Genomic DNA, 54627 nt, shown 5'->3' with positions numbered 1-54627 from the left:
TGGGCACGCAGCCCACGTTGACGCAGGTGCCGCCCAGGTAGCGGCTTTCCGCCACCGCCACGCGCGCGCCAAAGCCGGCCGCGAAACGCGCCGCGCGCACGCCGCCAGAACCCGCGCCGATCACAAACAGATCAAAATCGAATGCCATGGTGTTTCCTTCGCGTTGCCTTGCGGCGCCGCGCTCACTGTCCGGGAAAACCGTATTTAACACCACCCGGCGCCTCAACCCGGCCGCGCCCGGTTTGCAGGCGGCTGCGATTGCTATACAGTTTGCCGCAGGCTGGCCGCCGCGCGCAGCCCCACCCCTGGAGCAGATCCCATGTCGCTTGAAACCTGGCTGGCTTTTCTGGGCGCGTCCGCCCTCCTCGTGATGTTGCCCGGCCCCACGATACTCACCGTCATCAGCTACTCCATCGCGCAAGGCCGCCGAGCGCGCCTGCCGCTGGTGCTGGCGGTAGCGCTGGGCGACTCCACCGCCTTGCTGCTGTCGCTGCTGGGCCTGGGCGCCCTGCTGGCTGCGTCGGCGTTCTGGTTCACGGTGGTCAAAGTCGTGGGCGGCCTGTATCTGCTGTACCTGGGTTTCAAACTGCTGCGCGCCGGGGTCTCGCCCGCGAGCTTGCCGGCCGCCACCGCGTCCGGTTCGCGCTGGAAGCTGTTCGCCAACACCTATCTGGTGACGGCGTTGAATCCCAAGGGCATCATCTTCTTCGTGGCCTTCCTGCCGCAGTTCATCGACCCGGCGGGCGACGTGACGCGCCAGCTCTGGATCCTGTCGGCCACCTTCGTCGCCTGCGCCGGCATCAACGCCACCGCCTACGCCATCTTCGCCGGGTCCGCCCGCCGCCTGCTGGCCTCGCCGCGCGCCCAGCGCGGCTTCAACCTGGGCGGCGGCGCCCTGCTGTCCGCCGCCGGGATCTGGGCCTTGCTGGCGCGGCGCGTCTAACCGGCCCCTAGGGCCGCGCTGCGGACACGGCCTCTGGGTCAATGCCGTAGCGAGCGATGGCGTCCGCCGCGCACTCGTGCGGCATCAGTCCCTCGTCCGCCAGCGCTTTCAGGGCCGCCAGCGCGATGTGATGCCGGTCCACCTCGAAGTAGGCCCGCAGCGCCGTCCGCGTGTCGGACCGGCCAAAGCCGTCGGTCCCCAGCGTGACGTAGCGGCGGTCCTGCATGAACGGACGTATCTGTTCAGCCACCGTCTTCATGTAGTCGGTGGCGGCCACTACCGGCCCCTCGCTGTCTGCCAGCGCCGTTTCCGCGTAGCCTCGGCGCCTGTCCTCCAGCGGATGCAGGCGGCTCCAGCGTTCCGCTTCCTGGCCGTCGCGGCCCAGCTCCGAGTAGCTGGTCACGCTCCAGACGTCGGCCGCCACGCCGAAATCCTGCCGCAGCAGATCGGCCGCCGCCAGCACTTCGCCCAGGATGGCGCCGCTGCCCAGCAATTGCACCCGCAGCGCGCCGTCGCCGCCTTCGCGCAGGCGGTACATGCCGCGCAGGATGCCCGCTTCGGCGCCCGCCGGCATGGGCGGATGCGCGGTCTTCTCGTTGAGCAGCGTCAGGTAGTAGAAGACGTCCTCTTCTTCCTGATACATGCGGCGCATGCCGTCCTGCACGATCACCGCGATTTCATAGGCGTAGGCCGGGTCGTAGGCCACGCATGAAGGGATGACCGAGGCCAGCACGTGGCTGTGGCCATCGTCGTGCTGCAAACCTTCCCCCTCCAGCGTGGTGCGCCCGGACGTCGCACCCAGCAGGAAGCCGCGCGCGCGGATGTCGCCCGCCGCCCAGGCCAGGTCGCCCACGCGCTGGAAGCCGAACATGGAATAGAAGATGTAGAACGGGATGGTGGCCACGCCGTGCGTGCTGTGCGCGGTGGCCGCCGCGATCCACGAAGACATCGCGCCCGATTCGTTGATGCCTTCCTGCAGGATCTGGCCGCGGCGGTCTTCGCGGTAGACGCTCAACTGGTCGGCATCCTGCGGCGTGTACAGCTGCCCCACGTGGGAATAGATGCCCACCTGGCGGAACATGCCGTCCATGCCGAAGGTGCGCGACTCGTCGGGCACGATGGGTACCACCCGCTGGCCGACGCCCGGGTCCTTGAGCAGTTGCGCCAGCACCCGCACGAAGGCCATGGTGGTCGAGAACTCGCGGCCGTCGCTACCCTTCAGGTGCGCGGCGAAGGCCTCCAGCGGCGGCGTGGCCAACGGGCCCGGCCCTGCCGGCCGCCGCGGCAAATGGCCGCCGGCGCGCGCGATCGCGGCATCGAAGTAGGCCCGCTCGGCGCTGCCGGGCGCAGGCTTGATATAGGGGATCTGTTCCAGCAGATCGTCGGGCACCGGGATGGAGAAGCGGTCGCGGAAGGCGCGCACGGCCGGATCCGCCATCTTCTTCTGCTGATGGTTGGTGTTGGCGGCCTCGCCCGCCGCGCCCATGCCATAGCCCTTGACGGTCTTGGCCAGGATGACGGTGGGCTGGCCGCGGTGGGCCAGCGCCGTGGCGTAGGCGGCATAGACCTTGGCCGGATCATGTCCGCCGCGGTTGAGCGCGCCGATTTCCTCGTCGCTCAGGTGCGCCACGCGCTCCAGCAGCACCGGGTCCGCGCCGAAGAAATGTTCGCGCACATAGGCGCCGCCGCGCGCCTTGAACACCTGATACTCGCCGTCCACGCACTGCATCATGCGCCGGCGCAGGCGGCCGTCATGGTCCTGCGCCAGCAGCGCGTCCCAGCCTGCGCCCCAGATCACCTTGATGACGTTCCAGCCGGCGCCGCGGTACACGCTTTCCAGTTCCTGGATGATCTTGGCGTTGCCGCGCACCGGGCCGTCCAGGCGCTGCAGATTGCAGTTCACCACGAAGATCAGGTTGTCCAGCTTTTCGCGGCCGGCCATCGCCACCGCCGCCAAGGTCTCGGGCTGGTCCTGTTCGCCGTCGCCCAGGAAGCCCCAGACCTTGCGGCCCTGCGCGGGAATCAGTTCGCGGTCTTCCAGATAGCGCATGTAGCGCGCCTGGTAGGCGGCCATCAGCGGCCCCAGGCCCATCGACACTGTCGGGAACTGCCAGAACCCGGGCATGGTGCGCGGATGCGGATAGGACGCCAGCCCGCCGCCGGCCGTCTCGCGCCGGAAGCGGTCGAGTTCGTCCTCGGAGATGCGGCCTTCCAGGTAAGCCCGCGCATAGATGCCGGGCGCGGAATGGCCCTGGATGTACAGCATGTCGCCCAGGAATTGCGGGGAAGCCGCGCGGAAGAAATGGCGAAAGCCCGTTTCATACAACGTGGTGGCCGAGGCATAGGTGGCGATGTGCCCGCCCACGCCCGAGGTCTTGCCCGCGCGCAGCACCATGGCCATGGCGTTCCAGCGCAGATAGGCGTCCAGCCGCAGCTCGATGCCCATATCACCCGGAAACAGCCCCTGCTCCGCCGGCCGGATGGTGTTCACGTAGGGCGTCGCGTTCGGCGCGGCATAGCCGCCTTGGCCGGCGCGGTCCTGGCCGATCAGTTGGTCCAGCAGGTAGTGGGTGCGCGGCCGGCCCTCGTGGGCCAGCACGGCCTGCATGGCCTCCAGCCATTCCTGGGTTTCCTGCGGATCGGCGTCGGTCGGTTCTATCGGGGTATCCATGGCGTCCTCCTGGTGGGCGCGAAGGCGGCGTCCCGATGTACGGGCGCCGCCATTTCGCATCGTGAATTGCAATTGCATCATGTGCAATTGCAATCGTATGGAGGAATTTGGATAATTGCAAGTGCAACTATCTATAGGCCAAGGCGCGGACCTGCCCGCTAGCGGGACGCGGCCATCATGAATTCCACCGCGGCCCTGAGCGTGGACTCGTCCGCGGACGAACCGCCGCGCGGCGGCATCGCGCCCTTGCCCTTGAGCACGGTCGCCAGCAGCGCATCGGCGCCCTGCGCGATAAAGGGCGACCAGGCCTGCTTGTCGCCCAGCTTGGGCGCATTGGCGACCCCGCTGGCGTGGCACACGACACAGGCGGACTTGTAGAGTTTTTCGCCGGCCGGGTTGATGGCGGCCAGCGTCTCCGCACCCGCTTGCGGGACGGGCAGGCCGGCCAGCGCGGCGGCGAACGCGATTCGATAAAGCTTGGACATGGCAAGGCTCCGGAAGGGAAAAGCGTGATGGCGACGCGGACGGACGCGGGAAAGGCAGGACGCGCAAAGCGCGCCCTGCCGCTGCGCTCAGCGCGGGATCGGACCTGGCGCCTTGATCTGCTTCATCAGGTCGTCATTCCACTTGCCCTCGACCTTGATATGCCCGGCCGCGCCCAGCTCGAAGGCCTCGATCAGGTTGTGGTTCAGGTAGGCGTACACGCCGGGCTGCTTGAAGGTGTAGAGCGCCGCCCCCGCCGAGCCGCCACGGATGAACCAGGTTTCCAGGTCCTTTTGCGGCGGGTTGGCGAACTTGCCGGTCTCCCAGACCCAGTCCCCATGGCCGCCGATCAGGTGCGGGCGCGTGTCGCGGTTGGCCTGCGAATGGATCAGCAGCACCGTCTCGCCGACCTTGGCGGTAAGCGCATTGGCGCCCGTCAGGGCCCCGACCTTGCCGTTGAAGACGATGTGCGACGGCGTCAGCGTGCGCATCACTGCCACCGTGTCGCCATAGCTTTCGGCCAGTGTCGGGTAGTCCTTGTACTTGCCGTTCGCGTCCTTGGGAATGTACAGATCGAACTCGCCTATCGTGTAGGCGCGGTCGTAGCGCAGCGGCTTGCCTTGCGGGTCTTTCAGGCCGTCGCGCGGCAGCACCATCAACGTGCCGCTCATGCCGGCGACCACGTGCCACGGCACCATGCCTTCCGGCGCACAGTGGTAGACGAAAGTGCCGCTGCGATCCGCCTTGAAGCGCAGCGTGGCCTGTTCGCCCGGGTTCACGTTGGTGAGCTTGGCCCCGCCCAGCGCGCCGGTGGCCGCGTGGAAATCCACGTTGTGCGGCATGGCGTTGGTGGCCGGATTGACCAGGGTCAGCTCGACATAGTCGCCCTCGTGCACCACCAGGGTCGGACCGGGCATGGACCCGTTGAACGTCATCGCCTGCAAGGTCGTGCCCTTGTCATCGATGACCATCTTCTTCTCCTCGATGGTCATCGTGAATTCGATCACCTTTGGGCCCGAACGCGCCACCTGCTCATGCGGGTGGACCATGGGCGGGGCGACCAGTGCGACCTTGGCGCGTTCCAGCTGATCGGCGTTCTGGGCGGCCGCTGGGCCGCCGGCCATCGTTGCGATCAAAGCCATGGCAAGCAAGGTGGGGCGCAAAGCGTTCATGTGCAACTCCTCTTCCGGTTTCTGCTAAGCCGAGTCTGTCGGCAGCTCCATTGAAGGTCCGGCACCGCTTGCGTTCTTTGCTGTAGCGCAAACTTCAGACCACCCTGACGGCCAGTGCGCATTGCCGCAGCGCGGCGACGATGTCACCATCGGGACATGGACCCTCCACACGTATCCGAGCGGCCCCCCGCGTCGTCGCCGCTGTGCCACGCCCTGCTCCGCAACCTGGATCTGTTCAAACCGCTGTCCGATGCGCAACTGGACGCCGCGCTGCGCGGGGCGACGCCTTGCCGCCTGGCAGCAGGCGCATTGGCCTACCGCCAGGGCGCCACAGCCGCGCACTTCTTCGTGCTGCTGCACGGTTGCCTGAAAGTGGCGCAACTGACGCCGGAAGGCGAACAGGTGGTGGTGCGCTACGTCAATCCCGGCGACATGTTCGGACTGGCTTGCGCCATGCGGCAGCCGCGCTATCCCGCCACGGTCCTGGCCGTGCAGGAAAGCGTCTGCCTGGCGTGGCCGGCCGCGGTCTGGGAAGGCTTCACCGCCAGCCATCCCCGGTTGGCCGCGGCCGCGCTGCAAACCATGGGGCAGCGCCTGCAGGACGCCCACGTCCGCATCCAGGAACTGTCCACCGATGAAGTCGAACAACGGGTCGCGCGCGCCATCCTGAGGCTGGTGCAGCAATCCGGCCAACCGATGCAGGACGGCATCGGCATCGGCTTTCCCATTACCCGGCAGGACATCGCCGAAATGACCGGCACCACCCTGCACACGGTCAGCCGGCTGCTCAGCGACTGGAAGCAGCGCGGCATCGTCTCGGCCGGCCGCAAGCGCGTGGTGCTGCGCTCGCCCGCCGCGCTGGCCCGGCTGGGCGAACACGCCGGGCCAGCCATGGACTGCTCGGCCTGCCTGTCCTGTCGCCAGGGATCGCCGGCCGCGGACGACGCGGCGGAACCGTCGGCCGTTCAGGCGCTGCTGGAGGCTGGCGCGTAACGCCTGCCGGCCTGGACGGGCGCTAGCCCGATTCCAGCACCAGCCGCAAGCCCAGGTTCGCGGGCGGCACGCCCACCGAACACGCCCCGCCCTTCGGGTCGCGGATGAAGTCGGGCAGATAGGCGATGTGCCTGCCGGCGGCGACGCGTATGCCGCAGTTGCGGGATTCCTGCACGTTTGCGCCGTTTGCCCCGTTTGCGGGCGCATCATCCCGCAGCGCGTCCAGCACGTGCCGCGCGTGGCAATCGTCGGTCCAATCCCACACGCTGCCGGCCATGTCCATCACGCCTGCGCGGTTGCTGCCGAAGGCCCCGAAGGTCCGCACCGTGTCGTCGCCCTGCGCGCCGCGGCGGCTCTGCTGCTCGTATTCCGCCAACCAGCGCTGCGCGGGATCGGCGCCGTCGGGCAACGCCGGCAAGGCGTCCTCGCGATAGGCTTCACCCGCGGCATAGATCCACTCCGCATAGCTGGGCAGGCGGAAGCGCTGCCCGGTGCGCGCGGACAGCCAGGCGGCATAGGCCGAGGCGTCGGTCCAGCTGATCCCCACCGCCGGCAGGTCGGGCGCAACCGCCTGCCGCTGCGCGGCGTCCGGCGCCTTGCATCCGCCAGCGCGCACGCAAGCCGTGTACTCAGCCTGGCTGACCTGCCGCGTCATGATGGCCAGGCCCTCCGGGTAGCGCGCGATGCGCGGCGCGGGGGTGGCGGGATAACCGTTGCGCAGCGCCTCGCCCGGCGGCACGTAGCTCACCTGGCCCGGCGGCAGGCGCGTGATTTCCGGCAATGCAAAACGGGCCCCGTCCTGGGGCCCGCAAGCGGTCAACAGCAATGCAACGATGACGGTCGGCAGGATACGCATGCGGCGGTGCTCCGGAATGCCCGCGCCGGTCGGGCGCGGGCTGGATTCCATTGGACCTGCTGCCGTGGCCGGCCTCTTTGCGCTGGCGCAAGGAGGCCGGCGCCTGCCAGGCAGTCCCGCGGATGCATTCGCGCGCATCCGCGGGACGGGTTGCTAGCCGCGCGCCGCCTTGGGCTGCAGACGCGGCTTGGCCTGCGCGGGCTTGCCGCTCAAGAGGCCCAGGATCACCTGCATCACGATGGCCAGCGCGCCCAGCAGGAACACCACGTCGCCGAAGGTGCGGCCCCAACGCAGGGTCTTCAGCAGATCCTGCTGCATGAAGGCTTCGCTGCGGGCATACCACATCCCTTCGCTGACGCTGGCATGGAACTGGATCAGCCCGATCGGCAGCAGGCTGGTGAAGATCATCAGCGCCAGGCCCAGGTTCATGCCCCAGAACGCCAGCTTCATCAGGCCCGGGCTCAGCGCGTACTGCGGACGGATGTAGCGCAGCACCAGCAGGGTGAAGCCCAGCGCCAGGAAGCCGTACACGCCGAACAGGGCCGCGTGCGCGTGGACCGGCGTCGTGTTCAGGCCCTGGATGTAGTACAGCGACACCGGCGGGTTGATCATGAAGCCGAAGACGCCCGCGCCCAGCATGTTCCAGAAGGCCACGGCCACGAAGCACATCAGCGGCCACTTCAGGTTGTCCATCCAGGCCGCGCGCGTCTTCAAGCGCCAGTTCTCCCAGGCCTCGTGGCCCAGCACGATGAGCGGCACCACTTCCAGCGCCGAGAAGCTGGCGCCGATGGCCATCACGGGCGTGGTCGTGCCGGCGAAGTACAGGTGGTGGAAGGTGCCCGGTATGCCGCCCAGCATGAAGAGCGAAGCCGAGGCCAGGCTGGCGGTGGTCGCCATGCGGCGCGACACCAGGCCCAATGTAGAAAAGATGAAGGCCAGCGCCGTGGTCGCGAAGACTTCGAAGAAGCCCTCGACCCACAGGTGCACGATCCACCAGCGCCAGTACTCCATCACCGTCAGGTGGGTGCGCTCGCCGTAGAAGAAGCCGGCGCCGTAGAACAGGCCGATAGCGCCGACCGAGGCGGTCAACAGCGCCAGCAGGTTCTTGTCGCCGCCCGGCGTGCGCAGCGCGGGCACGATGCCACGCAGCATCAGCACCAGCCAGAAGCAGATGCCCGCGAACTTGCCGATCTGCCACAGGCGGCCCAGGTCCACGTATTCATAGCCTTGGTGACCCAGCCAGAAGTTCAGGTCCGGCGGCATGATCTGCGCAATCGCCAGGTAGTTGCCGGTGAACGATCCGACCACCACCAGCACCAGCGCCCAGAACAGGATGTCGACGCCCACCTTCTGGAACTTCGGGTCGCGCCCGCCGTTGATCAGCGGCGCCAGGAACAGGCCGGCGGCCAGGAAGCCCGTGGCGATCCAGAACAGCGCGCTCTGGATGTGCCAGGTGCGCACCAGGGAATACGGGAACCACTGCGACACATCGATGCCGTAGAACTTCTGCCCTTCGACGGTGTAGTGCGCGGTGAAGCCGCCCAGCAGCACCTGGAAGCCGAACAGCGCCACCACCAGGAACAGATATTTGCCCAGGGCGCGCTGCGAAGGCGTCAGGGGGAAGGTGGTCAGCGGATCCTTGGCCGGCGCCGGCGGCTCGTCCTCTTCCTTGCCGCGCAGGAAGGCCCAGGCCCAGACCAGGAAGCCGATGCCCGCCAGCAGCACCACCACGCTGATGATGGACCACATGACGTTCTCGGCGCTGGGCACGTTGTCGATCAGCGGTTCATGCGGCCAGTTGTTGGTGTAGGTGACGTTCTTGCCTTCGCGCTCGGTCGCCGCCGCCCACGCCGTCCAGAAGAAGAAGTGCGTGAGCTGGGTGCGGCGCGCGGCGTCCGGCAAGGTGTTTTCCTTCATCGCGAAATTCTCGCGGCTGCGGTGCAGCGCCGGCGCGTCGGAAAACAGCTGGTCGTAGTAGGCCGCGGTCTGCGCAATGGCGCGCGCGCGCCGCGGGCTCACCGTCAGCGTGTCGGTCGCGGCATCGCTGCGGTTGGCGCGGTACTCGGCCTTCAGGTCGGCGCGCAGCGCGGCCTGGGCGCGCGCGTCCAGCTGCGCATAGTCCTGGCCGTGCTGTTCGCGCGCGGCCAGGTCCAGCCAGGCCGTCAGCTCGCGGTGCAGCCAGTCGGCCGTCCAGTCCGGCGCCTGGTAGGCGCCATGCCCCCAGACGGATCCCAGCTGCATGCCGCCGACCGATTGCCAGGCCGTCTGGCCGTCCAGGATGTCGTCGCGGCCGAACAGCGGTTTGCCGTCGGCCGTCACGACCTGGCCGGGTATCGGCGGCGCCTGGCGATAGACCTCGCCGCCGTAGAAGCCCAGCAATGCGAACGTGACCGCCAATACGGCGATCAAGGTGAACCATAATTTCCGATACGGACCCATGATGGGAACGCCCTCCAGTGTTGCGGTTTTGGGGTACGTACCCTTATGCGAATTCCGTGCCAGGAAAATTCCCATTCAAATCATGGCGTTGTATTTCACCGGGTGGATTTGACCGCCGCAATCAAGGGTATAAATCACTGCAACAGGGTTATTTGGACCCTTCTTGATGCTCTGCGGACGGCCCCGCCCTCTTACAATCAGCCGCTGCATTCCCACCTCTTTCAAAGGAATCGACCGCATGGCCAGGGGCAAGCCCGATGCGTGGAGCCTCTTCCTGACCGCGCATGCGCTGGTGGTGGAAGAAATCGAAAAGCGCCTGTCGGCCGCCGGCCTGCCGCCGCTGGCCTGGTATGACGCGCTGTGGGCGCTGGAGCGCGCGCCCGAGGGCACGGCCAGGATGTTCGAGATCGCCGAGCGCATGGTCATCGCGCGCTACAACCTGACCCGCCTGATGGACCGCCTCGAGGCCGAGGGTCTGGTCGAACGTTTCCGCTCGGACGAGGACCGCCGCGCCACCTACGCCCGCCTCACGCCCAAGGGGCGCGCGCTGCGCCGCGAGATGTGGCAGGTCTACGGCCCCGCCGTCGACGAGCTGTTCCTGTCGCGGCTGCCCCAGGCGCAGCAGGACGCCATGGCGGCAAGCTTTCTCGACATCGCCCGCCACGTGCGCGCATCCAGCAAGGAGTCCGACGAATGAACGCCACGCCCCTGCACATCGGCATCGTCGCCTGCTCCGCCGAAGGCGCCGCGCTTTGCTACCGCACCTTGTGCACGGAAGGCGCCGAACGCCTGGGGCCGCACGCACACCCCGAGATTTCGCTGCACACGCATTCGCTGGCGGACTACGTCGCCTGCCTGGACCGGGCCGACCTGGCCGGCGTGGGCGCGCTGATGCTGTCCTCGGCCGGCAAGCTGGCGCGCGCCGGCGCGGATTTCCTGATCTGTCCGGACAACACCATCCACCAGGCGCTGGCGCATGTGCTGCCGCAATCGCCCCTGCCTTGGCTGCACATCGCCGAGGAAGTCGCGGCCGAAGCCCAGACGCGCGGCCACCGCCGTATCGGCATCCTGGGTACGCGCTGGCTGGTGGACAGCAGCGTCTATCCGGACCAGCTGGAAGCGCGCGGCCTGCAATGGCTACGGCCGTCCGAGGAAGACCGCGACACGCTGGCCCGCGTCATCATGGACGAACTGGTGGTCGGCGTATTCAAACCGGAATCCGTGGCCCGGCTGCAGGGCGTGATCGAACGCCTGCGCGAAGCCGGCTGCGATGCCGTGGTGCTGGGCTGCACCGAATTGCCGCTGGTGCTGAACGATGGCAACGCCGCCCTGCCCACGCTGGATTCCACCCGCATCCTGGCGCGTGCGGCGCTGGCCCGCGCCTTGCGCGGCGTCTGAGCCGACGCCCTCAGAGCTGGTCCAGGCCGTACTGCCGCAGGCGGTCCAGGTCCAGCACCTTGATCTGGTTGTAGGCCAGCGCCAGGATGTCCTGGTCCGCCAGCGTCTGCAGCGCCTGGTTGACCCGCTGGCGCGACAGGCCCGTCAGATAGCCTAGTTCTTCCTGCGAAATCGCCAGCGTCAGATCGGTGGACGGATACAGCTGCGGATTGAACAGCTGCGCCAGCGACTGCGCCACGCGCGCGTCCGCATCCAGCAAACGGTGGTTCTGGATCGAGGCGATGAACTCGCCCATGCGGTTGTTCAACTGGCCGATGACGAAATGCGAAAACGGCAGGCTGGCCGACAACAGCGCATGGAAGGTGGCCGTAGGCACCTGCAACACCAGCGACGGCTGGATCGCCACCACGTCGTACTTGCGCAGCTCGCGCTTGATGACGCTGCCCTCGCCGAACCAGCCGCCCGGCGGCACGCCCGAAAACGTACAGCTGCGGCCCGACTCGTTGTAGATGGCCAGCTTCAACAGGCCCGAATGCACCCCCAGCCAATAGTCCGAGGGCGCGTTGCGCCGCGCGATCCAGGCGCCGTTGGCCACGTGTTCGGCGCGCGACGTCGCGAGCACCAGGTCCTGGTGGCGGGCCTCCAGTGCAGCGAACCAGGCGCACGCCTCGAACAGGCTGGCCAGTTCCGCAGCGGAAACGATGTTTGAAACGTCGGACATGGGAATAACTGTGTAAAACTTGGGAAAGCCAGGTTGGCCGCCGGTCTGTCATGCAGGTGACAGACAGTATTTTCGGCGGCCCCGTAAGCTAGGGCAAGCGACGGGGATCAAACGCCCCGCAGATGGATAAGGGACGCCTGCGCGTCCCAACTGGAGACAAGCATGAGCGGTATGTTCGACCGCGGCCTCGAGCGCCGCGACGCCAACTACGAAGCCCTGACCCCGGTGGACTTCATCGCCCGCGCCGCGCAGGTCTATGGCCAGCGCCTGGCCATCGTCCACGGCAAGGTGCGGCGCAACTGGGCCCAGACCTACGAACGCGCCCAGCGCCTGGCCGGAGCGCTGGCGCAAGCCGGCATCAAGCGCGGCGACACCGTGGCCGTGATGCTGCCCAACATTCCCGCCATGGTCGAAGCCCATTTCGGCGTGCCCATGCTGGGCGCCGTGCTCAATACCCTGAACACCCGCCTGGACACGCCCAGCGTGCTGTTCATGCTGGGCCACGGCGAGGCGCAGGCGCTGATCGTGGACACCGAGTACGCCGAGGTCGCCCAGCGCGCGCGGGCCGAGTTCCCGCATCTCAAGCTCATCTCGGTGCATGACCTGGACAGCGCGGCCGCCGAACTGCCGGGCGCGGTCGATTACGAAGCCTTCCTGGCCGGCGCCCCCGCCCGCTACGACTGGAAGCCGCCTGCCGACGAATGGGACGCCATCGCGCTGAACTACACCTCTGGCACCACCGGCGATCCCAAGGGCGTGGTCTATCACTACCGCGGCGCCTACCTCAACGCCATCAGCAACATCCTCGAATGGGACATGCCCAAGCATCCGGTCTATCTATGGACCCTGCCGCTGTTCCACTGCAACGGCTGGTGCTTCGCCTGGACCGTGGCCGCCCGCGCCGGCGTCAACGTGTGCCTGCGCAAGTTCGATCCGCAGACCGTGTTCGACCTGATCCGCAATGAAGGCGTCACCCACTATTGCGGCGCGCCCATCGTGCAGAGCGCGCTGGCCAACGCGCCGGCCGAGATGCGCGCCGGCATCGACCACACCGTGCGCACCATGGTGGCGGGCGCCGCGCCCGCGCCGGCCGTCATCGCCAAGATGCGCGACATCGGCTTTGAACTGACCCATGTGTACGGCCTGACCGAAGTCTACGGACCCGCAGCCGTGTGCGCCCGCCAGGAAGCCTGGGACGCGCTGGACGAGGAAGAGCGCGCGCTGCGCAATGCGCGCCAGGGCGTGCGCTACCACCTGCAGGCCGGCGTGTCCGTGCGCAATCCCGACACCATGGAAGAGGTGCCGGCCGACGAGCAGACCGTGGGCGAGGTCATGTTCCGCGGCAACATCTGCATGAAGGGCTACCTGAAGAACGAACGCGCCACCGATCAGGCCTTTGCCGGCGGCTGGTTCCGCACCGGCGACCTGGGCGTGATGACGGCCGACGGCTATGTCCGCATCAAGGACCGCAGCAAGGACATCATCATTTCCGGCGGCGAAAACATCTCCAGCATCGAGGTGGAAGACGCGCTCTACCGCCATCCCGCCGTGGCGGCGGTGGCAGTCGTGGCCATGCCCGATCCCAAGTGGGGCGAAACCCCTTGCGCCTTCGTCGAGCTCAAGCCCGGCTGCAGCGCCACCGCCGAAGAGATCATCGCGCACTGCAAGCTGCTGCTGCCCGGCTTCAAGGTGCCGCGCGCGGTGCGCTTCGGCGAACTGCCCAAGACCTCAACCGGCAAGATCCAGAAATTCGAACTGCGCGCCGCCGTCGGCGCGACCCAGGCCATCGACGTGGCCGGCCCCGGCAAGGCCGGCTGAATCCCTCGTCCCATCCCATCCAGGAGCTCCGACGCCATGACGTACCAAGCCCCCGTGAAAGACATGCTGTTCGTGCTGAACCATCTTGCCGGCCTGCCGAAAGTCGCCGCGCTGCCCGGTTTCGAGGAAGCCACGCCCGACACCACCCAGGCCGTGCTGGAGGAATCCGCCCGCTACACCTCCGACGTGCTGGCCCCGCTGAACCACCCCGCCGACCGCGAGCCCAGTTCCTGGCGCGACGGCGCCGTCACCACCTCGCCGGGCTTCAAGCAGGCGTTCAACCTGTACGCCGAAGCCGGCTGGCAGGGCATGACGCATCCGGTGGAATACGGCGGCCAAGGCCTGCCGGGCCTGATCGGCTCGCCCTGCTCCGAAATGCTGAACGCCGCCAATCTGTCGTTCGCGCTATGCCCGCTGCTGACCAACGGCGCGATCGAGGCGCTGCTGACTGCCGGTTCGCCCGAACTGAAGCAGCGCTTCATTGAGCCCATGATTTCCGGACGCTGGACCGGCACCATGAACCTGACCGAGCCGCAGGCGGGCTCGGACCTGGCCATGGTGCGCTCGCGCGCGCAGCCCGTGGGCGACGGCACCTATCGCATTTCCGGCACCAAGATCTTCATCACCTACGGCGAGCACGATCTGGCCGAGAACATCCTGCATCTGGTGCTGGCGCGCCTGCCCGACGCGCCCGAAGGCGTCAAAGGCATTTCGCTGTTCCTGGTGCCCAAGTTCCTGGTGAACGAAGACGGCACGCTGGGCGCGCGCAACGACGTCCATTGCGTATCGATCGAACACAAGCTGGGCATCAAGGCCAGCCCCACCTGCACGCTGCAATTCGGCGACGCGGGCGGCGCGCTGGGCTATCTGGTGGGCCAGGAAAACCGCGGCCTGGACGCCATGTTCATCATGATGAATGCCGCCCGCTACGCGGTGGGCGTGCAGGGCGTGGCCGTCGCCGACCGCGCCCACCAGCACGCGCTGGCCTATGCCGCCGAGCGCGTGCAGAGCCGCCCAGTGGACGGCTCCTCCAAGGACGCCGTGCCCATCATCCAGCACCCCGACGTGCGCCGCATGCTGGGTACGATGCGCGCGCTGACCGAAGCCGGCCGCGCGCTGGCCTACTACACCGCGGGCCACGCCGACCAGGCGCACGCCAACCCCGACGCCGAGGCCCGCAAGCGCCATCTGGCGGTGCAGGAATACCTGGTGCCCATCGTCAAGGGCTGGTGCACCGAGATGTCCATCGACGTGGCCAGCCTGGGCGTGCAGGTGCACGGCGGCATGGGCTTCATCGAGGAAACCGGCGCGGCGCAGTACTACCGCGACGCGCGCATCCTGACGATCTACGAAGGCACCACGGCGATCCAGGCCAATGACCTGGTGGGCCGCAAGACCCTGCGCGACGGTGGCGCCGTTGCTCGCGCCCTGCTGGCGGAAGTCTCCAAGACCGAAGCGGCGCTGGAGGCCCGCAGCGAACCGTCCGCCCGTCTGATGCTGGCGCCTTTGCGCCAGGCCCGCGCGGCCCTGGCCGACGCCATCGACTTCGTGCTGGCCAACGCCGCCAGCCGCCCCAACGCCGTGTTTGCCGCGGCCGTACCGTATCTGCTGCTGGCGGGCACCACCCTGGCCGGCTGGCAGATGGCGCGCGCGCTGCTGGCCAGCCTGGACCTGCGCCAGGAAGACCCGGCCTTCCACGACGCCAAGATCGCCACCGCGCAATGCTACGCGTTGCATAAGCTGAGCCAGGCGCCGGGGCTTGCGGCGGTGGTTCTGGGATCTGGGGAGTATGAAGTGCAGCCGTAGCTGCCGATGATTGGCGTCAGGCGGGCTTGATACTAGAGTCGCCTGAGGTCTTGCGGCTTTCGAGGTTGCGTTCCAGTGCTTCGTAGGCCGCTCGCCGGCGCGGGCGCCTGAGTGGCGGGCGCCCACGATTGCGGTCCGGAGCGTTCGCTCCGGACTTCCCCTTCGTCATCCTCGTTGCCGCCTACGGCGGCTGCCTTCGGATTCCCTCGGGCGCATCGAGGTTGCCCGCCACTCAGGCGCCCGCGCCGACGAGCTACTTGAATCTTGGCTTGATGCGCTGCTGCAGCCGTGGGCAGGGACGATGCTTGAGCTGCCCGTCATTATCGGCCGCGCGGGCGGCCGATAATGACATACGTGATTTATTGAATTTTGATTGTGTTCGCTTGCGCGAATGCGGCGAATGGTTTACTAATGGTCCCCAGCTCATTGGGGAGATGGCGGTGATGGGCGGCGCGCGGCGGGCAGCCGCTTGCGCATGCAGACCCGGACGCGCGCCGCCCATCCGGCATCAAAGTTGAAATGACGACCATTGATCAGCATGCGTCCAGGTTTCAGATCCGACCGAAATCACCACCACCACACCAGCGCGCAGCGTCATCACATGACGCAAGACACCGCGTAAGCCCCAAGAGGCCGCCCGGGCGGCCGGCCTGGGGCGGGCCCCGCAAGACACGCCACCACCCCACCGACCGTGGCCAAAACGCCAAGCACACCACCCGCCCCAGCGGCCGTGAAGATTCAACCAGCCGAGCCTGTCGCGTCGTGGGCTCGCGATGCGCGGGGCGTCGATAGGCCCGAGGGAATCTGAAGGAGTCGCCGAAGGCGAGGACGAAGATGACGAAGGGGAAGTCCGGAGCGAAGGCTCCGGACCGCAATCGCAGCCCCGCGCATCACGAGCCCACGACGCGACAGGCGTCTAAAGAACCCCACGACAAGCATCCTAAGAACCAACAGCCAAACGCTCACCACGCGGCAACGTCACCGCCCAGAACGCCAGCGCCACAACACTGATACCCGCCCCCAACAAGCACACCCCCAGCCAGCCCGCCTGAGCATAAACCGCAGTCGAAGCGATAGACCCCAACCCGCTCCCCACCGCGTAGAACATCATGTAGCCGCCGACCAATCGACTATGCGCCTGCGGATTCACGCTGAAGATCATGGTCTGGTTAGTCACGTGCAGCGCCTGCAGAGCGATATCCAGGACCAGCACGCCCAACGCCAGCAGCCACAGACTCTGATCCAGAAAGGCAATCGGCACCCAGGCCAGGCATAGCAGCACCAACCCCACTGCCGTGGTCCGCTCGCCCTGCCCGCTGTCCGCCAGCCGGCCGGCGCGCGCCGCCATCAGCACGCCCGCCACACCCACCAGCCCGAACGCGCCCACCGCGCTGTGCGTGAGGGAATGCGGCGGCGCGCTCAGGGGCAGCACCAGCGCGGTCCAGAAGGCGCTGAAGGCGGCGAACATCAGCAGCGCGATCATGCCGCGCACGCGCAGCACGCGTTCGGTGGCCAGCAGGCCGTAAAGCGAGCGCAGCAAGGCCCAATAGCCCATCTCCACCGCGGGCAGCCGGCGTTGCGGCAGGCGCCGCGCCAACACCACGGCCAGCACGGCGGCCAGCGCCGCCGACACCACGTAGACCGCGCGCCAACCCCACAGGTCCGCCACCGCGCCGGCCAGCGTGCGCGCCAGCAACAGGCCGATCACCACCCCGCCCTGCGCCGCGCCGACCATGCGGCCGCGCTCGCCCGGCGCGGCCAGCGCCGCGGACAGGGCCAGAAGACCCTGCGTCATCGCCGTCCCCAAGAGGCCCAGCGCCACCATGCCCATCAGCAGCCAGGGCGTACCCGCCGACAGCGCCACCGCCACCAAGGACAGCACCAGCAATGCCAATTGCCCCAGCATCAGGCGCCGCCGGTCCAGCAGGTCGCCCAGCGGCACCACCAACAGCAGCGCCAGCGCGCAGCCCAGTTGCGTGGCCGTGACCACGATGCCCACCGCGCCTTCGGCGATGCCGAACTCGCGGCCGATGGCGTCCAGCAGAGGCTGGGCGTAATACACGTTCGCCACGCTCAGGGCGCAGGCGACCGCCAGCAGCATCACCAGGGATCTGGGCATCGGGCCGGGGGATGCGAGGTCGGCGGGTTCTGGTCGGGCAGGCATGTCTTGCTCCAACTTGGTTTCGTTATAAAACCAGAATAGTAGGTTTTAAGGTTTTATAATGCAACCGAAATTTCGACAAAGCAGCCGTTGCCACCCATTGCCGTCATTCCCCTCAGCGAGGATCCGATATGGTCAAACGCACTAGTCTCGAAGGCGCCGCCTGCCCGGTGGCACGCTCCCTGGACGCGATCGGCGACTGGTGGTCGCTGCTGATCGTGCGCGACGCCTTCGATGGATTGCGGCGTTTCGGCGAGCTGCAGAAAAGCCTGGGCGTGGCCAAGAACATCCTCAGCGACCGCCTGCGCACGCTGGTGGCGCATGGCATCCTGGAAGTGGCGCCGGCCTCGGATGGCAGCGCCTACCAGGAATACGTGCTGACGGACAAAGGCCGCGCGCTCTTCCCGGTGATCGTGGGCTTGCGCCAATGGGGCGAAGAGCACTACTACGGCGCCGCCGAACCCCACTCGACGCTGATAGACCGCAAGCGCGGCCAGCCGGTGCGCAAGCTGGAAATCCGGGCGCAGGACGGCCGCCTGCTCGGCCCGGACGACGCCGTGGTGCAGAAGACCGCTCTGGCGGGCTAGGTCCGGCCTACGCAGCCCTCGCTGCGGACGGCCACTGCCCGGTCGCCAGTGCGGTCGGCGAATAGGAATCGAAGCGCCAGCGCAAGGCCAGCGCCCCGGGCCGGCGGACTACCCGGCGCGCATGCACCCGCCACAGCCGTTCGGCGCCATCGAACTGCGCGATCTCCGGACTGTCCAGCACCACTTCGGCCGCGCCGGTCAGTTGCAGCACGTCGCCGCGCTCGAAATCGATGAACAGCAGCCCGGCGCGCGGGTTGAGCAGCATGTTGCCCAAGGTGTTGAAGAAGCGGTTGCCGGAAAAATCGGGAATGGTCAGCACATCGCCATCCACCCGCACGAATCCCGGTTTGCCGCCCCGATGCGAGACATCGACCCTGCGGCCGCCCTCGTCCGCATAGGTCGCCACGAAAAACGTGTCGGACCGGGCGATCAGCGCCCGCGCCGCGTCGTCCAGCCCGCTGCGCTCTTGGGGCGCGCCCGGAAAACGCAAGGCGGGCGAACGCGAGAACTGGAACTCGCGCGCCTGGATGTACTGCGGGCAGTTGCCGAAGGACTGCGTCACCGCCACCTCGAAGCGCTTGCCGTCCCAGGCCGCGATGCGGCCGTTGGCGCGATTTCGCCGGCGCGTGTGCAGCTCGATTCCCAGCAGGCCCAACTGCCGGTCCGGCCCCAGTCCGGCCAGCAGCGGGTCGTCGGCGTCCGGCACCGCGGACACGCGCAGGCTGCGCGGATCGGGCGACGTCACGAAACCCGGCAGGCCTTCCAGCACGCCGGCCCAGGGATCGCCCTGCCCGTCCACCGCGCCCGCCACCACAAAGGGCAATTGCTCGAAAAAGATGCGGTGCTGGTCCGGCATGTAATCGCGGATGACTTTGGGTCCCGCCACTGCCATGCGTTCGGCGACACCCGCCTGCTGTTGCAGCAGGCGTTCGCCCGCATGCCAGGGCGATGGCGGGACGGCAACAGGTTCTGCGATGGCCATGGCGTTCTCCTTGCGCGGCGCGCGCCCTCAGGCAGCCAGCAGGCCCACGGGCGACTTGGGCATGGGCACGAAGCGCGGCAGGCTTTCGATGCGGCGCAGCCAGGCGCGCACGTGCGGATAGGCTTCCAGCGACACATTGCCCTCTGGCGCGTGCGCCACGTAGGCATAGCAAGCCACGTCCGCGATGGTGGGCGCCGCCCCCGCCAGGAAATCGCGCGCCGCCAGTTCGCCGTCCATGACCTGCAGCAAGGCGTGCGCGCGGGCCAGCGTGCTGGCCACGTCATGCGACGCGCCGAACAGCACCACCAGCCGCGCCGCGTTCGGACCATTCACCAACTGACCCGAGGCCACCGACAGCCAGCGCTGTACCGCTGCCGCGCCGGCGGGATCCTCCGGCAGCCAGGCCTGGCCGTTGTAGCGCTTGGCCAGATAGATCAGGATCGCGGTGGAATCGGCCACCACGACCCCGTTGTCGTCGATGACCGGCACCTGGCCAAAGGCATTCAGGGCCAGGAATGCGGGGCGCTTGTGCTCGCCGCCGCGCAGGTCCACATCCACCTTGCGGTGCGGCACCTCCAGCAGGGACAGCATCAGGGCGACGCGATGGGCGTGGCCGGACAGGGGAAAGCTGTAGAACGTCAGCGCGGGGGTCTGGGCGGTTTGCATGAGTAGGCTCCAAGTCGGATACAAGCTCCATCTTGGGCCGGCGCCAGCCGCGCGTGAACGGCCAGCGTCCGCAAGACACTCTTGCTTTGAATGAAAGAAAGGCGGCGTGGCCCTGTCCCCTCGATGCGCTGCTGCCGGCGCAGCCGCCGGACGGGCCGCTATACGGGCAAGGTCGCCAGGTCGCGGCGCAGGGCCTCGACGCAGAATTCGACGAAGCTGCGCACCTTGGCGGAGCTCTTGCGGCCTTCCGGATACACCAGGTGCACGGGCAGCGGCGGCAGCTCGAAATCGCGCAGCACCACCTCCAGGGCGCCGCTGGCCAGGTGCCGCGCCACCTGGTAGGACACCACCTGCGTCAGGCCCCAACCCTCGCAGGCCGCCAGCACAGCGGCCTGGAACGACGTGACCGTCAGCTGCGAATCGACGCGCAGGCTCCTGGGCTGGCCGTCCTGCTGGAAGCGCCATTGCGGCGTGCGCCCCTCCATGGCCGCGGTAACCGTGCAAAAGCGCGCCAGCGACTCCAGGTCCTGCGGCACGCCGTGTTCGCGCAGGAAGGCGGGCGCGGCGCAAACCACGCGGCGCACCTGCCCCACCGGCACCGCGGTCAGCGTGGAATCCGGCAAGGCGCCGATGCGCACCGCCACATCCACGCGCTCGTCCAGCAGGTTCACCACGCGGTCCACCAGCAGCGTGCGCACCGAGACTTCGCGGTGCGCGCGCAGATAGCCCAGCACGGCCGGCATCACGTGCAATTCGCCGAAAAACGCTGGCGCCGTGATGCTGAGCGCGCCGCGCGGCGCGGCCATGGCGCCGGCCACGGCATCGTCGGCTTGCTCCACCTCATCGAGGATGCGGCGGCAGTCGTCGGCATAGCGCTGGCCGGCCTCGGTCAAACGCAGGCTGCGCGTGGTGCGCACCAGCAGCAAGGCGCCCAGCCGCCGCTCCAGCGCCGACACGCTGCGCGTGACGGTGGGCGCCGACATTTCCAGGCGCCGCGCCGCCGCGGCGAAACTCTGCGCCTCGGCCACCGCCAGGAACACGCTCATTTCATGGAATCGATTCACGCTTGGCGGCCTCCGCGCTGACTGTCGGGAGAGAGTAGAAGCGCGCGCAGGGGCGCGTCAATCCTCTCTCCGTCCTTGCGCGCAAACGTGCAACGCCGCCGGGTTCAGGCCAGCCTGCGCGCGCGCTCGCCGATGAAGCCCAGCAATTCCAGCGCGCGACGCGCCGCCCGCGCCGCGCCGTCCATGTCGCCTCGCACGTACAGCGGACGAAGCTCCTCGATCTCCTCCAGCGCCTCGATCAGTTCCGGCGCCGCAAGTCGATACTTGCGCAAGACGCTGACCATGCACATGGAAGCGTGCACCATGTCCTCGGACGCCTCGCTGACGCCCGCTTGGTGCAGGGCGAAGTTGATCCAATGCGTGCCCGCCAGCATGGCCGCCTCGATCCGGATCTCCCAGTCCTCGTCGCCCAACCGGGCCAGCGAGGCTTCAATGCGCTCCGCCTTGTCGCGGTGAAATTCCGCAATCATGGGCGCGCCTGCGGACGGACCAGAGTCCGGTAAATGGAGATGGCCTGCGACATCGCGTGCTGGCAGTCATCGACGATGGCCTGGGTCGGCTTGCGGTCGCCGCGCAGGCAGGGGTCGCGATATTCCTCCAATGCGTGCAAGGCGGCCTCCAGGCGCTGGACAGGCTGCGGCATGTCACCGGCAATGGCGGGCCATCCCACGTGGCTTACGTCGCCAGGGCCACGCAGTTCCCTGCGCCAGCCGCCGTCCGCCTGCGGCACCACATGCACACCGGGAATGGTGGAAAAAGCGCGGTCCTCGCTGGTGAGGCCTGCGGCGTGCAGCGAGGCGTTCCAGATATTGGTGCCCGCGGTAAGACAGGTCCAGTACCAGAGCTCGAAATCCCGCAAAGGGTCGAGCCGTTCGCGCAGCTGCAACAGACGGCCTATTTTGTCTGCATGGGAGGATATCTGCATGGCGCTTTATTCAGCTTTGATGTTTCCATCCACCACGACCTTGCGCCAGGCGGCCAGGTCTTGCGTGATGGTCTGGGCGAACGCCTGGCGGCTGACGGCAGCGGATGGCGGCACGTTCGCCTGGCGCAGCGCCTCCAGGAACGCCGGCTGTTCCAGTTCATGATTGATGGCCGCATGCAGGCGCTCCAGCACCTCGGGCGGTGTGTTCCTGGGTGCAAAAACACCCTGCCAGCCCGCAGCGGTAAAGGGATAGCCCTGTTCCGACAACACCTGCACTTCCGGCAGCCTGGGACTGCGCACGGTGCCCGTGAGCGCGATACCGCGCAGCTTGCCCTGCTCGATGAAACCCAGGGGAGACACCACGTCGACCCAGCCCACGGGAATCTCGCCCGACACGATGTTCGTCAGCAGCGCGGGCGTGGTCTTGTAGGGTACGTGGTTGATGCTCAGCCCCGCGCGCTGCTTGATCCACTCCATGGTCAGGTGTCCGTTGGACCCCATGCCCCAACTGCCGTAGGACTGGTACTTGCCTGGCTCGCGGCGCAACAGATCCACCAGCTCGGGCAAGGTCCTGGCCGGCACCGAAGCATGCGCCACCAGCAGCACGCCTCCCACGGACGACAGCGCAACGGGCTCCAGGTCGCGCAGGGTCTGGACTGGCAAGGCCGGATTCAGCGCTTCGGCCATCACCATCGACGAAGCCGTGCTGTGCAGGATGGTGTAGCCGTCGGGCGCGGCGTTCTTGACCGCGGACGAGCCGATCAAGCCGTTCGCGCCCGGGCGGTTTTCTATGACGAAAGGCTGGCCCAGCGTGTCGTTCAGCCTTGCGTAGAGCTGCCGGGCCAGCGTGTCCAACACTCCGCCCGCGCCGCCCGGCACGATTACCTTGACGGGTCGCGCCGGCCAATCGCCGCCGCCCTGCGCCAACACCAGACGGCTCGCCAGCGACGCCGCCGCGCCCAGCAAGAGTTCCCTACGGGTCAATGAGATCGTCATGTTTTCATCCTGGATCATGGTGCGGACGCGCGCCGCCCGGCGGAAAGCGTCAGACGGGCTTGCGCAGGAAACCCTGGTTGCCGCCGTTGCGGTTGGGCGCGAAGCCGTTGGCCTGCAGCGTTTCTTCGGCCGTTTCGTAGAAGACGCCGATCTTCATGATCTCGCGCGCCTGCTGCGCCGTAGCGATGGGGCGGCCGAACTCGCCAGCGATGCGCACCAGCTGCCTGATCTGCTCGACGGAACTCATCTTTCCCGTGCGGGTCTGGTTCCAGAGCACGTCCTCGATGCCGCAGCGCACGTGCAGGCCAAGGGCGATGCCTATCATGTTGACAGGCAGCACGTTGAGGACGGAGCTTTCTACCGTGACCACCGCGCCGTCGGGTACCGCGCGCAGCATGTTGGCCAGGTTGTAGATATTGGCCTGGTCCATGCCGCCGCTGATGGCCACCCAGTTCATCACCAGCGGCCCCTTGTAGACACCGCGGCGGATCATGCGTTCTATGGTTTCGAAGCTGTTGATGTTGTAGCACTGAAACTCGCTCTGGATGCCGGCTGCGGTCAGGCGCCGGATATGCTCCTCGACCCAGCTGGGATTCGCGGGCACGACCATGTCCTTGTAGGTGGAGTACAGGTGGGGAAAGCCGCGGGACACGCCCCGGAAATCATCCTCGCCGGCGTGTTCAGTGACGTTCATCTGCGAGGTGTTGACGGTGACCGTCACCTGGTCGGGCCTGGGCGTCAGTTCGGCCAGCATGTGCCGGGTGTCGTCGCTCAGCCATTTGGCGGCCTGCCCCTCTTCCGGCGCGAAGCTGATGGAGCCGCCCACCTGAATGACCATCTCGGGCACGGCCTCGCGCACCCCGGCGATCAGCTCGTTGAACTTGGAGAGGCGCTTGCTGCCTTTGCCGTCGGCCTCGCGCACATGCAGATGCAGCACGGTGGCGCCGGCTTCATAGCAATCCACCGCCTTCTGGATCTGATCCTGCATGGACACCGGAATATCCTCCGGAAAGTCCGAGGGTATCCAGCCCGGCGCATAGGGCGCGGCGGTGATGATCAGGGGCTGCTGGTTTTCGGGATACAGGTGGCCGTCTAGAAAGTTCATGGCGAGGGTGCTCCGACTGAGTGGGTGAAAACTGCATGGATCGCGCTACATGAGGGAAGCGCGGGAATACCGGCGCGCGTGGTCCACGGGCGTGCCGGCGCGTGCCGGCCGCCCCCAGGGCGCGGCGCTGAAAGCAATGGAAGACGGGTCAGTTGGCCCGGATGTCGAACTTCTTGACGATGGCGGCGTTGCGCTGCGAGGTCTGCCTGTTTTCGATCAGCAGCGCGGCGCTGTCGATGTTCACGTCGGGCTCCAGCCCCACGTCCGCCAGCTTCTGCTGCACCGCCGGCACGGCCGCCGCCTTGCTGATGACGGCCTGGAGCCTGGCCAGGACATCGGACGGCAGCTTGCTCGAACCATAAAAGCACACCTGCCCCTGGAACTGGATCTCCGGATAGCCCAGTTCGGTCATCGTCGGCACCTCGGGCAGATCCCTGTAGCGGTTTTTCCCGGCGACCGCATAGGGGCGCAGCCGGCCGCTCCTGATCAGGGGCAAGGATGTGACCATGCCGTCGAACATGATGTCGACCTGGCCGCCTATGACGTCCTGCAGCGCCTGCGGCGACCCCGTGTAGGCGACGTGCTGCATGTCCAGCCCGGCCTGGCTGCTGAAGATCAGGCCCGAATACTGCGACACCGTGCCTGTTCCGTAGCTGGCGAAGGACGACTTGCCTTTACGCGCCTTCAGATGCGCAACCAGGCTCTGGAAATCCTTGGCCGGATAGTCGGCGGCGCTGACGAGCGCATAACTGGTGTACGCAACCCGGGCAATGGTCACGATGTCCTTGAGCGGGTCGTATGGCACCTTCATCACCTGCGGCGCTTCGACCAGCATATTGCTCGGCCCCAGCGCGATCGTGTTGCCGTCGGGGTCGGCCTTCAGCATGGCGCTGAGGCCGATCGATCCGGTCGCGCCGGGCCGGTTCTCGATGATGACCGGCCGGCCGGTGTCGGCCGACACCTGCTGCCCGATCACGCGGGCGGCGATGTCCACGGTGCCGCCTGCGGGACCGGGCACGATGACACGCAAGGGCTTGGCGTCCGCAGCCCAGACGCTGAACGCCAGCGACCATCCGGCCAACGCCAAGGCCGAACGCGCGATTTGATGCAGTTTCATCTTTGTCTCCTGGCTCTTTGCCAAACTGATGCGCGGGTTCCCTTTGTGGGACAGCGCAATGTCTGATCTATGGCCACAAGTATCCATCGCTCTGCGCGCGCATACTTGCTTTTTTGGGACATAAACTTGCTAATTTGGGACAGCGTTCAAGCCGGCCTGGCAGGACCCGCCCTGCTCCACGCTGAGGGACTGCATCCGAACTGGTCACGGAACCAATGGCTGAAGCTGCTGGGCCTGGAGAAGCCCAGCAATTCCGCCACCTCGCCCAGCGGCAGATCGCTCTCGCGCAAATGGTGCTGGACCAGGTCCCTGCGCACCTCATCCAGCACGCGGCTGAAAGACAGGCCTTCCGCTCCGAGGCGGCGATGCAGCGTGCGGCGGTCGACGTGCAGAAAGCGCGCCACCTCCGGCGCCGAACAGGCGCCGCCGGGCAGCAGCGCCAGGATGATCCGCCGGCAGGTCTCCTGCGCGCTTTCGCCGCGGCCGGTCATGGCCGCTTCCAGGTATTTGCGGGCCAGGCCGGCTGCCACCTGGTCGCCCTGCTCCCGCGGCCTGGACAGATCGGCGGACGAGCACACCAGCCCGTTGAATTCCTGGTTGAATTTGACGTTGCGCCTGAAAAAGGCGCGATGCGCGGTAACGTCCTCGGGTGGCCGGTGCGAAAAGCAGACCTCCAGCGGCTGCCACTGCTGCCCGATCAGCTCGCTCAATATGCAGAACATGGTGCCCACCGCCAGTTCCACCGACTGCCGCATCTGCAGCCCGGGCGTGGGCAGCAGATCTTCGCGGATGATCACCAGCCCGCCGGTGTCTTCAACCCGGATGATGAGCGACGCGTTCACCAGCTTCAGGTAGCGGCACAGCGTATCGAGCGCCTGCCTCGGCGTCGCCTCCTCCCGCAGCACCAGGCTGATAGGGCCGAGCGCCGATAACTTGCGCCGCGCCGCCAGGCGCAGCGCGAAGTCTTCGATGCGCGTCGCGCGGGCCGTGATTTCCAGCAACTCGCGCGCCGCGTCGCGCGGGATCAGCATTTCCGGGTCTTGCAGGAACCTGGCCTCCAGCCCCACGCTGCGCATGAAGGCATGAGGATCCCGGCCCAGCGACTCGACCAGCTCGACGTAGCCGTTCAAACTGCCGCTGCGCATCAGTTGGGAGACGTGCCTCATGCCCGTGCCTCGAATTCCTTGCGCAACCACCCCAGGAACGCCTTGACCGGCGGATGGCGTTCACGGCCCGGCGCGCATAGCGCGGTGTAGGCCGCTCCCGCCACCCTGACCTCGGGCCGGTACGCCACCAGGGTGCCCGCCGCCACGCTGTCCGACACCATGACGGAACTGGCCAGCACCAGCCCCTGGCCGGCGATGGCGGCCTGCAGCGCGTAATGCTCTTCCTCGTAGGCATGCAGCGCCGCCGGCGTGCGCCAGGAAGGCAGGCCGGCGGCCTCGCACCAGTCCTGCCAGCCCTGATCGTACAGCTGCGAATCACGCCAGCGCACGGTGACCAGCGATGGCGCGCGCTTGCCCGGCCGGGCAACCAGCGCGGGCGCGCCATAGACACCGAACCATTCCTGCAGCGAACAGGCTGCGTGCAGCCCGGGCCAACGCGCGCGGCTGTAGCGGATGGCCAGGTCCATGCTGGCGTCGCGCAGCAGGTCCACGGGTTCGGGGCTGGTGTTCAGGTTCAGCTGGTATTGCGGGAACGCGGCATGGAAGCGCCCCAGCCTCGGCACCAGCCACAAGGCCGCGAACGAGTGCGTGGTCGACAGGGTCAGCGCGCCCGAGGCCGGCGCGGCGCGCAAGGCGTCCAGGGTCTGCGCCACGTCGAGCAAGGCGCCATGCACGCCCGCGAAGAGGCGCGCGCCCTTCTCGGTCAGGCGCACGCCGCGCGGCACGCGCTCGAACAGGGCGTAGCCCACGTGGCGTTCCAGCGCCTTGACCTGATGGGACACCGCCGTGGCCGTGACGGCCAGTTCGGCCGCAGCCAACTTGAAGCTGAGCAGCCTGGCGGCCGCCTCGAAGGTGCGCAGCGCCGTCACCGGTAGCGTGGCAAACATGGGATCCCGGGCTTTATGGATGAAATCAATTCATCTTACTCAAGGATTCATCATTTGTCGCCTATCAGGCAGGAATACTAAATTTCCTCTACTGCATGGCAGCAACCACGTCCAAACAAGGAATCAAACATGAATTCAGATCACCCTACCAAGCGCCTTCTGATCCTGGTCGGCAGCCCGCGGCGCGACGGCAACAGCGCGGCCCTGGGCGCGGCCGCGCTGCAGGGCGCCGAGACGGCGGGCATCTCGGCCACGCTGCTGTTCCTGGACGACTACATCCAGTCCTTCCTGCCGGACCTGCGGCACGCCACCGCGCCCGCCGACCGCTATGCCGAGCTGTTCCTGGAGCATTTCCTGCCGGCCGACGGCGTCCTGATCTGCACCCCGATCTACTGGTACGGCATGTCGGCGCAGACCAAGGCTTTCTTCGACCGCTCTTTCAGCCATTACGCCGGCCAGGGCCCCGAACCGGAACGGGTCAAGCAGCGCATGGTCGGCAAGCGCCTGGGCCTGGCGGTGGCATCCGAGGAAACCTACCCGGGCGCGGCCCTGGGCATCGTGCACCAGATCCAGGAATACGCGCGCTACACCCATTCGGATTTCGTCGGCTATGTGCACGGCGCCGGCAACCTGCGCGGCGAGATCGCGGCGGACCCGCGGCAGCCGCTGCAAGCGGCGGCCGAACTGGGCGCTGCATTCTTTACCCACAAGTACTCGGACTACCGGGTCGAAACGCCGCGCGCCCGCAATGTCTGGGAAGCCGTCCCCGCCCTGCGCAGCACGCCGGGCGTGCTGCCGTAGACCTGCTTGAAGACGCGGGTCAGATGGGCCTGGTCGGCGAAGCCCACGGCGTGCGCGGCATCCGCCAGCGCCAGGCCGTCGCGCAGCAGGACGCGCGCACGCGCTACCCGCCAGTTGCGCAGCCAGGCCAGCGGCGGCAGGCCATAGCGCCGCGCGAATTGTTTGACCAGGGTGGTGCGGTGGCGGTCCTGCGCCGCCGCCAGGGCTTCCAGGTCCGGCGCGCACGCCGGGTCCGAGGCCATGCGCTCGCGCAGCAGCGCGCACACGTCGGACGCGTCGTCGACAGGAACCGCCGGGGCCTGCGCATGCGCGGCCAACAGCCCGAACAGGGCCGCGGAAATACGTTCGCGGCGCTCCGAGTCGGCGATGGCGTCGGGGGTGAGCGCGTCCAACCATGCCTGGCATAACGCTGGATCGCGGATGACGGGGCCGGGTAGCGCAGCGCCACCGGCAAACAGCGCAAGTTCGTGGCCCTTGAACCAGGCCGGGTCTATATAGGCCATGCGGTACGCCAGCGGCGCGTCCGAGGTGCCGCCCGTGTGGACCTGCCCGGGCGCGATCGCCACCAGATCGCCCTCGCCCGCGAGCTGCGCCTCGCCATGCACGGTGAAGGCGCAACGCCCCTGCGCGATGGCGCCGATGGACCAGGCATCGTGGAAATGCGGCGCATAGCGGTAGGCGCGCAGGTCCGCGATCAGCACGTCGCCGGGCAGGCCGGCGCCGCAATGCCAGATGTGTTGGGAAACCGCCATGGATGCGTGTGCGTGAGTCGCCTAGCCGAAGTAGCTCTGGTCCGAAGTCAGCGTGCGGGCCAGCAGCCACGCGTTGCGGGGGTTTTCTCCCACGCGGCGCATGGCATAGGGCCACCAGTCGCCGCCGAAGGGCAGATAGACCCTGACGTTATAGCCCAAACGGCGCAGCGCGAGCTGCCAGTCCGGACGCACGCCGTAGAGCATTTCAAATTCGAAGGCATCTGGCGGCCAGCCACGTTCCCGCGCCAGTTCCATAATGGCGCCAGCCAGGCGGTCGTCATGCGTGCCGAAGACCGGTTGAAAGCCCGACTCCAGCGCCTCGCGCGACAGCATGATGGCGGCTGCGTCCAGGTAGGCCTGGTCGATGCGCGCGCGGCCGGCGTGGTCCAGCTCGCGCTCCGGAAACGCGCCCTTGACCAGCCGCAGCGAGGTACGCTGACGGATCGCCCAGACCAGGTCCAGCGGTGTGCGGCGGCGCTGCGCCTGCAGGGTCAGGCCTGCCGGTATGCCGGCTTGCAGCAATTCGCGATGCAAGACGCAGGTGCGGTCGCAGATGGAGGAATCCTCCATGTCCAGCACCATCCAGTCGCGCCCCAGGCCGACCCCGCGGCGCGCCGCCAGGCCGATGCGCCGGGCATTGTCCCGGCCCAGCGCATCGTCGCGCATATAGCCGATGGCGGTGGGGTCGACCGACACGTGCACGTCCAGCCCGGCATGCGCCAGCGCCCGGCAGGCGCCCACGGCCTGCGCCACGTTGTGCTCGATGGAGTCGGGATCGTCGACGTACTCGCCCAGGTAGAAGAGCGATGCGCGGATCCCGTGCGCCTCGCGCAGTCTTGCGGCCGTGCGGACCGCGGCGTCCACGTCGGCGCCGCCGACGAAACGGGCCGCCAGCGACGTGCGGGCCGCCATGGCCCGCATCGCCCGCCCCACGCCCGGGCTGCGCGCCAGCGCGATGGCGGTTCTCTGGAACATGCTCATGGACTCTCTCCCTGCAAAGAGAGCCACTGTGCCGGGACGGCGGGCGTGCGTCTTGAACGCCAGTGAAAAGTTCCTAGTCCAGCGCCAGCGCGCGGGCGCGGCCGAACAGCGGGCGCTGCACCGTCTGCGCCAGCAGCACGCCGGCCAGCGTCACCGCGCCGCCCAGCAGGTGGTACAGGTGCAGTTGCTCGCGCAACAGGACGAAGGCGGCCAGCGCGGTGAACAGCGGCAGCAGGTTGATGAAGATGCTGCAGCGGTTGGGCCCCAGGCGATGCACCCCTTCGATCCACAGATAGGACAGCAGCACCGACGAGAAGATGCCGGCGTACAGGATCAGCGGAATCGTGTTCATGTCCAGCGCGGCCTGCGCCGCCGGCACGCGCAAGTACAGCGGCAGCATGTAGAGCAGCGCGAAGATCGATTGCACGAAGGTGGATTGCCAGGCCGGCAGCGGCACCTTCCAATGGCGCAGCAGCACGCCGTACAGCGCATAGGACAAGGCCGCCAGCAGCATCAAGCCGTCGCCGACGTGGATGCCGTGCTGGAACACGCTCAGCATATCGCCCTGCCCCACCAGGTACAGCAGGCCCAGGAACGACAGCGCGCCGCCGGCGGCCATGCCCAGGGTCAGGGGATCGCGCAGGATCACCACGCTGAGCAGCATGCTCAGCAAAGGAATCAGGGCGGTCAGGATGGCCATGTTGGTGGCGGTGGTGGTTTCGGCGGCGCGGTAGGACAGCGCCTGGAACACCGCCGACGACAAGGCGCCGTACAGCGCCAGCTTGGGCCAGTGGCGCAGGATGGTCTTGCGGTTGCGCCAGGCCGGGCCGGCCGTGAACAGGCCCATCAGGAACAGGGCCAGCACCAGCCGGTAGAAGGTAATGGCGGTGGGCGAGATGGCGCTGGCGGCCATCTTGGAGACGATGACGTTGCCCGCCCAGAACAGGATGGCGAACAACGGAAACAGGTAGGACATGATGGTTGCGCTCGGAGGATGAGGGATGGTCTCCGGCCGCTTGCGTCGCCTCCCGAGGCTGCGCAAGCGGCGGAGTATCGCTATCCTATTGAGCGCGATCCGGTCCGTCTGCCGATGAAAAGGCAGCCACTATCGCAAAATGGACATCGCCCGCGTCAGGGACGGAATGGCGCGGGATCCAGCGGCAGCTCCAGCCCGCCCATCTGGGCCGTCAACAGCGCGGCGCTGCCGCAGGCCAGGGTAAAGCCCAGCGCGCCTTGCCCGATGTTGAGCCACAGATTGTCGGCCGCAAGGCTGCGGCCGATCAGCGGCTTGCCGGTGGGGGTGGCCGGACGCAACCCCGCCCAGGGCTCGGCCTGGCGCAGGTCCAGCGCCGGGAAAGCCTCGTGCACCTGGCGCTTGAGCAGCCCGATGCGCGCCGTGTCGATGCTGGCGTCGGCGCTGCCGATGTCGACCATGGCCGCAATCCGCAGCACGCCGCCCACGCGGGCGTAGACGATGCGCCGCTCATAGTCCGTCACGCTGATGCGCGGCGCCACCGACTCGTCGTCCTCATCCAGCGGCACGCTCAGGCTGTAGCCCTTCAAGGGATACAGCGGCACATCCTGGCCCAGGGGCTTGAGCAGCGCGCGCGTGCCGACGCCGGTGGCCAGCACGATGGCGTCGGCGCCGATGTCGCCGTCGCGCGTGTTCACCGCCACGATGCGGCGGCCTTCGCGCTGCAGTCCCGACACCGGATTGGACATGGCGCATTGCACATTGGCCATGGACTGCAGGCGGTCGAACAGCGCCTCGGTGAACTGGCGGCAGTCACCCGCCTCTTCGCTGGGGGTGTAGATGGCGCCCGCCAGGCTGCCGCCCATGCCGGCCAGCGCCGGCTCCAGCGCCAGGGTCTGCGCCGCATCCAGCACCTGCTGGTCGGCGCCGTGAGCGGCCTGATACGCCACCAGCTGGCGCGCCTTGTCCAGCAGCGCCGGGCTGCGGTAGGCGATGAGCTTGCCGTTCTTCAGATGGCCGAAGTCCAGGTCTTCCTGCTCCAGCAGGGAGTGCATCACGTCGCGACTGAGATAGGACAGGCCGGCCAGTTGGACCGTGGAAGCCTTGGCCACCGAGGCCCGGCACGCCAGCGCGAACTGCAGGCACCAGCGCCATTGGTGGGGATCCAGCCTGGGCCGGAAACGCAGCGGAGAGTCCTCGCGCAGCAGCCAGCCCGGCACGCTGGGCAGCACGCCCGGACCGGCCAAAGGCGCCACGTAGCTATAGCTGAGCTGGCCGCCATTGGCGTAGCTGGACACCTCGGCCGGACGCGCCTGGCTGTCCACCAGCACCACGTCATGGCCCTGGCGCGCCAGGAAATAGGCCGACGTGACACCCACGACGCCAGCGCCGATTACGCAAACCCGCATACTCATAGATCCAGAAAGACAGGGGAAACGCTCTATTCTGGGATGCGCCGCGCCCGTCCGGCAAATGCCAAACTCCGCAGGGTCCATAACAAAACATCATGCCCCGCCTCAGGCGGCGCGGTGCAGCTTGATGATGGCCGCGGCCGTGGGGTCGCGCACCAGGTCGGCCAGGGTGTAGCCGTTGAGCGCCTCGTAGAAGGCCTGCAGGGTCTGCGCCAGCACGCCGGACAAGCGGCATGAGCCGTCCAGCGCACAGGGAGGCTCGCGGCAGTCGATCAGCGGCCCCTGCTGCTCCAGTTGCCGGATCAGATCGCCCAGCCGGTAATCGCCGGCGGACCGCGACAGCCGCAACCCGCCGCCCTTGCCGCGCGAGGTGCTGACCCACCCTTGCTGCGCCATGAAGTGCGCCACCTTCACCAGATGATTGCGCGACACGCTGAAGCGGTCGGCGATCTCCGGGATGGTGACGGCGGCGGGCCGGTCGCGGCATTGCGTCAGGTACATCAGGACGCGCAGGCCGAAATCGGTGAATCGGGTCAGTTGCATGGCTGGATGAAAGGGATGGGAGCCGGCGGCCCGAGAGCTCAGGCCGCCAGGATACACCGCTCAGGCGGGCGCGCCGCCGGTGCCGAAGGCTTCGGCGTGGATGCGGTCTGCCGGCACGCCCAGGCCGGTCAGGGCCTCGCGCTGCGCACGCATGAAGGCCGCCGGGCCGCACAGGTAGTAGTCCGCGCCAGGCACGATGACCTCGTCGCGGATGGCGTTCAGGTCTACCCGGCCGGCATGGTCGTAGTCGCGCCCAGGCTGGTCGCCGTGGCCGATTTCCTCGTAGAACACCGCCTTGCGCACATTGGCGCGTTCGGCGGCGATGTCGTTGACGTGGTCGCGCAAGGCGTGGACCGAGTGGTTGCGGCAACCGTGCACGAAGCGGATCTGGCGCTCGTCGTTCAGGCCCACCAGATGGTTCAGGATGGAAACCATGGGCGTCAGGCCCACGCCGCCGCTCAGCAGCACCACCGGCGCATTGCCTTCCTCGCGCAAATAGAAATCGCCCTGGGGCGGCGCCACGTCCAGCACCCCGCCCTCTTCCAGGCGGTCATGCAGGGCGTTGGACACGCGGCCGGCCGGCGTATCGGCGCCGCCCGCTTCGCGCTTGACCGAGATGCGCAGGCGGTCCTGCCCCGGCGCGTCGGACAGGCTGTACTGGCGCGGCTGCATCAGGCCCAGTTCGGGCACGAACACGCGCACCGACACGTACTGGCCGGGGCGGTAGGCAGGCACTTCGCCGCCATCGGCCGGCGCCAGGTAGAAAGACGTGATCTCGGCGCTTTCGCGCTGCTTGCCCACCACGCGGAAGGCGCGCCAGCCCGTCCACCCGCCCGGCTTGGCGGCCGATTCCGCGTACAGGCGCGCCTCTTCGGCGATCAGCAGGTCGGCCAGTTGGCCGTAGGCCGCGGCCCAGGCAGCGATCAGTTCGTCCGTGGCCGCCTCGCCCAGCACTTCGCTGATCGAGGCCAGCAGATGCTTGCCCACGATCTGGTAATGCTCGGGCCGTATGCCCAGGCTGACGTGCTTGTGCACGATGCGCGTCACCACGGGCATCAGCACCGACGGATCGTCGATGTGCTCGGCATAGGCCGTGACCGCGCCGGCCAGCGCGTGCTGCTGCTCGCCGCCCGCCTGGTGGGCCTGGTTGAAGACCTGCTTGAGCTCGGGGTTGTGCTTGAACATGCGGGCATAGAAATGCTTGGTCAGCGCGACGCCGTGCGTCTTGAGAACGGGGGCCGTGCCTTTGACCAGGGCGCGGATTTGGGGGCTCAACATCTACTGCTCCTTTGTGGCGCGATCGGAATCGCCATTAAACATGTATTTATAATACATCTTTAAATGCCCGCTGAAAAACGCCGCCCGGTTCATTCCTCTCCGGCTACCCACTCGCCCAGGATGGCAAGCGTTGGTAACACGCAAGCCGCTTCGGCCCGCCATTGGGGACGTAATGCGCTGTCAGCCTGGGCGCGCCATACCGCAGACGCGATCCAGTCATGCCCCAGGCGATAGGAACAAGCGCGCCACCGCCCAGGCGGCGCGCGCAGCCGCCATCCCGTCTTGTCATCGGGCGCCAGGCCCACCGATGCCATGTCCGCAGGGAAATCCAGGCCAGCCGCCTTGATGAAGGCTTCCTTCAGGGTCCACAAGAGATAGAAGCGTTCCAGCTGCGCCGCGCCCTGCAGGCCGGCCAGCGCCTCGCGTTCGGCGGGTGTGCAAACCCATTCGGCCAGGCGCAACACCGCGCGCGGCCGGATGCGCTCCAGGTCGGCGCCTAGCGCCCATCCCCGGGGCGCCGCCGCACAGACCACATGGCCGCCGCTATGGCTGAGCGAGGTGGCCGCGTCCGGAGCGGCCTGCCTGACGCTTTGCAGCAACGCCCTGCTGACCCGCCAGTCGCTCTGCGCCTTCGAACTGCGCAGCGCCGGGGCGCGCACCGCATCCTCGGCCGACAGCTCCTGGCTGCGGTAGCTGGCGGCGGCGCCTTGGTCTGCCCACCAGATGAAAAGTTCCTGAACGTTCACGGGAGTAAGTAACAAATAGCAAGCTGGAGTGTAAGAAACACCGGAAATATTGTGTATTATGTAACGTTTTAAATCAAAATGGCCCGACATCGCCATAGTAGAATCGCGCGCTATGTTGACGTTTTCGATCGCGCAATGGCAGGGTTGGGCGCAAGGAATCGATAGCCCCAGCGACTGGTTGGAATGGGCCGAACATCCGTTCTGCCCGATCGGAAATCAGAACCCGCCCCGCCTGGACTTCCTGCCCCCCTTGCAACGCCGCCGCTTGAGCCCTCTGGCTCGCGGCGTGTTCGACTGCGCGTGGCCGATAGCCGAGGGGCGGCCCGCCATGCCGCTGGTGTTCGCCTCCCGTCATGGCGAAACCACGCGCAACTTCGGCCTGCTGCAGGCGTTGGCGGCGGACGAACCATTGTCGCCCACGGCCTTCGGCCTGTCCGTGCACAACGCCATCGCCGCGCAGTGGTCGATCATACGCCGCGAAACCACGGAATCCGTGGCCTTGTCGGCGGAAGACGATGGCCTGGAACATGCCTTCATCGAAGCGTCCATGCTGTTCGATGCAGGCCACCAGGACGTGCTTGTGGTGTTGGCCGAGGAACGTCCGCCCGCGCCTTACACCTCCTGGGTGGATGACGCGCCTTGCTCTTATGCCCTCGCCTTGCACCTGCGCCCCGGCGCGGACTGGACGCTGACCCTGGCCCCGCAAACCCCGGTTGCCGCCGACGCGGCGCAGGCCTGGCCCAATCCCCTGAACCTGCTGCGCCACCTCTTGCTGCGCACGCCCGACTGGCGACACGCCAACCGCTCCCGACTATGGACTTGGACACGCACGGCATGACGAGCGCCACGCCTGCCCGGCAGGACTTCTGGCTCTGGCGCCTGTTCGCCACAGGCATGGCCTTCACTCTCTTCGGGATCGGCGGCGTGCTGTTGCGCGTGCTGGTATTCCCGCCGCAGCGTCTGCTGCCCGGTGACAAGGCGGACCGCCAACGCCGCGCGCGCGGCGCGCTGAACGGCACCTTCCGCCTGTTCATCCGCTTCATGGTCCGCACCGGCATCCTGACCGTGGAATTCAAGGGCGCCGAACGCCTCGGCCAGCCCGGCCAGATGATCCTGGCCAACCACCCTTCGCTGCTGGACGTGGTGTTCCTGGTCGGCCACGTCAAGAACGCCAACTGCATCGTCAAGCACGGCCTGGCGACCAATCCGTTCACCCGCGGCCCGGTGGCCAATGCCGGGTACATCACCAATGACGAAAGCTTCGACATGTTCGACCGCGCGGCAGACGCGCTGCGCGCAGGCGAAACCCTGATCGTCTTTCCCGAAGGCACGCGCACGCCGCGCGACGCCATGCCGCGCTTCCATCGCGGCGCCTGCGCCATCGCGCTGCGCGGCGCGCGCGTGGTGACGCCCGTGGTCATCAGCATGAATCCCCGCAGCCTGACCAAGGGCGAACCCTGGTACCGGATCCCGCCCTGCCGCATGCGCTACGTGATCCGCGTGGGAGAGGACATCGACCCCGCCAACTGGAGCGGCGCGCATCCGCTGCCGATCGCAGGGCGCAAGATGAATGATTACCTGCACGCCTATTTCGAAGCCGAGCTGGCGCATGCCGCGCCCGCCGGCGCACTCATGAACGAACAGCCGCCCCAGGCGGTGGAAGTGGAGTCCTGACCGGATGAACCAACTGGAATTTGAACTGAAGACCCTCGTCATCGAATCGCTGGGCCTGGAAGACATCGCGCCCGACGATATCGACAGCGACGCCCACCTGTTCGGCGACGGGCTCGGGCTGGATTCGGTGGACGCCCTGGAGCTGGGCCTTGCGCTGCAGAAGCGCTACGGCATCACCATCGATCCCGAAACGCGCAACATGCGCGAGCATTTCGCCAGCATCGCCAAGCTGGCCGAGTTTGTCAGCGCGCAACGCCGCGCCTAATGGATACGGAGTCCAGGATGCATACCCGCGACGAAATCTTCAATACGCTGCGCGGCGCGCTGGTCGAACTGTTCGAGATCGAACCGGAACGCATCACGCCCGAGGCGAACCTGTACACGGATCTGGAGATCGACAGCATCGACGCCATCGACCTCATCGACCACGTACGCCGCCAGACTGGCCGCAAGCTCGACGCCAATGACTTCCGCACGGTGCGCACCGTCGAAGACGTGGTGCAAGCCATGTGTCAGAAGCAGGATCCCGCCGCATGAAACGCGGCGTGGCGGCAGCCCTGGCCGTGGCCGGCATCGCCTATCCCTTCGCCGTCCATGCGGCGCTGGGACGGGTGAGCGCCGCATGGCTGGCCCTGCCGCTGGCCCTGCTGTGGCTGGCCCGCGGTCTGACCGCGGATGCCGCCCGGCCGGGCGCGCGCCTGCTGCCCGCCGTGGCGGTGGCATTCTGCCTGATCCTGGCCATCTCGAATTCGCAAGCCTGGCTGCGCTGGTATCCGGTGCTGGTCAACGGCATGATGCTGGTGATCTTCGGCGCCAGCCTGCGGCGCGGCCGCCCCGTGATCGAACAATTGGCCCGGCTGCGCCACCCCGACCTGCCGCCCGCGGGCGTGCGCTACACCCGCAACGTCACCCGCGTGTGGTGCGCCTTCTTTGTCCTGAACGGCAGCGTGGCCGCGGCGCTGGCGGCCTGGGGGCCCTGGAGCTGGTGGACCGCCTACAACGGCGCCGTGAGCTATGTGCTCATGGGCTTGCTGATGGCGGGCGAATGGCTGCTGCGCCCCGCGGCCGCCAAGGCGGCGTAAAGCATGGCCTGGACCGATCTCGCGCAGTTGCTGCTGCCCGCCCCGCCCGACCTGGCCGACGCCCTGGTCGCCGATGAGCCGCCCCTGACGCGCGAGGCATTCGCGCGCGCCAGCCTGCAGGCCGCCGGCGCATTGCAGGCGCGGTCGCTGCGGCGCGTCGCGCTCTGGTTCGAAGACGCGGCCCAGATGGCCATCGCGCTATTCGCCTGCTGGCGCGCCGGCGTGGTCGCGATCCTGCCGGGTGACGCCCAGGCGCAGACCTGCGCCACGCTCGACGCCACGGTGGACACCTGGCTGAGCGACGCGGAACTGCCGCTGCCGGCGCAACGGCTATGCCGCCTGGCCGACCTGCAAGACGGCGCGCCGCTGGCGCCCGCCGCGCTGGACCCGGCGCTGACATTGGTGCTGTGCACCTCCGGCTCCAGCGGCACGCCCAAGCATATCGCCAAGCACTGGCGGCAATTGATGGAAGAAGTCCGCGCGCTGCAGCAGCAATGGCCCGATGCGCGCGGTCCCGTGCTGGGCAGCGTATCGGCGCAGCACATGTACGGCCTGCCCTTCAGGGTGCTGTGGCCGTTGTGCGCGGGCCGCCAGCTGGACCGGCCGCAACGTCTCTATCCCGAAGAACTGCAGCAGGCCAGCCTGCGCCATCCGGCCTGCACCTGGATCGCCAGCCCCGCGCTGCTGCGCCGCCTGGGACAACGGCTGGACTGGACCCGGCTGCGCGGCCGGCTGACCCGCATCCACTCCTCCGGCGGCGAACTGCCCGCCGAGGCCTCCGACCATATCGCGCAGCATCTGGGCCTGCGCCCCAGCGAGATCTACGGCAGCTCCGAAACCGGGGCCGTCGCCTGGCGCGAAGGCGGCAGCCCCTGGCGGCCGCTGCCTGGCGTGGCCGTGGACCTCAACGGCGAAGGCGCGCTGCGCGTGCGATCGCCCTGGGTCAACCCGGCCGAGGCGCAGACCGCCGACGGCGCGGAACTCGCCGATGGCGGCTTCCGCCTGCTTGGGCGCCTCGACCGCATCGTGAAGATCGAGGAAAAACGCATTTCCCTGCCCATGCTGGAGCAGGCGCTGACGCGCCATCCCTATGTGGCGGAGGCGCGCCTGGGCGCATTGGCCGGGGCCGCGCGCCTGGCGGCCCTGGTGGCCCTGTCGGCCGGCGGCCTGCATGCCTTGCGCAACCAAGGCCGCAAGGCGGTGGTGGACGCCTTGCGCGCGCACCTGGGCGCAGGCTTCGAATCGCTGGCCATCCCCCGCACCTGGCGCTTCTTTGCGCAACTGCCCGCCAACGCCCAGGGCAAGCTGCCGCGCAGCGTATTCGAGGCGGCAGCCGGCCCCCGGCCGCTCGCGCCCGTAGCGGTGCCGCTGCCGCCCCCGGCGGAGCACGAACGCCGCTACACGCTGGAAGTCCCCTGCGACCTGGCCCATTTCAGCGGCCATTTCCCCACCGCCCCCGTGGTGCCCGGGGTGGTCCAGATCGGCTGGGCCATGTCGCTGGCGCAACGCGACCTCCATCCCGAGTTGCGCTTCGCGGGCATGGAAGCCCTGAAATTCCAGCGGCTGCTGCGCCCGGGCGACGTGGCCGTGCTGGCGCTGAAATGGGACGCCTCGAAGCAGAAGCTGTATTTCGCCTTCACCCTCAACGACGCGCCCTGCTCTTCCGGCCGCATTCTGCAGGCGGGCAGCCATGACTCCGCATAAGCTCTGCGCGCTCATTCCCGTATACAACCACGGCGCCACGGTAGCCGCCGTGCACGCGCAGCTCGCCGCGCAAGGCCTGCCCTGCGTGCTGGTGGACGACGGCTCCGCGCCGGCTTGCGCGGCCACGCTGGATGCGCTGGCGACCCAACCGCACACGCATCTGCTGCGGCGCGCGGCCAACGGCGGCAAGGGCGCGGCGGTGCAGGACGGACTGCGCGCGGCGGCCGCGCTGGGCTATACCCATGCCTTGCAGGTGGACGCCGACGGCCAGCACGCCCTGGCGGATGCGGCCGCCTTCGCGGCAGCCTCCCGCGCCCAGCCCCGCGCCCTCATCTGCGGCGCGCCGGTCTATGGCGACGACGTGCCGCGCAGCCGCCTCTACGGCCGCTGGCTGACGCGCGTGTGGGTCTGGATCAATACGCTTTCGCTCGACATCCCCGACGCCATGTGCGGCTTCCGCGTCTACCCGCTGGCCCCGGTGCTGCCGGTGATCGACGGCGCGCAAGTGGGCCGGCGCATGGACTTCGACATTGCCGTCCTGGTGCGCCTGCATTGGCGCGGCGTCGCGATGGTGTGGCTGCCGACGCGCGTGGCCTATCCGGAAGGCGGCATCTCGCACTTCAAGGGCCTGCGCGACAACCTGCTGATCAGCCGCATGCATGCGCGCCTCTTCTTCGGCATGCTGGCGCGCTCGCCCGCCCTGCTGTGGCGGCGGCTTGCCGGAGGCCCGCAGCCATGAGCGCCGCCGACCAGCATTGGGCCGGCCAGCCCGAACGCGGCAGCGCCGTGCTGATGCGCCTGACCGCCTGGGCGGCACGCACTTTGGGACGCCGCCTGGTCGCGCCCGTGGTCTGGATGGTCGTACTGTATTTCTATGTCTCCGGCGGCCGCGCCCGGCGCTCGATCGCGGCCTACCAGCGCCGGCTGGCGCAATCCGGGGCGCTGGCCGAGCCGCTGCCGCGCCGCATGCCCGTCTATCGCCAGTACCTCGCGTTCGCCAACGCCATCCTGGACAAGCTGGACGTCTGGCAGGGCAAGATCACCATGGCCAACCTGGACATCTCCGATCCCGACGGCCTGCACGCGCAGATGGGCAGGAACCGCGGCCAGATCCTGGTCGGCTCGCACCTGGGCAACATCGAGGTCTGCCGCGCGCTGGCGGAACAAAGCGGCACCTTGCATCTCAACGTGCTGGTCCACGACAAGCACGCGGCCCATTTCAGCCGCCTCCTGCATGACGCCGGCGGCGGGCTGCGCATGATCCAGGTCAGCGAGCTGGATGCTCCCGCCATGCTGGACCTGGCGCAGCGCCTGGACCGCGGCGAATGGCTGGCCATTGCCGGCGACCGCGTGCCGCTGCAAGGCGACCGCTGCACGCCCGTGGATTTCCTGGGCGCCACCGCCCTGCTGCCGCAAGGCCCCTGGCTGCTGGCCGGGCTGCTGCGCTGCCCGGTCAATCTGCTGTTCTGCACGCGCCACGGCGCGCGCTACCGCGTGGCGATGGAACGCCTGTCCGACGGCATCGAATGGACGCGCGCCACGCGCCAGACCCGGATCGCCGAAGTGGCCCAGCGCTATGCCTGCCGGCTTGCCGCGCACTGCCGCCAGGCGCCGCTGCAATGGTTCAACTTTTATCCCTTCTGGAAAGACGATGCGTAAACGGGGCGCCATCGGCGCTGAAGTCGAAATCCGCGTGCCCTTCTTCGACGTCGATTCGCTCCACGTCGTCTGGCACGGCCACTATGTGAAGTACCTGGAACAGGCCCGCTGCGAACTGCTGGACCAGCTGGGACACAACTACGACGCCATGCGCGCCAGCGGCTACGCCTGGCCGGTGATCGACCTGCACCTGCGCTATGCGCAACCCGCGCAGTTCGGCCAGCGCCTCCTGGTGCGCGCCGAACTGGTGGAATGGGAACACCGCCTGAAGATCAACTATCTGATCCTGGACGCCGCCAGCGGCCAGCGCCTGACGCGGGCCACTTCCGAACAGGTGGCGGTCTGCATCCAGACCCGCGAAATGCAGCTGGCCTCGCCCGCTGCGCTGGTCGACGCCGTGATGCGCAAGCTGCAATCGATGGAGACGCCCGCATGAAGCGCTGCCTGGTTTTCGTGGGCCGCCTCTGCGCCCTGCTGGCACTGGCGCTGCTGCCCTTTGCCGCCCGGGCCTTCGACCTGGTCGATCTGCAGCGGCAGTTAAGCGCCACGCCCGTGGTGCGCGGCCACTTCGTGCAGCAGAAGTTCCTGCGCTCGCTGCCGCAGCCGCTGACCAGCCGCGGCGACTTCACGCTAGCGGCGGGCAAGGGCCTGCTATGGCTGCTGCGCACGCCGATCGCGCAGGACTTGCGCATCAACGCCAACGGCATCTTCCGGCGCGACGAAGCCGGCAAATGGCAGGCCCTGCCGCAGCATTCCGGCGCCGGCCGCGAGAACCGGCTGTTCCTGTCGGTGCTGGCGGGGGATACCGCCGGCCTGCGCGAGAATTTCGACCTGACGCTCACCGGCCACGCGGACGCATGGCAGCTGCTGCTGACGCCGCGCTCGGTCCTGCTGCGCCAGATCTTCGACAACATCCAGATCAACGGCGGCGCGCTGGTGGACCGCATCGAACTGCGCGAGACGCAGGGCGACCGCAGCGTGCTGCAGATGACGGATGCGCAAGCCGCACAGGCCCTGAGCGCCGAGGAGCAACGTGCGTTCGCCGATTGAGCGCTGGCTGCCGCGGCTGTTCAAGCTGGGGCTGCTGCTGATTCTTTGCGCCGGCGCCTGGCAAAGCCGCCACGGCTGGCCGGTGTCGGCCAACCTGATGGAACTGGTGCCGCAAGCCGGCGCCGACGCCACGCGCCAACTGGCCGAGGCCCGCATCCAGGAGCCCTTGTCGCGCCAGCTCATCGCGCTGGTCGCCGCGACTTCCGGCGCGGACTCCGCCACGCCCGCGCGCCTGCTGGCGCAGCGTTGGACGGACAGCGGCCTGTACTCCTCCGTGCAGGTGGAACTGCAGGTCGACGTGGCCGCGTTGCGCGCGCAATTGCTGTCGGGCCGCCTGGCCATGCTGCCCGCGACGGACCGGCGCCAGCTTGAGACCGACCCCGCCGCCTACGCCCAGCGCCGCGCGCGCGAACTGTCGGACCCGTTCTCGTCCTCCGGCCTCGTGCCGGTGGACCAGGACTGGCTGGGCCTCACGCGCCGCGCCGAGCAGGCGCTGCGCCCCGGCGGCGCCGTGCAGTACGACATGGGCACGGGCACCCTGCAGGCCGAGCACGGCGGCAGGCGCTGGGCGCTGGTGCGCGCCGAAACCCGCGGCGACGCCTTCGACGCCGCTGCCCCGCAGCAGATCGCCGCTCAACTCGAACTGGACCGCCAGGCCCTGAGCGCGGCCGGCGCCGAACTGCTGGTGGCGGGCGGCCCCTTGTACGCGGCCGCGGGCCGGGCGCAAGCGGTCGCAGAAAGCAGCTGGATCGGCACCGTGGCCACCATCGGCATCGTGCTGGTCCTGCTTTTGGCGCTGCGGCGCGTGCGCGCGCTGCTGGCCTTCGTGCCGGTCGCCGTCGGACTGTTGACGGGCGCGGTGGCCTGCGTGGCCGTGTTCGGCTCCATCCATGTCCTGACCCTGGTGATCGGCGCCAGCCTGATCGGCGTCGCGGTGGATTTCCCCATGCACTGGCTGGGCAAGAGCTACGGCATGGCCGACTGGCAGGCCTGGCCCGCGCTGCGGCGCGTCCTGCCCGGGCTCACCATCAGCCTGGCCGCCAGCCTGGTCGGCTACGTCGCGCTGGCGTTCACCCCGTTTCCGGCGCTGACGCAGACCGCGGTGTTCTCGGCCTCCGGCCTGTTGGGCGCGTACGCCTGCACCGTGTGCCAGTTGCCGGCCTGGATGGACGGTTGGCGGCCCCGCCCCTGGCAGCCGCTGCTGCGCTTTGCCGAGGCCGCGCTGCGCGCGCGCGAACGTGTGGCCGGACGCCGCGCCATGCTCTGGCTGGGCGCACTGGCCTTGCTCGCCGCCACCGCCGGCGGCATCGGCCGGCTGAGCATCCAGGACGATCTGCGGCAGTGGCTGAGCCTGCCCGCGCCCTTGCTGCAGCAGGCCCGGCAGATCGGTGAAATCACGGGCTTCATGCCGACCAGCCAATTCTTCCTGGTGCGCGCGCCCGATGCCGACGAACTGCTGCGCAGGCAGGCGCTGGTGTCGCAGGCTTTGGATACCCTGGTTGCGCGCGGCGATCTCGCTGCCTACAACGCCTTGAGCCAGCTGGTCTCGCCAGCCGCCGGGCAACAGGCGTTGGGCTCGAAGCTGGCCGCGCTGGCCGCGCAACCGGAAGTCTGGAAGCCGGTCACCGACCTCGGCATCCCCTACGACGCCCTGCGCCAAGAGCTGCAGTCCATGGCCACGCTGCCGCCGCAAACGATCGACGACGCGCTGCAAGGTCCGCTGGCGGAACGCTGGCGGCCGCTATGGCTGGGCATGCGCGACGGGCAAGCCGCAGGCATGGTGACATTACTGGGCCTGCGCGACGCGTCCGCGCTGGAGGCCATCGCCCGCGCCGCGCCGGACGTCACGCTGGTGGACCGCAGCGGCGAATTGAACCGCATGTTCGCGGCGACGCGGGTCGAAGCCGCCGAACTCAAACTGTTGTCCTACGTGGTCGCGGCCGCCCTGCTGCTGCTGACCCTGGGACGCGCCGCCGCCTGGCGCATCCTGGCCGTGCCGCTGGCGGCCACCGCATGCAGCCTGGCCGCGCTGGGCTACCTGGGCCAGCCGCTCACCCTGTTCAGCCTGTTCGGCCTGTTGCTGGTTTCCGCCATCGGCGTGGATTACGCCATCTTCATGTACGAGCGGGTCGCGGGCGCGGCCGCCAGCCTGGTCGGCATCCTGCTGGGCGCCGCCACCACCTTGCTGTCCTTCGGCCTGCTCGCCATCAGCCGGACCCCCGCCATCGCCAATTTCGGATTGGCCGTGGCCCTGGGCGTGGCCTTCTCGCTGCTGTGGGCGCCCTGGATCAACCCGCCGCGCGAGACCGCGCCGCATCCTGCTTTCAATAACTAAATGGACATATCCGGCATGGAACATCGGGAAGTTGTAGTCATCGGTGCGGGCCCCGCGGGCGCGGTCGCCGCCGCCCTGTTGAAACGGCAAGGACATGATGTCCTGATGCTGGAACGCCAGCAGTTCCCGCGCTTTTCCATCGGCGAAAGCCTGCTGGCCCATTGCCTGGAATTCGTGGAAGAAGCAGGCATGCTGCCGGCGGTGCAAGCCGCCGGCTTCCAGGTCAAGAACGGCGCCGCCTTCGCCTGCGGCGACCGCTATACCCACTTCGATTTCCGCGACAAGTTCAGCGCTGGTCCCGGCACCACGTTCCAGGTGCAGCGCGCGCACTTCGACCAGGTGCTGGCGGATGATGCCGCCCGCCAGGGCGTGGAGGTGCGCTACCTGCAAGAGGTGACGGCGGCGGACTTCGGCGGCGACGGCCCCTTGCTGGACGTGCGCCGCGCCGACGGCACGCGCTACCAGGTGAAGAGCCGGTTCGTGCTCGATGCCAGCGGCTACGGCCGCGTGCTGGCGCGGCTGCTGGACCTGGAGCGCCCTTCGTCGATGCCGCCGCGCAAGGCCATCTTTACCCATATCGAAGACCGCATCGACGATCCCGGCTTCGACCGCGAGAAGATCCTGATCAGCGTGCACCCGGAAGAACGCGGCATCTGGTACTGGCTGATCCCCTTCTCCAACGGCCGCTGCTCGTTCGGCGTCGTCGGCGGCGAAAACCTCTTCGGCGGCCCCGGCCAGGACCTGATGGCCACGCTGCGCGAAATGGCCGACGCCGCGCCCAACCTCAAGCGCGTCTTGAAGAACGCTGTCTGGGATACGCCCGCCAATACCATCGGCGGCTATTCGGCCAGCGTGCGGCAACTGCACGGCCCCGGCTATGCGCTGCTGGGCAACGCGGCAGAATTTCTGGACCCGGTCTTTTCCTCCGGCGTCACCATCGCCCTGCGTTCATCCAAGCTGGCGGCCGACGCGCTGCATCGCCAACTGAGCGGCGACCAGGTCGACTGGCAGGCCGACTTCGCCGATCCGCTGATGGTGGGCGTGGAGACCTTCCGCGCCTATGTCCAGGGCTGGTACAGCGGCGAATTCCAGGACGTGGTCTTCTACGAGAACGCGCAGCCCGAGATCCGCCGCATGATCAGTTCCATCCTGGCCGGCTACGCCTGGGACCAGAACAACCCCTTCGTCGCCAACCCGCAACGCCGCCTGCGCATGCTGAGCGAGCTTTGCCGCGGCGCCGAGCCGCAGCCGCTGCCCGCCTGATCCTGGCCATGACCGCCGCCCGCACCTCTTTCTTCTCCGCCGCGCGCACCCTGGGCGCGGCGCTGGCGCTCGCCCTGCTGGCGGGCTGCGCGGGCGCGCCGCCCGTGCCGGCGCGCGAGGCGGGCTTCCCGCTGCCGCGGCAGCTGCACGTGGTGCAGTCCGCCGCCGGCCAACCCGCCCTGGACACCATGCTGGTGGTGCAGCGCGAAGGCGCCGCCTTGCGCTGGTCGCTGTTCGACCCCATGGGCGTGCCCCAGGCGCGGCAGATGCTGGAACACGGGCAATGGCGCAATGACGGCTTCCTGCGGCCCAACGCCCAGGCGCGCGATCTGTTCGCCGCCCTGATCTTCGCGTGGACGCCCGAAGCGGAGCTGGACGCGGCCTACGGCGCCGGCCACTGGCGCGCCAGCCGGCAGGACGGCGGCGCGTCCCAACGCGAGCTGCTGGAAGGCGGCCGCCCGCGCTGGAGCGTGCGCTGGCCGCAAGCCGCGCAAGCCGGCACATTCACCATCACCACCGCCGACAGGGTCACCTGGCGGATCTCGCCCTTGAAGGAGCAGCCATGAACAGCTGGTTGGGTACGCCCGGCGTGGTGTGCGCGCTGGGCGCCGGCATCGACGCCGTGGCCCGCGCCGCATTCGCCGGCGACACTTCGGGCATGCGCCCGCAATCGGACTGGGTTCATGGCCGCACGCTGATGCTGGGCGGCCATGCAGGCGCGCTGCCGCCCATCCCCGAGACGCTGCCCGCCCATCATCGCAGCCGCAACAATCAATTGCTGCTGGCCGCCGCGCTCCAGATCGAACCGCAATTGCGCGCCGCCGTGGCCCGCCATGGCGCCGCCCGTGTCGCCGTCGTGCTGGGCACCAGCACCTCCGGCGTCAATGACAACGCGCCCGCTTTCCGCCAACTGGCGGCGCAGGGCGCGTGGCCGGACAGCTATGACTACCGCCGCCAAGCCCTGTCGTCGCCCGCCGCCTTCTTCGCGGATTGGCTGGGCCTCACCGGACCAACCTACACGCTGTCCACGGCCTGCACCTCCAGCACCCGCGCCCTGCTGTCAGCGCGCCGGCTACTGGCCTCGGGCCTGTGCGACGCGGTGGTCTGCGGCGGCGCCGATACCTTGTGCCGCCTGACCATCAACGGCTTCGCCACGCTGGAAGCCATCGACGACACGTTGTGCCTGCCGTTCTCTGCCAACCGCCGCGGCATCAATATCGGCGAAGCCGGCGTCCTGTTCCTGATGGAGCGCGAACCCGCCGACGAGCGGTCCGTGGCGCTGCTGGGCGGCGGCGCCAGCTCCGACGCCTGGCACATGTCCGCACCCGAGCCCAGCGGCGCCGGCGCGCGGGCAGCCATGCAGGCCGCCCTGCAATCCGCCGGCGTGGACGCGGGCCACATAGGCTGGGTCAATCTGCACGGGACCGGCACCACGCACAACGACGCCATGGAAAGCCAGGCCATGCATGCCGTCTTTCCGCAGGGCGTGCCCTGCGCCTCGACCAAGGCGCTCACCGGCCACGCGCTGGGCGCGGCCGGCGCGCTGGAAGCGGCATTGGCCTGGGCCACCCTGTCCGCCGGCAATGCCGGCGGCCTGCTGATGCCCCACGTCTGGGACGGCCAGGCCGATCCGGCGCTGCCGGCGCTGGATTTCAGCACCGCGCAACACCGCTACGCGCAAGGCCGGCCGCGCCTGGCCATGAGCAATTCCTTCGCCTTCGGCGGCAACAACGCCAGCCTGGTCCTGGGAGCGCAGCCATGACGTCCTGGCCCGTCTCCAGCCTGCTGCCGCACGCCGGCGACATGATCCTGATCGACGAGGTCTGCAGCCATGACGCCGACAGCCTCACCGCGCACGCCGTAATCAAACCCGGCCCCTACTCGCTGCCCGACGGCTCGCTGCCGCCATGGCTCGGCATAGAGCTGATGGCGCAAGCCGTGGGCGCCTGGGCCGGCTGCCAGGCGCGCCAGGCCGGAGAGCCCGTCAAACTGGGCTTTCTGCTCGGCACGCGGCGCTACGAATGCCATGCCGACGCGCTGCCCGCCGGCGCCCGCCTGACCATCCACGCGCGCCGCGGGCTGGTCGACGCCAGCGGCATGAGCGTCTTCGAATGCGAACTGCGCGACAACGCGCGCCTGCTGGCCGAGGCCAGGCTGAACGTCTATCAGCCCAAGGACCCCACCGCTTTTATCCAGGAAGAATCACCCGAATGAGCGCTGCCCCCATCCTCGTAACCGGCTCGAGCCGCGGCATCGGCCGCGCCATCGCGCTGGCCCTGGCCGACGCCGGCCACGACCTGGTGCTGCACTGCCGCCAGCAACTCGACCAGGCGCACGCCGTACAGGCCGAAGTCCAGGCGCGCGGACGCCAGGCGCGCGTGCTGCAATTCGACGTGGCCGACCGCCAGCAATGCGCTGCCGCGCTGCAGGCCGACATCGACGCGCACGGCGCCTATTACGGCGTGGTGCTGAACGCCGGCCTGACCCGCGACGGCGCGTTTCCCGCCCTGACCGGCGATGACTGGGACCAGGTGCTGCGCACCAACCTGGACGGCTTCTACAACGTGCTCAGCCCGCTCGCCATGCCCATGATCCGCCGCCGCGCACCAGGCCGCGTGGTCTGCATGGCGTCCGTGTCCGGCCTGGTGGGCAACCGCGGCCAGGTCAACTACAGCGCGTCCAAGGCCGGGCTGATCGGCGCCGCCAAGGCCCTGGCGGTGGAACTGGCCAAGCGCCAGATCACCGTCAACTGCGTGGCGCCGGGGCTGATCGACACCGACATGATCGACGAGCACGTGCCGGTCGAGGAAATCCTGAAGGCCGTGCCGGCGCAGCGCATGGGGCGCCCCGAGGAAGTGGCCGCTGCCGTCGTGTTCCTGATGTCTCCTGGCGCCGCCTACATCACGCGCCAGGTCATCGCCGTCAACGGAGGGCTGTGCTGATGAAGCGCGTCGTCATCACCGGCATGGCCGGCATCAGCGCGCTCGGCAACGACTGGGCCAGCGTGCAGCAGGCGTTCCAGGCGGGCCGCAGCGCGATCCGCGTCATGCCCGACTGGTCGCGCTACGCCGAACTCAATACCCGCCTGGCGGGCCCCATCGACGGCTTCCGGACGCCCGCGCACTGGACCCGCAAGCAGCTGCGCAGCATGGGCCGGGTTTCCCAGCTGGCGGTGCGGGCGGCCGAGCTGGCGCTGGATGACGCGGCGCTGCTGGGCGATCCGCGCATCGCCGACGGCCGCATGGGCGTGGCCTGCGGCTCCTCGGTGGGCAGCACGGCGGAAATCCGCGCCTTCGGCAACATGCTGCTCAATGGGGTGACGGACGACCTGAACGCCAACTCCTATGTCCGCATGATGCCCCACACCACCGCGGCCAACGTCGGCATCTTCTTCGAACTGAAGGGCCGCATCATTCCGACGTCCAGCGCCTGCACCTCGGGCAGCCAGGGCATAGGCTATGCCTACGAGGCCATCCGCTACGGCCGCCAGGAGCTGATGCTGGCGGGCGGCGCGGAAGAACTCTGCGCCAGCGAAGCCCTGGTGTTCGACGCGCTTTATGCGACCAGCCAGAAGAACGACACGCCCGAGCTCACGCCCCGCCCCTACGACCGCGACCGCGACGGCCTGGTGATCGGCGAAGGCGGCGGCATGCTGGTGCTGGAATCACTGGACCATGCGCTGGCGCGCGGCGCGCGCATCCACGCGGAAATCGTCGGCTTCGGCAGCAACTCGGACGGCACCCACATCACGCGGCCCGAGGCCAGCACCATGCGCATCGCCATGGAAATGGCGCTGGCCGACGCCAATCTGCCGCCGCAAGCCATCGGCTACGTCAACGGCCACGGCACCGCCACGGAACAGGGCGACATCGCCGAAACCCAGGCCACCCACGGCCTGTTCGGCAGCCGCATGCCGATCAGCTCGCAAAAGAGCTATCTGGGCCACACCCTGGGCGCCTGCGGCGTGCTGGAGTCCTGGTTCAGCATCGAAATGCTCAATCGCGACTGGTATGCGCCCACGCTCAACCTGCGCAACGTCGACCCGCGCTGCGGCGAACTCGACTACCTGACCGAAGGCCGCGGCATGAGCAACGAATATGTCATGAACAACAACTTCGCCTTCGGCGGCATCAACACGTCGTTGATTTTCCGCCGCTGGCGCTGATGTCCGCATCAGCCGCATTTTCCCCTCATATGAATGGAATGCCTGCCATGAACGTCTCTTACAAGCTGTCCGCCGCCCTGTTCCTGTCGTTCGCCTGCGCCGCACCGGCCCTCGCCGCGGACCGTACCGTCCATCTGCCGATGCAAGCCGCGGTCGAAGCCGCCCAGGCCGCCGGCAAGATCGACGGCAGCGTCAAGTTCTACCTGGCCGGCACCGGCCCCAAGGGCACGGTGCTGGAAGCGGGCGTCATCACCAACCGCAAGACCAACGCCTTCGCCAAGAAGGACGAGGACGCCTGCCTGTGGGTGGCCCAATCCGCCATCATCGCGCTGCACGAAGCGGCCAAGAAGGCCGGCGCGAACGCGGTGACCAATATCGTCAGTTACTACCGCAAGAACGAATACAGCAGCAAGACCGACTACGAATGCCATGCCGGCGCCATGGTGGCCGGCGTCGCCCTGCGCGGCGACCTGGCCAAGGTGAAGTAAGGGGCGGCACGGCCACTGCCAGATCGCCGGCCGCCGGTTTACACTGCTTGTTTGACGCAACACCACAAAGGTTTACCCCATGAGCACTGCTACGCTCAAGACCCGCCTCTCCGATGCCGTCAAGGACGCGATGCGCGCCAAGGCCGCCGAACGCCTGACCACGCTGCGCTTCCTGCTGGCGGCCGTCAAGCAGAAGGAAGTGGACGAACGCCGCGACCTGAACGACGCCGAGATCACGGCCATCATCGAAAAGCAGGTCAAGCAGCGCCGCGAGTCCATCGCCGCGTTCGAACAGGCCGGCCGCACCGAAACCGCCGAACAGGAAAAGGCCGAACTGCTCGTGCTGCAGGAGTTCCTGCCGCAAGCCGCGACGCCCGAGGAAGTCGCGGCCGCCATCGACGCCGCGCTGGCCGAAGTGGCCGCCCAAGGCGTGAGCGGCGCGCCCGCCATGGGCAAGGTCATGGCGCTGCTGAAGCAGGCCCTGGCCGGCCGCGCCGACATGACCGCGCTGTCCCAGCAAGTGAAGGCCCGCCTGGCCTGACTCCCGGCCGGACCTGACTCCCGGCCAGATCTGACTCCCGGCTGGGCCTGACTCCCGGCTGGGCCTGACTCCCGGCTGGGCCTGACTCCCGGCCGGACCTGACTCCCGGCCGGGCCTGAATCCCCGCCGGGCTCGCGCTCAGCCCTACCGCCGGACGCTCGCCAGCCGGCCGCCCCGCCTGCCCCTCAGAACGCGCCCCCGAACAGATCGGGCTGGCGCGTTTGCTCCTGCGGGTCGGCGAAGTTGCTCATCCCCACTCCCGCCAGCCGGTACAGTGTTTCCGGCGGCAGATCCACACGCTCGCACAGCAGCCGGGCGACGGCGGCCAGCTCCGTCGCCGATCCGGGCGGACTCGGGCTGGTCTGGCTGCGCGTCAGGATGCGGAAACGGTCCGTCTTCAGCTTGAGCACCACGGTGCGGCCCAAGGCGCCCTTCTTCAGCGCCTGATCCCACACGCGTTCCGCCATGCGGTCGATGGCCTCGCCCACCGCGTCCAGGCGGATGTCCTGCGAAAACGTGGTCTCCGAAGAGACCTGCTGCAAGGGCTGGTCGGTCTGCACCTCGCGCTCATCGATGCCGCGCGCGAGTTCGTACAGGCGCCGGCCGTAGCGGCCGAAATAGTGCTCCAGTTCCTGGGCGCTGTGCGTGGCCAGGTCGCCCACCGTTTGGATGCCCAGCTGCTCCAGGCGCGCCTGCGTCACCTTGCCCACGCCCGGCACCTTGCGCACCGGCAAGGGCTCCAGGAAGGCCAGCACCTTGGCGGGCCGGACCACGAACAGCCCATCGGGCTTGTTCCAGTCGGACGCGATCTTGGCCAGGAATTTGTTGGGCGCGACGCCGGCCGAGGCCGTCAGTCCGGTTTCCTCGCGGATCTGGTGCCGGATGACCTGGGCGACCTCGGTGGCCGAAGGCAGCCCCAACTTGTTGACCGTGACGTCGAGGTAGGCCTCGTCCAGCGACAAGGGTTCGATCAGGTCGGTATGGCGGGCGAATATCTGCCTGACCTGGCGCGAGACATCCCGATAGCGGTTGAAATCAGGCGGCACGTAGATCGCATGCGGGCACAGGCGCTCGGCCCGGGCCGCGGACATGGCCGAATGGATGCCGAAACGCCGCGCCTCATAGGACGCGGCGCACACCACCGAGCGCGGCCCGGTCCAGGCCACGACCACGGGCTTGCCGCGCAGGTCCGGGTTATCGCGCTGTTCCACGGAAGCGTAGAACGCGTCCATGTCCACGTGCACGATCTTGCGTAATTCATTCATGGTGCTGCTGCCCCCATGAGCCATTCATCGCCTGAAGCCCCGTGGCAAAAACATATATTATGACCGGCGACAACCGACTTCCCATTCTCGCCTGCAACGGTCCATGACTGCACCCTCCAGCACCCAAACCGACTACTTCGGCCTGACCATTCCCTTCATGCATTTCGTCGGCCTGGTGCCCGAGAGCATCGCGCCGGCCTACGCCCGCACCTCGCTGCCCTGGCGCGCCGACCTGACCAACAGCCGCGGCGACGTGCATGGCGGCACGTTGATGAGCGTGCTGGACTTCACCCTCAGCGCCGCCGCGCGCGGCTCGGCCGACGGCACGGAAGGCATGGCCACCATCGATATGAACACCTCGTTCCTGTCGCCCGGCACGGGCGACCTGGTGATCGAGGCGCGCTGCCTGCGCCGCGGCGCCTCGATCGCTTTCTGCGAAGGCGAGGTCCGGCGCGCCGACGGCGAATTGGTGGCGCGCGCCACCGCCACGTTCAAGATCATCCGCCGCCGTCCTGGCGGCGACTGAGCGCGCTGGCGGCGGCAAGCCGCCGGCGCCTGCGCGTCAGTTGGGCAGGTCGCGCGAGGGCTTGACCGGCGGACGCGGGTCCAGCGGCATATAGCTGCTGCACGACACCAGGCTGTAATAGACCGCGTCCTGCATCGCGCGCATCGCGGCCGCGTCCCAGGTGCCCTTGCCCCACACCACGATGCGCACATCGGTGGTCTTGGGGCCGGCCGCCTTCAATTCGACCCGCGTCATTTCATTGTCGCTGTAGGGCGCCAGCACCTGCACCACGCCGGACTGCGCGCTTTCGTTCAGGGTGTCCACCACGCGGTAGGCGTTGTCGGTGCTGCGCAGGCAGGCATTGGCCTGCCGGATCGCCGCGTCGTAGGCATCCTTGAAGCTCACCGGGGCCTTGAATTCGCTGTGCGGCGACGAACCGCCGGACGAAATGCCCATCGAGCAGCCTGCCAGGCCCAGGGCCAACGCCGAAGCCGCGACCAGTTTCCAGTACATGTGTATCTCCAGATCAGTGCCCGCGATTATCCCGCATATCCGCCGCGCGCGATAAACGCCGCCCCCGTTCACATGATCCCGATGCGGTACTCCAGGTTCTTGACCAGGGTCCGCAGGCGCGGACCCAGGGTTTCATGGACGTGTTTTTCGTCCAGGTTGTCGGACGGAATCGTCACGTTGAAGGCCAGCGGCAGGTCATTGGATCGATAGCGCATGGGCGTGGCGATGCCGCACAGCTCGGCCCGCCAATCCTTGCTGACCACGCAGAAACCGTGCTGATCGATGGCCTCGAACGCCGGCTGCAATGACGGCCCGAAACGCTCCCAGTCCTCCGGAAATTCCTCGGCCAGGCGGGCGCAGATGAGCTCGCGCTCTTGCGGCGTCTGCGCGTAGAGCAGCGCGCGCCCGGTGGCGGTGCGCAGCAAGGGGCGCGCCGAACCGATGTCCGGGCGCGAGGCGTTCGACGCGCCGTCGTGCACCGTTTCCACGTAGACCACCTGCAGGCGGTCGCGGATGGCCATGGACACCGGCCCCTTGGCATAGCGCGCCAGTTCGATCATGTCGTGCGCGGCCAGCTGCCGCAGCGTCAGGTGCACCAGCAAGGGATAGCCCAGCGTCAGCACGGCCGGACCCAGCGAGTACTTGCCGGTGCGTTCGTCGCGCCGCAGATAGCCCAGGCCCACCAGCGTGAACGTCAGCCTGGACACCGTCGGGCGCGTCAGCCCGAGCATTTCGGCGATTTCCTTGTTGCCCAGCTGCGGCTCGGCCGCGGAAAAGCACTTGAGCACGTCCAGGCCGTTGGAGAGCGTAGAGGCAAATCGCGGGTGCGCTTCCAGCGAGGCGCGGGATTCGAGTTCGTAGTTGAGCGGGGTTTTGGAATGCATGGCGGCCTAGGGTTCCGGAGCATTGACAGTATATCGCCAGCCGAAATACAAACATTCCGTTCACTATAAACACTTGAATTCCATTTATTGAAATTGAAAGGCCAGTTGATGACGAATCCCCGCTTTTCCCGCCAGCCCTTGGGCGCCCGCCTGTTCAGCTTTGCCGTGGTGGCCGACACGCATGTCAACGAATCCGAAGACACCTGCGCATCGCCCTTTGCCACCAACGCCCGGGCCAATGCCCGCGCGCGGCACGTCTTCGCCGACATTGCCGCCCTTGATCCCGCCCCCGCCTTCACGATCCACCTGGGCGACATCGTCCATCCTGTGCCGAGCATGCCCTCGTTCGAGGAGGCCGCCGACCGCTTCAAGGCCATCGCCGGGCAAATCGACATGCCCCTGCACCTGGTCCCCGGCAACCATGACGTCGGCGACAAGCGCATCGACTGGATGCCGGCCGACATCGTCTGCGACGACTACCTGGACAAGTACCGCCAGGTGTTCGGGCCGGACTATTACGCGGTGGACCATGGCGGCGCGCGCTTCCTGTTCCTGAACTCGCTGCTGTTCAACTCCGGACTGGCGGCGGATGCCGCGCAACGCGCCTGGATCGATGAGCAATTGGCAGGCGCCAGCGGCCGCGTGTTCGTGTCGCTGCACTACCCGCCCTATCTGCACGATGCGGACGAGCGCGGCTCCTACGACAACATCGACGAACCCGGCCGCGGCTGGCTGCTGTCGCGCCTGGCCGATCCGCGCGTGGAGGCCGTTTTCGCCGGCCACGTCCACAACTTCTGGTATGACGTCATCGGCCGCGCGGAGATCTACATGCTGCCGTCGACCGCCTTCCTGCGGCATGACTTCTCGGAGTTCTACCGCGTACCGCCGGCGGACGAATTCGGCCGCGGCGACGTCGAGAAATTCGGCTATTTCATCGTTGACGTGCACGAGCAGGGTCATGTGGCCAAGCTGATCCGCACGCATGGCGCCATGCGCGGCGAAGCCGATGGCGGCAAGGCGGCGGCGCGCACCCTGCCCACGGTCCACACCAAGACCG

The 54627-nt window shown here is 68.2% G+C and carries 57 protein-coding genes (2 of these 57 running past the window's edge); 29 read left to right on the top strand and 28 right to left on the bottom strand.

Features of this window, described 5'->3' with window-relative positions:
• On the bottom strand, positions 1–148 hold the beginning of the coding sequence (gene gorA / locus IPU70_RS25840) for a glutathione-disulfide reductase (protein ID WP_207471842.1). The gene continues 1211 nt to the left of window position 1, outside the view; 148 of the gene's 1359 nt are visible here — the first part of the coding sequence; the start codon lies at positions 146–148; its stop codon lies beyond the left edge, outside the window.
• A gap of 171 nt (positions 149–319) precedes the next feature.
• Between gorA and IPU70_RS25835 the strand changes: the two genes are divergently transcribed.
• Complete coding sequence (locus tag IPU70_RS25835; protein ID WP_207471841.1) at positions 320–943, top strand: LysE family translocator; 624 nt, start codon at positions 320–322, stop codon at positions 941–943.
• Positions 944–950: 7 nt separating this feature from the next.
• Here IPU70_RS25835 and aceE read toward each other — a convergent pair whose 3' ends face one another.
• The 3 genes from aceE to nirK all read right to left on the bottom strand — a co-directional run bounded on the left by aceE (position 951) and on the right by nirK (position 5269).
• Complete coding sequence (gene aceE / locus IPU70_RS25830; RefSeq protein WP_207471840.1) at positions 951–3614, bottom strand: pyruvate dehydrogenase (acetyl-transferring), homodimeric type; 2664 nt, start codon at positions 3612–3614, stop codon at positions 951–953.
• A 158-nt stretch (positions 3615–3772) separates the two neighbouring features.
• Positions 3773–4099, bottom strand: a complete 327-nt coding sequence (locus tag IPU70_RS25825; protein ID WP_207471839.1) for a cytochrome c5 family protein — start codon at positions 4097–4099, stop codon at positions 3773–3775.
• A gap of 87 nt (positions 4100–4186) precedes the next feature.
• A complete protein-coding gene (gene nirK, locus IPU70_RS25820) occupies positions 4187–5269 on the bottom strand; it encodes a copper-containing nitrite reductase (protein WP_013393031.1) in 1083 nt (360 codons plus the stop codon).
• 156 nt (positions 5270–5425) lie between these two features.
• On the opposite strand from nirK, the gene IPU70_RS25815 reads away from it, so the two are divergent.
• The gene (locus IPU70_RS25815) at positions 5426–6262 is read left to right on the top strand and encodes a Crp/Fnr family transcriptional regulator (RefSeq protein ID WP_207471838.1); all 837 of its coding nucleotides are present in this window, start codon (positions 5426–5428) and stop codon (positions 6260–6262) included.
• 22 nt (positions 6263–6284) lie between these two features.
• Here IPU70_RS25815 and IPU70_RS25810 read toward each other — a convergent pair whose 3' ends face one another.
• Both IPU70_RS25810 and IPU70_RS25805 read right to left on the bottom strand, forming a co-directional pair.
• Positions 6285–7169 (bottom strand): SUMF1/EgtB/PvdO family nonheme iron enzyme, encoded by an 885-nt coding sequence (locus IPU70_RS25810; RefSeq protein WP_242702701.1) that lies wholly within the window; start codon positions 7167–7169, stop codon positions 6285–6287.
• Between the two features lie 102 nt (positions 7170–7271).
• The gene (locus IPU70_RS25805) at positions 7272–9557 is read right to left on the bottom strand and encodes a nitric-oxide reductase large subunit (RefSeq protein ID WP_207471836.1); all 2286 of its coding nucleotides are present in this window, start codon (positions 9555–9557) and stop codon (positions 7272–7274) included.
• Between the two features lie 238 nt (positions 9558–9795).
• On the opposite strand from IPU70_RS25805, the gene IPU70_RS25800 reads away from it, so the two are divergent.
• Both IPU70_RS25800 and IPU70_RS25795 read left to right on the top strand, forming a co-directional pair.
• On the top strand, positions 9796–10254 hold the full coding sequence (locus tag IPU70_RS25800) for a MarR family winged helix-turn-helix transcriptional regulator (RefSeq protein ID WP_207471834.1): 459 nt from the start codon (positions 9796–9798) through the stop codon (positions 10252–10254).
• Positions 10251–10955 carry an aspartate/glutamate racemase family protein gene (locus IPU70_RS25795; RefSeq protein WP_207471822.1) on the top strand — a complete coding sequence of 235 codons (705 nt, stop codon included), beginning with the start codon at positions 10251–10253 and terminating at the stop codon, positions 10953–10955. The genes IPU70_RS25800 and IPU70_RS25795 overlap by 4 nt, the downstream gene beginning before the upstream one ends.
• Before the next feature lie 10 nt (positions 10956–10965).
• Here the strand turns inward: IPU70_RS25795 and IPU70_RS25790 are convergent, their stop codons facing one another.
• Positions 10966–11676: a Crp/Fnr family transcriptional regulator gene (locus IPU70_RS25790; protein WP_013393025.1), complete on the bottom strand. Its 711-nt coding sequence runs from the start codon at positions 11674–11676 to the stop codon at positions 10966–10968.
• Between the two features lie 162 nt (positions 11677–11838).
• Here IPU70_RS25790 and IPU70_RS25785 point away from each other — a divergent pair, with 162 nt between their 5' ends.
• Both IPU70_RS25785 and IPU70_RS25780 read left to right on the top strand, forming a co-directional pair.
• Positions 11839–13494 carry an acyl-CoA synthetase gene (locus IPU70_RS25785; RefSeq protein ID WP_207471820.1) on the top strand — a complete coding sequence of 552 codons (1656 nt, stop codon included), beginning with the start codon at positions 11839–11841 and terminating at the stop codon, positions 13492–13494.
• A gap of 36 nt (positions 13495–13530) precedes the next feature.
• On the top strand, positions 13531–15300 hold the full coding sequence (locus tag IPU70_RS25780) for an acyl-CoA dehydrogenase (RefSeq protein WP_207471819.1): 1770 nt from the start codon (positions 13531–13533) through the stop codon (positions 15298–15300).
• 940 nt (positions 15301–16240) lie between these two features.
• On the opposite strand, the gene IPU70_RS25775 is transcribed toward IPU70_RS25780, so the two are convergent.
• On the bottom strand, positions 16241–17464 hold the full coding sequence (locus tag IPU70_RS25775; RefSeq protein WP_207471817.1) for an MFS transporter: 1224 nt from the start codon (positions 17462–17464) through the stop codon (positions 16241–16243).
• Between the two features lie 128 nt (positions 17465–17592).
• Here IPU70_RS25775 and IPU70_RS25770 point away from each other — a divergent pair, with 128 nt between their 5' ends.
• Positions 17593–18048 carry a helix-turn-helix domain-containing protein gene (locus tag IPU70_RS25770; protein ID WP_013393021.1) on the top strand — a complete coding sequence of 152 codons (456 nt, stop codon included), beginning with the start codon at positions 17593–17595 and terminating at the stop codon, positions 18046–18048.
• Positions 18049–18055: 7 nt separating this feature from the next.
• Here the strand turns inward: IPU70_RS25770 and IPU70_RS25765 are convergent, their stop codons facing one another.
• From IPU70_RS25765 to IPU70_RS25720, 10 genes are all read right to left on the bottom strand, one after another.
• Positions 18056–19030 carry a pyridoxamine 5'-phosphate oxidase family protein gene (locus IPU70_RS25765; RefSeq protein ID WP_207471814.1) on the bottom strand — a complete coding sequence of 325 codons (975 nt, stop codon included), beginning with the start codon at positions 19028–19030 and terminating at the stop codon, positions 18056–18058.
• Positions 19031–19057: 27 nt separating this feature from the next.
• The gene (locus tag IPU70_RS25760; RefSeq protein ID WP_207471808.1) at positions 19058–19696 is read right to left on the bottom strand and encodes a glutathione S-transferase family protein; all 639 of its coding nucleotides are present in this window, start codon (positions 19694–19696) and stop codon (positions 19058–19060) included.
• Between the two features lie 158 nt (positions 19697–19854).
• Positions 19855–20760 (bottom strand): LysR family transcriptional regulator, encoded by a 906-nt coding sequence (locus tag IPU70_RS25755; protein WP_207471805.1) that lies wholly within the window; start codon positions 20758–20760, stop codon positions 19855–19857.
• Positions 20761–20864: 104 nt separating this feature from the next.
• Positions 20865–21230, bottom strand: coding sequence for a hypothetical protein (locus tag IPU70_RS25750; RefSeq protein ID WP_207471803.1), 366 nt, complete (start codon positions 21228–21230; stop codon positions 20865–20867).
• On the bottom strand, positions 21227–21685 hold the full coding sequence (locus IPU70_RS25745) for a hypothetical protein (protein WP_207471801.1): 459 nt from the start codon (positions 21683–21685) through the stop codon (positions 21227–21229). The genes IPU70_RS25750 and IPU70_RS25745 overlap by 4 nt, the downstream gene beginning before the upstream one ends.
• A gap of 6 nt (positions 21686–21691) precedes the next feature.
• Positions 21692–22681, bottom strand: coding sequence for a tripartite tricarboxylate transporter substrate binding protein (locus tag IPU70_RS25740; RefSeq protein ID WP_207471799.1), 990 nt, complete (start codon positions 22679–22681; stop codon positions 21692–21694).
• 49 nt (positions 22682–22730) lie between these two features.
• Positions 22731–23786, bottom strand: coding sequence for a 3-keto-5-aminohexanoate cleavage protein (locus IPU70_RS25735; RefSeq protein ID WP_207471797.1), 1056 nt, complete (start codon positions 23784–23786; stop codon positions 22731–22733).
• Positions 23787–23934: 148 nt separating this feature from the next.
• A complete protein-coding gene (locus IPU70_RS25730; RefSeq protein WP_207471795.1) occupies positions 23935–24903 on the bottom strand; it encodes a tripartite tricarboxylate transporter substrate binding protein in 969 nt (322 codons plus the stop codon).
• A gap of 146 nt (positions 24904–25049) precedes the next feature.
• Positions 25050–26069 carry an AraC family transcriptional regulator gene (locus IPU70_RS25725; protein ID WP_207471787.1) on the bottom strand — a complete coding sequence of 340 codons (1020 nt, stop codon included), beginning with the start codon at positions 26067–26069 and terminating at the stop codon, positions 25050–25052.
• On the bottom strand, positions 26066–26956 hold the full coding sequence (locus IPU70_RS25720; protein WP_207471785.1) for a LysR substrate-binding domain-containing protein: 891 nt from the start codon (positions 26954–26956) through the stop codon (positions 26066–26068). Before IPU70_RS25720 ends, IPU70_RS25725 begins: the two co-directional genes overlap by 4 nt.
• A 129-nt stretch (positions 26957–27085) precedes the next feature.
• Here IPU70_RS25720 and IPU70_RS25715 point away from each other — a divergent pair, with 129 nt between their 5' ends.
• Positions 27086–27757: a flavodoxin family protein gene (locus IPU70_RS25715; protein WP_207471783.1), complete on the top strand. Its 672-nt coding sequence runs from the start codon at positions 27086–27088 to the stop codon at positions 27755–27757.
• Here the strand turns inward: IPU70_RS25715 and IPU70_RS25710 are convergent.
• The 7 genes from IPU70_RS25710 to IPU70_RS25680 form a co-directional block, all read right to left on the bottom strand.
• Positions 27676–28509 carry an AraC family transcriptional regulator gene (locus IPU70_RS25710; protein WP_207471781.1) on the bottom strand — a complete coding sequence of 278 codons (834 nt, stop codon included), beginning with the start codon at positions 28507–28509 and terminating at the stop codon, positions 27676–27678. The two genes, IPU70_RS25715 and IPU70_RS25710, sit on opposite strands and share 82 nt — an antisense overlap.
• Positions 28510–28530: 21 nt before the next feature.
• Positions 28531–29490, bottom strand: coding sequence for a proline dehydrogenase family protein (locus tag IPU70_RS25705; protein WP_207471779.1), 960 nt, complete (start codon positions 29488–29490; stop codon positions 28531–28533).
• Positions 29491–29563: 73 nt separating this feature from the next.
• Positions 29564–30466, bottom strand: a complete 903-nt coding sequence (locus IPU70_RS25700) for a DMT family transporter (RefSeq protein WP_207471777.1) — start codon at positions 30464–30466, stop codon at positions 29564–29566.
• Between the two features lie 155 nt (positions 30467–30621).
• Positions 30622–31872: a D-amino acid dehydrogenase gene (locus tag IPU70_RS25695; protein WP_207471769.1), complete on the bottom strand. Its 1251-nt coding sequence runs from the start codon at positions 31870–31872 to the stop codon at positions 30622–30624.
• 108 nt (positions 31873–31980) lie between these two features.
• Positions 31981–32418 carry an Rrf2 family transcriptional regulator gene (locus tag IPU70_RS25690; RefSeq protein ID WP_013393005.1) on the bottom strand — a complete coding sequence of 146 codons (438 nt, stop codon included), beginning with the start codon at positions 32416–32418 and terminating at the stop codon, positions 31981–31983.
• A gap of 60 nt (positions 32419–32478) precedes the next feature.
• Positions 32479–33696, bottom strand: a complete 1218-nt coding sequence (gene hmpA / locus IPU70_RS25685) for an NO-inducible flavohemoprotein (protein ID WP_207471767.1) — start codon at positions 33694–33696, stop codon at positions 32479–32481.
• Positions 33697–33785: 89 nt separating this feature from the next.
• Entirely contained in the window at positions 33786–34442 is a 657-nt protein-coding gene (locus tag IPU70_RS25680; RefSeq protein ID WP_207471765.1) for a 4'-phosphopantetheinyl transferase superfamily protein, read from the bottom strand.
• A gap of 112 nt (positions 34443–34554) precedes the next feature.
• Here IPU70_RS25680 and IPU70_RS25675 point away from each other — a divergent pair, with 112 nt between their 5' ends.
• The 19 genes from IPU70_RS25675 (at position 34555) to IPU70_RS25585 (ending at position 50403) form a co-directional block, all read left to right on the top strand.
• The gene (locus tag IPU70_RS25675; protein ID WP_207471758.1) at positions 34555–35280 is read left to right on the top strand and encodes a beta-ketoacyl synthase chain length factor; all 726 of its coding nucleotides are present in this window, start codon (positions 34555–34557) and stop codon (positions 35278–35280) included.
• A complete protein-coding gene (locus IPU70_RS25670; RefSeq protein WP_242702699.1) occupies positions 35277–36116 on the top strand; it encodes a 1-acyl-sn-glycerol-3-phosphate acyltransferase in 840 nt (279 codons plus the stop codon). Before IPU70_RS25675 ends, IPU70_RS25670 begins: the two co-directional genes overlap by 4 nt.
• Before the next feature lie 4 nt (positions 36117–36120).
• Positions 36121–36381 carry a phosphopantetheine-binding protein gene (locus IPU70_RS25665; protein ID WP_013393000.1) on the top strand — a complete coding sequence of 87 codons (261 nt, stop codon included), beginning with the start codon at positions 36121–36123 and terminating at the stop codon, positions 36379–36381.
• A 17-nt stretch (positions 36382–36398) separates the two neighbouring features.
• Positions 36399–36653 (top strand): acyl carrier protein, encoded by a 255-nt coding sequence (locus IPU70_RS25660; RefSeq protein ID WP_013392999.1) that lies wholly within the window; start codon positions 36399–36401, stop codon positions 36651–36653.
• Positions 36650–37198, top strand: coding sequence for a hypothetical protein (locus IPU70_RS25655; RefSeq protein ID WP_207471754.1), 549 nt, complete (start codon positions 36650–36652; stop codon positions 37196–37198). The genes IPU70_RS25660 and IPU70_RS25655 overlap by 4 nt, the downstream gene beginning before the upstream one ends.
• Positions 37199–37201: 3 nt before the next feature.
• Positions 37202–38902 (top strand): AMP-binding protein, encoded by a 1701-nt coding sequence (locus tag IPU70_RS25650; protein ID WP_207471752.1) that lies wholly within the window; start codon positions 37202–37204, stop codon positions 38900–38902.
• A complete protein-coding gene (locus IPU70_RS25645; protein WP_207471750.1) occupies positions 38889–39641 on the top strand; it encodes a glycosyltransferase family 2 protein in 753 nt (250 codons plus the stop codon). Before IPU70_RS25650 ends, IPU70_RS25645 begins: the two co-directional genes overlap by 14 nt.
• Positions 39638–40561: a glycosyl transferase gene (locus IPU70_RS25640; RefSeq protein WP_207471748.1), complete on the top strand. Its 924-nt coding sequence runs from the start codon at positions 39638–39640 to the stop codon at positions 40559–40561. The genes IPU70_RS25645 and IPU70_RS25640 overlap by 4 nt, the downstream gene beginning before the upstream one ends.
• On the top strand, positions 40554–40997 hold the full coding sequence (locus tag IPU70_RS25635) for a thioesterase family protein (RefSeq protein ID WP_207471747.1): 444 nt from the start codon (positions 40554–40556) through the stop codon (positions 40995–40997). The genes IPU70_RS25640 and IPU70_RS25635 overlap by 8 nt, the downstream gene beginning before the upstream one ends.
• The gene (locus IPU70_RS25630) at positions 40994–41611 is read left to right on the top strand and encodes an outer membrane lipoprotein carrier protein LolA (RefSeq protein WP_207471745.1); all 618 of its coding nucleotides are present in this window, start codon (positions 40994–40996) and stop codon (positions 41609–41611) included. Before IPU70_RS25635 ends, IPU70_RS25630 begins: the two co-directional genes overlap by 4 nt.
• The gene (locus IPU70_RS25625) at positions 41595–43946 is read left to right on the top strand and encodes a hypothetical protein (RefSeq protein ID WP_207471743.1); all 2352 of its coding nucleotides are present in this window, start codon (positions 41595–41597) and stop codon (positions 43944–43946) included. The genes IPU70_RS25630 and IPU70_RS25625 overlap by 17 nt, the downstream gene beginning before the upstream one ends.
• A 15-nt stretch (positions 43947–43961) precedes the next feature.
• Complete coding sequence (locus IPU70_RS25620) at positions 43962–45209, top strand: NAD(P)/FAD-dependent oxidoreductase (RefSeq protein WP_207471741.1); 1248 nt, start codon at positions 43962–43964, stop codon at positions 45207–45209.
• Between the two features lie 8 nt (positions 45210–45217).
• A complete protein-coding gene (locus IPU70_RS25615; protein ID WP_207471739.1) occupies positions 45218–45775 on the top strand; it encodes a DUF3261 domain-containing protein in 558 nt (185 codons plus the stop codon).
• Positions 45772–46971 (top strand): beta-ketoacyl-ACP synthase, encoded by a 1200-nt coding sequence (locus IPU70_RS25610; protein ID WP_207471737.1) that lies wholly within the window; start codon positions 45772–45774, stop codon positions 46969–46971. The genes IPU70_RS25615 and IPU70_RS25610 overlap by 4 nt, the downstream gene beginning before the upstream one ends.
• Positions 46968–47423, top strand: a complete 456-nt coding sequence (locus IPU70_RS25605; RefSeq protein ID WP_013392988.1) for a hotdog family protein — start codon at positions 46968–46970, stop codon at positions 47421–47423. Before IPU70_RS25610 ends, IPU70_RS25605 begins: the two co-directional genes overlap by 4 nt.
• Positions 47420–48151, top strand: coding sequence for a 3-oxoacyl-ACP reductase FabG (fabG, locus tag IPU70_RS25600; protein ID WP_207471736.1), 732 nt, complete (start codon positions 47420–47422; stop codon positions 48149–48151). Before IPU70_RS25605 ends, fabG begins: the two co-directional genes overlap by 4 nt.
• The gene (locus IPU70_RS25595; RefSeq protein WP_207471734.1) at positions 48151–49374 is read left to right on the top strand and encodes a beta-ketoacyl-ACP synthase; all 1224 of its coding nucleotides are present in this window, start codon (positions 48151–48153) and stop codon (positions 49372–49374) included. The genes fabG and IPU70_RS25595 overlap by 1 nt, the downstream gene beginning before the upstream one ends.
• 47 nt (positions 49375–49421) lie before the next feature.
• Complete coding sequence (locus tag IPU70_RS25590) at positions 49422–49862, top strand: excinuclease (RefSeq protein ID WP_207471732.1); 441 nt, start codon at positions 49422–49424, stop codon at positions 49860–49862.
• A gap of 79 nt (positions 49863–49941) precedes the next feature.
• Positions 49942–50403: a GatB/YqeY domain-containing protein gene (locus IPU70_RS25585; RefSeq protein WP_207471730.1), complete on the top strand. Its 462-nt coding sequence runs from the start codon at positions 49942–49944 to the stop codon at positions 50401–50403.
• A gap of 185 nt (positions 50404–50588) precedes the next feature.
• Here IPU70_RS25585 and dinB read toward each other — a convergent pair whose 3' ends face one another.
• Positions 50589–51668 carry a DNA polymerase IV gene (dinB, locus tag IPU70_RS25580; RefSeq protein WP_207471728.1) on the bottom strand — a complete coding sequence of 360 codons (1080 nt, stop codon included), beginning with the start codon at positions 51666–51668 and terminating at the stop codon, positions 50589–50591.
• A gap of 103 nt (positions 51669–51771) precedes the next feature.
• On the opposite strand from dinB, the gene IPU70_RS25575 reads away from it, so the two are divergent.
• Positions 51772–52194 carry a PaaI family thioesterase gene (locus IPU70_RS25575; protein WP_207471720.1) on the top strand — a complete coding sequence of 141 codons (423 nt, stop codon included), beginning with the start codon at positions 51772–51774 and terminating at the stop codon, positions 52192–52194.
• A gap of 36 nt (positions 52195–52230) precedes the next feature.
• Here IPU70_RS25575 and IPU70_RS25570 read toward each other — a convergent pair whose 3' ends face one another.
• Positions 52231–52686: a BPTD_2524 family lipoprotein gene (locus IPU70_RS25570; protein WP_207471718.1), complete on the bottom strand. Its 456-nt coding sequence runs from the start codon at positions 52684–52686 to the stop codon at positions 52231–52233.
• Positions 52687–52754: 68 nt separating this feature from the next.
• Complete coding sequence (locus IPU70_RS25565; protein ID WP_207471716.1) at positions 52755–53570, bottom strand: IclR family transcriptional regulator; 816 nt, start codon at positions 53568–53570, stop codon at positions 52755–52757.
• A 108-nt stretch (positions 53571–53678) separates the two neighbouring features.
• On the opposite strand from IPU70_RS25565, the gene IPU70_RS25560 reads away from it, so the two are divergent.
• Positions 53679–54627: the 5' end (the start) of a metallophosphoesterase gene (locus IPU70_RS25560; protein WP_207471715.1), read on the top strand. It continues 1124 nt past the right edge of the window; 949 of the gene's 2073 nt are visible here — the first part of the coding sequence; its start codon is at positions 53679–53681; its stop codon lies off the right edge, out of view.

It is taken from the genome of Achromobacter sp. SD115 (assembly GCF_017355315.1).
Lineage (GTDB): Bacteria > Pseudomonadota > Gammaproteobacteria > Burkholderiales > Burkholderiaceae_B > Achromobacter > Achromobacter xylosoxidans_B.
This window is presented reverse-complemented; position numbering and strand designations above follow the sequence as displayed.

Coding starts and splice junctions, on each gene's coding strand:
- IPU70_RS25620 (WP_207471741.1), top strand. CDS start 43,962: ATGGAACATCGGGAAGTTGTAGTCATCGGTGCGGGCCCCGCGGGCGCG.
- IPU70_RS25785 (WP_207471820.1), top strand. CDS start 11,839: ATGAGCGGTATGTTCGACCGCGGCCTCGAGCGCCGCGACGCCAACTAC.
- IPU70_RS25695 (WP_207471769.1), bottom strand. CDS start 31,872: ATGCGGGTTTGCGTAATCGGCGCTGGCGTCGTGGGTGTCACGTCGGCC.
- IPU70_RS25595 (WP_207471734.1), top strand. CDS start 48,151: ATGAAGCGCGTCGTCATCACCGGCATGGCCGGCATCAGCGCGCTCGGC.
- IPU70_RS25750 (WP_207471803.1), bottom strand. CDS start 21,230: ATGATTGCGGAATTTCACCGCGACAAGGCGGAGCGCATTGAAGCCTCG.
- hmpA (WP_207471767.1), bottom strand. CDS start 33,696: ATGTTGAGCCCCCAAATCCGCGCCCTGGTCAAAGGCACGGCCCCCGTT.
- IPU70_RS25730 (WP_207471795.1), bottom strand. CDS start 24,903: ATGAAACTGCATCAAATCGCGCGTTCGGCCTTGGCGTTGGCCGGATGG.
- IPU70_RS25565 (WP_207471716.1), bottom strand. CDS start 53,570: ATGCATTCCAAAACCCCGCTCAACTACGAACTCGAATCCCGCGCCTCG.
- IPU70_RS25715 (WP_207471783.1), top strand. CDS start 27,086: ATGAATTCAGATCACCCTACCAAGCGCCTTCTGATCCTGGTCGGCAGC.
- IPU70_RS25735 (WP_207471797.1), bottom strand. CDS start 23,786: ATGAACTTTCTAGACGGCCACCTGTATCCCGAAAACCAGCAGCCCCTG.
- IPU70_RS25765 (WP_207471814.1), bottom strand. CDS start 19,030: ATGGCCATCGCAGAACCTGTTGCCGTCCCGCCATCGCCCTGGCATGCG.
- IPU70_RS25780 (WP_207471819.1), top strand. CDS start 13,531: ATGACGTACCAAGCCCCCGTGAAAGACATGCTGTTCGTGCTGAACCAT.
- aceE (WP_207471840.1), bottom strand. CDS start 3,614: ATGGATACCCCGATAGAACCGACCGACGCCGATCCGCAGGAAACCCAG.
- IPU70_RS25655 (WP_207471754.1), top strand. CDS start 36,650: ATGAAACGCGGCGTGGCGGCAGCCCTGGCCGTGGCCGGCATCGCCTAT.
- IPU70_RS25670 (WP_242702699.1), top strand. CDS start 35,277: ATGACGAGCGCCACGCCTGCCCGGCAGGACTTCTGGCTCTGGCGCCTG.
- IPU70_RS25800 (WP_207471834.1), top strand. CDS start 9,796: ATGGCCAGGGGCAAGCCCGATGCGTGGAGCCTCTTCCTGACCGCGCAT.
- IPU70_RS25575 (WP_207471720.1), top strand. CDS start 51,772: ATGACTGCACCCTCCAGCACCCAAACCGACTACTTCGGCCTGACCATT.
- IPU70_RS25710 (WP_207471781.1), bottom strand. CDS start 28,509: ATGGCGGTTTCCCAACACATCTGGCATTGCGGCGCCGGCCTGCCCGGC.
- IPU70_RS25725 (WP_207471787.1), bottom strand. CDS start 26,069: ATGAGGCACGTCTCCCAACTGATGCGCAGCGGCAGTTTGAACGGCTAC.
- IPU70_RS25795 (WP_207471822.1), top strand. CDS start 10,251: ATGAACGCCACGCCCCTGCACATCGGCATCGTCGCCTGCTCCGCCGAA.
- IPU70_RS25660 (WP_013392999.1), top strand. CDS start 36,399: ATGCATACCCGCGACGAAATCTTCAATACGCTGCGCGGCGCGCTGGTC.
- IPU70_RS25635 (WP_207471747.1), top strand. CDS start 40,554: ATGCGTAAACGGGGCGCCATCGGCGCTGAAGTCGAAATCCGCGTGCCC.
- IPU70_RS25815 (WP_207471838.1), top strand. CDS start 5,426: ATGGACCCTCCACACGTATCCGAGCGGCCCCCCGCGTCGTCGCCGCTG.
- IPU70_RS25705 (WP_207471779.1), bottom strand. CDS start 29,490: ATGAGCATGTTCCAGAGAACCGCCATCGCGCTGGCGCGCAGCCCGGGC.
- IPU70_RS25585 (WP_207471730.1), top strand. CDS start 49,942: ATGAGCACTGCTACGCTCAAGACCCGCCTCTCCGATGCCGTCAAGGAC.
- IPU70_RS25645 (WP_207471750.1), top strand. CDS start 38,889: ATGACTCCGCATAAGCTCTGCGCGCTCATTCCCGTATACAACCACGGC.
- IPU70_RS25770 (WP_013393021.1), top strand. CDS start 17,593: ATGGTCAAACGCACTAGTCTCGAAGGCGCCGCCTGCCCGGTGGCACGC.
- IPU70_RS25690 (WP_013393005.1), bottom strand. CDS start 32,418: ATGCAACTGACCCGATTCACCGATTTCGGCCTGCGCGTCCTGATGTAC.
- IPU70_RS25650 (WP_207471752.1), top strand. CDS start 37,202: ATGGCCTGGACCGATCTCGCGCAGTTGCTGCTGCCCGCCCCGCCCGAC.
- IPU70_RS25570 (WP_207471718.1), bottom strand. CDS start 52,686: ATGTACTGGAAACTGGTCGCGGCTTCGGCGTTGGCCCTGGGCCTGGCA.
- fabG (WP_207471736.1), top strand. CDS start 47,420: ATGAGCGCTGCCCCCATCCTCGTAACCGGCTCGAGCCGCGGCATCGGC.
- IPU70_RS25790 (WP_013393025.1), bottom strand. CDS start 11,676: ATGTCCGACGTTTCAAACATCGTTTCCGCTGCGGAACTGGCCAGCCTG.
- IPU70_RS25825 (WP_207471839.1), bottom strand. CDS start 4,099: ATGTCCAAGCTTTATCGAATCGCGTTCGCCGCCGCGCTGGCCGGCCTG.
- IPU70_RS25605 (WP_013392988.1), top strand. CDS start 46,968: ATGACGTCCTGGCCCGTCTCCAGCCTGCTGCCGCACGCCGGCGACATG.
- IPU70_RS25665 (WP_013393000.1), top strand. CDS start 36,121: ATGAACCAACTGGAATTTGAACTGAAGACCCTCGTCATCGAATCGCTG.
- IPU70_RS25640 (WP_207471748.1), top strand. CDS start 39,638: ATGAGCGCCGCCGACCAGCATTGGGCCGGCCAGCCCGAACGCGGCAGC.
- dinB (WP_207471728.1), bottom strand. CDS start 51,668: ATGAATGAATTACGCAAGATCGTGCACGTGGACATGGACGCGTTCTAC.
- IPU70_RS25805 (WP_207471836.1), bottom strand. CDS start 9,557: ATGGGTCCGTATCGGAAATTATGGTTCACCTTGATCGCCGTATTGGCG.
- IPU70_RS25810 (WP_242702701.1), bottom strand. CDS start 7,169: ATGGAATCCAGCCCGCGCCCGACCGGCGCGGGCATTCCGGAGCACCGC.
- IPU70_RS25590 (WP_207471732.1), top strand. CDS start 49,422: ATGAACGTCTCTTACAAGCTGTCCGCCGCCCTGTTCCTGTCGTTCGCC.
- IPU70_RS25700 (WP_207471777.1), bottom strand. CDS start 30,466: ATGTCCTACCTGTTTCCGTTGTTCGCCATCCTGTTCTGGGCGGGCAAC.
- IPU70_RS25745 (WP_207471801.1), bottom strand. CDS start 21,685: ATGCAGATATCCTCCCATGCAGACAAAATAGGCCGTCTGTTGCAGCTG.
- IPU70_RS25835 (WP_207471841.1), top strand. CDS start 320: ATGTCGCTTGAAACCTGGCTGGCTTTTCTGGGCGCGTCCGCCCTCCTC.
- IPU70_RS25720 (WP_207471785.1), bottom strand. CDS start 26,956: ATGTTTGCCACGCTACCGGTGACGGCGCTGCGCACCTTCGAGGCGGCC.
- IPU70_RS25760 (WP_207471808.1), bottom strand. CDS start 19,696: ATGCAAACCGCCCAGACCCCCGCGCTGACGTTCTACAGCTTTCCCCTG.
- IPU70_RS25610 (WP_207471737.1), top strand. CDS start 45,772: ATGAACAGCTGGTTGGGTACGCCCGGCGTGGTGTGCGCGCTGGGCGCC.
- IPU70_RS25775 (WP_207471817.1), bottom strand. CDS start 17,464: ATGCCTGCCCGACCAGAACCCGCCGACCTCGCATCCCCCGGCCCGATG.
- nirK (WP_013393031.1), bottom strand. CDS start 5,269: ATGAACGCTTTGCGCCCCACCTTGCTTGCCATGGCTTTGATCGCAACG.
- IPU70_RS25615 (WP_207471739.1), top strand. CDS start 45,218: ATGACCGCCGCCCGCACCTCTTTCTTCTCCGCCGCGCGCACCCTGGGC.
- IPU70_RS25675 (WP_207471758.1), top strand. CDS start 34,555: ATGTTGACGTTTTCGATCGCGCAATGGCAGGGTTGGGCGCAAGGAATC.
- IPU70_RS25630 (WP_207471745.1), top strand. CDS start 40,994: ATGAAGCGCTGCCTGGTTTTCGTGGGCCGCCTCTGCGCCCTGCTGGCA.
- IPU70_RS25740 (WP_207471799.1), bottom strand. CDS start 22,681: ATGACGATCTCATTGACCCGTAGGGAACTCTTGCTGGGCGCGGCGGCG.